Source organism: Phaeospirillum tilakii, assembly GCF_042683125.1.
GTDB classification, from domain to species: domain Bacteria; phylum Pseudomonadota; class Alphaproteobacteria; order Rhodospirillales; family Magnetospirillaceae; genus Phaeospirillum; species Phaeospirillum tilakii.
Map to the genome: position 1 here is coordinate 1 of NZ_JBHUIY010000011.1, position 52,676 is coordinate 52,676.

The window sequence follows — 52,676 nt, forward strand, 5'->3', positions numbered from 1 at the left end:
CGCCGCCAGGGCGGCGGCGGGGCGGCGGCGCGGGCGGCGGCGGGTGAGCGCGGCCCACCACCGCGCCAGCCGGCCGGCGGGGGGATCGGCGGGGCTGTCCCGGCGGGAAGACTCAGTGCGCAATTTTGCCCTTCAGCTTGAAGACGTAACTGATCACCTCGGCCACCGCGCGGTAATGCTCGGGCGGGATTTCCTGGTCGAGTTCGACCGTGGCATAGAGGGCGCGGGCCAGGGGCGGGTTCTCGACGATCGGCACGTCGTTCTCCTCGGCCAGCTCGCGGATGCGTTTGGCGATCAGGTCGGCGCCCTTGGCCACCAGCCGGGGCGCCGACATCGCGTCCATCTCGTATTGCAGGGCGACGGCGAAGTGGGTCGGGTTGGTCACCACCACGTCGGCCTTCGGCACCGCCGCCATCATCCGCCGCCGCGCCCGCTGCATGCGCAGCGACCGCAGCCGGCCGCGCACCATCGGGTCGCCTTCGCTCTGCTTGTGTTCGTCCTTGACCTCCTGCTTGGTCATCTTCATCCGCTGGGTGAAGCTGTAGCGCTGGTACAGCCAGTCGGCCGCCGCCAGCACCGTCACCATCAGCATCGCGATGATCATCATCGCCAGCACCTGCCGGCGCAGGTAATCGAGGATGGTGGTCAGGTCGAACGCCGCCAGACCGGCGAAATCGTCCATCCGGCCGCGCAGGATGATGAACAGCACCACCCCGACCGCGCCGACCTTGAACAGCGATTTCAGGAACTCGACCAGATTGTTGAGCGAAAAGAGCTTCTGGAAGCCCTTCAGCGGATCGATCTTGCTGAGGTCGGGGGCCAGGCGCTTGGGGACGAACAGCAGGCCGTTCTGCGCCACCACCGAGGCGATGCCGAGCACCAGCAGCAGCGCCAGCGGCATCGTCAGCACCACCAGCACCTGCTGGACCAGATGGGTCAGGATCAGGCCCAGCCCGCCCGGGCTCATGTCGAGCTGGGCCGGCCGTTCGATGAACGGCCGCAGCAGATGGTCGAGCTGGACGGCCATCTTGGGGGCCATCAGCGACAGCACCACCAGGGTGCCCATCAGCCCGGCCCAGATCCGCACCTCGGTCGAACTGGCGACCTGGCCTTCCTTGCGGGCATTGTCGAGTTTTCGGTCTGTCGGTTGTTCCGACTTGTCTTCCGCGTCTTCCGCCATCGCGTCACCCCGGCGGCAGGAAGGGAATGAGGGTGTTCTCGAACTCGCGCAGGAACAGCGAGATCATCGTCCCCAGCGCCGCCATCAGCATCGCCAGCCCGATCAGCAACTGCACCGGCATCGCCACGAAGAACACCTGGATCTGCGGCACCAGCCGCGACAGCAGGCCGAGCCCGGTATAGAACACCAGCCCGAACACCAGCAGCGGCGCCGAGAATTGCAGCCCGAACCGGAAGGCGGTGGTCAGCAGGTGCGACAGCGTTTCCGCGAAATCGCCGAGCGGCGGCGGCGCCCCGGCCTGGAACAGGGTGTAGGATTCGATCACCGCGCGGAACATCAGGTGGTGCAGGTCGGTCGAGAACACCGCCAGCATCGCGATGTTGGCGAGAAAGCCGGTCAGCAGCGAGCTTTGCTGCTCGGCGATCGGGTCGAACGAGAAGGCGTTGGTCAGCCCGGTCATGAAGCCGATGATCGCGCCGGTGACGTTGATGATCGACATCAGGAAGGTGGTGACGCTGCCGAGAAACAGCCCGATCAGCACCTCGCCGGCCAGCACCCGCAGCACCCCGGCCGGCGAGGACGGGGTCGGCGGCAGCAGCGGCGCCAGCGCCGGCACCATCAGCGCGGCGATCGCCAGTGCCAGCAGCAGGCGGATCCGGGTGCTGACCAACTGACCGCCGATGCCGGGCAGCAGCATCATCGCCGCGCCGATGCGGGCGAACACCAGAAAGAAACGGTAGATGTCGAGCTGGAGCAACTCGCTCAGCATCGCAGGGATCCCGCCGCCACCGGAATGCTGGCCATCCTCCCCCTCCCTTGCCGCCCGGGCGGGGCGCTTGCCCATCAGCCCCCGCCGACGATCACCCGGTCCATGGTGTGGTGCCAGAATTCGCTGAGGTTCGATAACATGAACGGCAGGAACAGCACCAGGGATGCGAACACCAGCATCATCTTGGGGACAAAGGTCAGGGTCTGTTCCTGGATCTGGGTCAGGGTCTGGAAGATCGACACCAGCAGACCCACCACCAGGGCGACCAGCAGGCTGGGCGCCGAGACCTTGAGGGTCACCATCATCGCCTCGCGGGCGACGTCGATCAGCTCCGCCTCTGTCATGTCAGATCGACATGGCCAGGATTTCCTTGTAGGCGCTGATCACCTTGTCGCGGATGTTGACCACGGTGTTGAGGGTCAGTTCGGCATTGGCCACCGCGGAGACCACCTCGCGGATATCGGTCTTGCCGGCCACCGCCGCCAGCGAGGTCTGCTCGGCCTGCTGCGACTGGCTGATCGCGCTCTTGGCGGCATCCTTCAGCATGGCGGAAAAGTCGGTGCCGGTCGCGGCGGCGAGGTCGTCGCCCTCGGCCCGCAGCGAGGTCGCGGAGGACGAGCCCCCGAGCGCGGCCATCGGGTCGGCGGCGGTGCGGTAGGCGGAAATGGCGCTGGTGAAACTGGTCATGGCGATAAGGTCCTGGCGAGGGGGGCGGCGAAAGCGGAGCGGGCGGGGCTCAGCGCAGCATGTCGACCGTGCGCGACAGCAGGTTGCGCGAGGTGGTGACCACGTCCATGTTGGCCTGATAGCTGCGCTGGGCCTCCCGCATGTCCATCATTTCGATCAGCGGGTTGACGTTGGGCGTCAGCACGTAGCCTTCACGGTCGGCGGCCGGGTGCTTGGGGTCGTAGCGGCGCTGGAAGTCTGAGGAATCTGTGCGCACTTTGTCGACCTTGACGGTGTTGAGCCCGGTGTTGCGGTCGAGCTCGCTCTTGAACGAGACGACCTTGCGGCGGTAGGGCAGCCCCTCGGGGGTCTGGGCGGTGGAATCGGCGTTGGCGAGGTTCTCGGAAATCACCCGCAGCCGTTCCGACTGCACCTTCATGCCCGAGATGGCGATCTTGCCGCTTTTGGTCAGTTCATCCATGACCGGTTAACTCTTGCCCAGGGCGGTCATCAGCATCTTCTGGTACTTCTGGAACAGCGAGGTGGCGGTGCTGTAGGCGGTGCCGGCCTCGCCGATCTTGGCCATCTGCTCCTCGAGGATCACCGCGTTGCCGTCGGGGGTCGATTCGTAGGTCTTGCGCTGGGTCTGCGCCTTGAACGGATCGGGGCCGGTCTCGGGGACGATGTGGGCCGGGTTGGTGGCGGTGGCGGTGACGGTCGGGCGGTCGGGGCCGGTGACCAGTTCCTTGAACGACAGCGGCTTGAGGTCCTTGGGCAGGTAGCGCGGGGTGTTGGCGTTGGCGATGTTCGCGGCCAGCACCTCCTGGCGCTGGGCCAGCCAGTCCATCTCGTTCTTGGTCGCCTTGAAAATATCGAGCCGATCGTACATCGTCAGACCCCTTGCCCGCCGGTCACAATGGGAGCCGTGAGCCACACCTTTCCCGTCGGCGTCAGTGTGCGGCCGGCGGCCTTAAATTTCGGTAAAATCGTCGGCACGGAGGCAACGATGGGCCGCCCGCTCAGTGAAATCATCGAACGTCCTCCTCTGCCGCAGGGCGATGCCGCCTTCGCCCTGGTGTCCGATTACCAGCCGGCCGGCGACCAGCCGGCGGCGATCGCCGCGCTGACCGCCGGGATCGAGGCCGGCGAGCGCGATCAGGTGCTGCTCGGCGTCACCGGCTCGGGCAAGACCTTCACCATGGCCCAGGTGATCGCGGCGCGGCGCCGCCCGGCCCTGGTGCTGGCCCCCAACAAGACCCTTGCCGCCCAGCTTTACGCCGAGATGAAGGGATTTTTTCCCAATAACGCGGTCGAGTACTTCGTCTCGTATTACGATTACTACCAGCCCGAAGCCTACATCCCGCGCACCGATACTTACATCGAGAAGGATTCCCAGATCAACGAGCAGATCGACCGGATGCGCCATGCGGCGACGCGCTCCCTGCTTGAGCGGCGCGACGTGGTGCTGGTCGCCTCGGTCTCGTGCATCTACGGCATCGGTTCGGTCGAGTCCTACGCGCGGATGACCATCCCGCTCGAGGTCGGCGCCCGGATCGAGCGATCCGAACTGCTGCGCCGGCTGGTCGAGCTGCAATACAGCCGCAACGACACCGCGTTCGAGCGCGGCACCTTCCGGGTGCGCGGCGACGCGGTCGAGATCTTCCCGGTCCATTACGAGGACCGGGCGTGGCGGCTGTCGCTGTGGGGCGACGAGATCGAGAGCATCGCCGAGTTCGACCCGCTGACCGGCGAGCGCACCTGCGGCCTCTCCGCGATCACGGTCTATCCCTCCAGCCACTACGTCACCCCGCGTCCGACCCTGACCCAGGCGGTCAAGGGGATCCGCCAGGAATTGCGGGAAACGGTCGAGCGGTTCACCGCCGAGGGCAAGCTTTTGGAGGCGCAGCGGATCGAGCAGCGCACCCGCTTCGATCTCGAGATGATCGAGACCACCGGCCATTGCAAGAGCATCGAGAATTATTCCCGCTACCTGACCGGGCGCCAGCCGGGCGAGCCGCCGCCGACCCTGTTCGAATACCTTCCCCCCGACGCCCTGCTGATCATCGACGAAAGCCATGTCACCGTGCCGCAGATCGGCGGGATGTTCCGCGGCGACTTCCAGCGCAAGAGCACCCTGTCGGAATTCGGCTTCCGCCTGCCGTCCTGCGCCGACAACCGGCCGCTGAAGTTCGAGGAATGGGACGAGATGCGGCCGCAGACCCTGTTCGTCTCCGCCACCCCCGGCCCGTGGGAACTGGAGCGTACCGGCGGCGCCTTCGTCGAGCAGGTGATCCGTCCCACCGGCCTGATCGACCCGGTCTGTCTGATCCGCCCGGTCGAGGGGCAGGTCGATGACCTGCTGGGCGAATGCCGCGCCGTCGCCGCCAAGGGCTTCCGCGTCCTGGTCACCACCCTGACCAAGAAGATGGCCGAGGACCTGACCGAGTATCTGCACGAGATCGGGGTGCGGGCGCGCTACCTCCATTCCGACATCGACACGCTGGAGCGGATCGAGATCATCCGCGACCTGCGCCTCGGCGCGTTCGACGTGCTGGTCGGGATCAACCTGCTGCGCGAGGGGCTCGACATTCCCGAATGCGCCCTGGTGGCGATCCTCGACGCCGACAAGGAAGGGTTCCTGCGCTCGAAGACCTCGCTGATCCAGACCATCGGCCGCGCCGCCCGCAATCTCGAAGGGCGGGTGATCCTCTATGCCGACAAGATGACCGCCAGCCTCGATTACGCCATCGGCGAGACCAACCGCCGCCGCGAGAAGCAGCAGGCCTACAACGCCGCCCACGGCATCACCCCGGAAAGCGTGCGCAAGGCGATCGGCGACGTGATCGGCTCGGTGCCGGAGCAGGATTACGTCACGGTATCGACCGGGCCGGGCGCGGTCGGCCACGCGGTGGGCAAGTCGCTGGCCCAGATCCGCGCCGATCTCGAAAAGCGGATGAAGGCCGCCGCCGCCGACCTCGAATTCGAGGAGGCGGCCCGTCTGCGCGACGAACTGCGCCGGCTCGATGCCGCCGAGCTGGAGATGTCGGTGGGGGCGGGGGCTCCCGCCGCGCCACCGCCGCCGCGCAAGGGGCGACGTGGCCGGAAATAGACAGGATGTGGGCTCCGCCCACGCCCGCCAAGGGCCGTCAGGCCCTTGGAACCCGTTGGTTTTTAGAGAGAGATGACGGATGCGGATTTTTGTCGATGCCGATGCCTGTCCGGTCAAGGAAGAGGTGATCCGGGTCGCCACCCGGCATGGTCTGGCGGTGGTGCTGATCGGCAATCGCTGGATGCGGGGGATCGATTCGCCGCTGGTGACGCAGGAGGTGGTGCCGGACGGGCTCAATCAGGCCGACGACCGCATCGTCGAGCGGTTCGAGGCCGGCGATCTCGTGGTCACCGCCGACGTGCCGCTGGCGGTGCGCTGCCTGGAGAAAGGCGGGCGGGGGATCGACCATCGCGGCAAGATCTTCGACCCGGATTCGATCGGCATGGCTTCGGCAATGCGCGACCTGATGACCCATCTGCGCGACAGCGGCCAGATCGAAGGCGGCGGGCCGCGTGCCTATGCCAAACTCGACCGCTCGCGCTTTCTCGATGGGCTGGAGCGGTTGGTGCAGGCGATGAAGTAGCCGAGAGGGGGCGGAGAGATGGCCGCTTTGCGCCCAAGGCGGCCGTTCCGTGGGGCATGGTCGGTTCCCGATAGCGGACTTTCCTCGGTTCCACCGGGCCTTCTTTGATGGGCCATGAGAAGTCAGACGGTGGAATCGACACCTAGTTGATTGTCTGATATTATTTGACAATCTCTGCCAAAAGGTGGATAATATTTCAGGGGACTACCCAATGTCTGACACTGACAAAATAAATACAAAAGAAAGAATTTTATTATGCGGTGCATCAGCGGCAATTCCTGCCTTGATAAATCTATACTATGTAGATTTTGAGACAGTTTTTTTGGATGTTACGCCATTGAAATCTCTTGGTTACATTGTGAGATTATTAATACTTTTTTGCTCTGGCGCGCTAATTGGGTGGATATATGATTCAGAGCGTGATCGAAAGAAGCTGTTTAATTTGGGGCTAGCCGCACCTGCACTTCTCATGGGAACCGTTAACGCTGCCCATGTGCAGCCCAAACAGGATCCCGCTGGTTCTGTTCACAGATTACAGAGTTACATCGGGATAATTAGCGAGGCTTATGCTCAAAGCAACGATAAGGATATAAAGAAATTCGAAACAAGCACGCAGACAGAGCAGTTTTTGGAAGGTCTTGGAGTTATAATTCCAAAAAAAACCTATTGGGTTATTGTTGGCTCGGCTTCCAGCGAAGCACAGGCTCTTGCATTGCTGAAGCAACTTAAGACGCAGCACAGCGACTTAGGATTTGATTTTCAGGCCTACACGCCTCGTCACCCAAACAAGAATTGGTCTATAGTAATGGGCAACGGAGTTGGCTCTCTGGTGGAAGCTCAAATTTTGGTTAAGTTGGCCGCGAAGGCAGGCATTGCGTCTGACGCATTTATAACCACCTATGCCGGCGGCAACAACGACTAACTTTCATGTTGGCCAGTCGTCACGCTTGATCGCCAAATAAACAACGCGTAAAGATTGTGCGTTAATTCTTCTCGCCGAAGCCGCACTCGTCTGCATCGTCCGATGTTCCCGATCTGGACTCCGCAGCCGTCCTTCCCCTCCCGGCCCTTTCAAGACTTGGCGGGCAAGGCCACCTCTACCGTCCCGAATCTGCCAATGATTCCCTGCAACGGCCGCCCCCGAATCGCGGGCGCCCAAGCTGACCGGCATTGGCCGCATTCGACCATTGACGCAGGTCCAGGAGCCGCTGGCTCCTGGCGGGTGTGGGCAGAGCCCACGACCCTTTTCTTTCCGCCCCCCTTACGCCGCGGCGGAGCGGATGGCGTCGATGATGCTGGCGGTGACGGTATCGATCACCTTTTCGTCCTCGCCCTCGGCCATGACGCGGATCAGCGGTTCGGTGCCGGACTTGCGGATGAGGAGTCGGCCCTGGCCGGCGAGGCGGGCTTCGCCGGCGGCGATGGCGCCCTTGACGGTGGGGGCGGCGAGGATCTCGGCGGCGGAGCGGCCCTCGACCCGGACGTTGCGCAGCAACTGGGGCAGCGGCTCGAACTGGCGCAGCACCTCGCTGGCCTGCTTGCCCGACTGGATCAGCGCCGCCAGCACCTGGAGCGCCGCGACCAGTCCGTCGCCGGTGGTGGAATGGTCGGCCAGGATCATGTGGCCGGATTGTTCGCCGCCGACATTGTAGCCGTCGGCCAGCATCCGTTCGAGCACGTAGCGGTCGCCGACCTGGGTGCGGACCAGGGTCAGGCCGCGCGCGGCGAGGAAGCGTTCGAGGCCGAGGTTGGACATCACGGTGGCGACCACGCCGCCGCCGCGCAACTGGCCGGAGCGTTGCCACAGGTCGCCGATCAGGGCCATCACCTGATCGCCGTCGATCTGGCGGCCGGTTTCGTCGCACAGGACGAGACGGTCGGCGTCGCCGTCCAGCGCGATGCCGAGGTCGGCGCCGTGGGTCACCACCTGCTCGCCCAGCGCGTCGGTGTGGAGCGAGCCGCATTCCTTGTTGATGTTGAAGCCGTCGGGGGTGACGGCCATCGGCACCACCTCGGCGCCGAGTTCCCACAGCACGCGGGGGGCGACCTTGTAGGCGGCGCCGTTGGCGCAATCGACCACGATCTTGAGCCCGTCGAGCCGCAGCCCGCGCGGGAATGTGCTCTTGGCATATTCGATGTAGCGGCCGCCGGCATCCTCCAGCCGGCGGGCGCGGCCGAGCCGGTCGGGGCCGACGCGGAGCGATTCGATGCCGTTGGCCATGGTGGCCTCGATCGTCCGCTCGGTCTCGTCGGACAGCTTGTAGCCGTCGGGGCCGAACAGCTTGATGCCGTTGTCCTGGTAGGGATTGTGCGAGGCGGAGATCACCACGCCGAGATCGGCGCGCAGCGAGCGGGTCAGCATCGCCACCGCCGGGGTCGGCAGCGGCCCGACCAGCACCACGTCCATGCCGACCGAGACGAAGCCGGCGGTCAGCGCCGGTTCGAGCAGGTAGCCCGACAGCCGGGTGTCCTTGCCGATCACCACGGTATGGCGATGGTCGCCGCGGGTGAAATGGCTGCCGGCGGCCATGCCCAGCCGCAGCGCCATTTCGGCCGTCATCGGCTCGGCATTGGCGGTTCCCCGCACTCCATCGGTGCCGAACAACGTGCGCGTCATTCCCGAACGCCCCTTCTGCTTATCGGATCGAGCCGCACTGATTAGCGCGGGCGGCGGCGGAAGGGAAGTGGCGAGTGGCGGGACGCGGTCCGGGTCAGAGGATGCCGACCGAGCAGGACTGGCGATAGAGCTTGAGCGCCTTGCACAGCCGGCGGGCCTCGGCGTTGGTTTCGACCGGGCCGGCGACCACCCGCCAGCGCGGGGCCTTGGCGCCGCCGCCGACCTGGCGGACCGTGGCGTTCATCGCTCCCAGTTCCTCGGGATACTTGGCCTTGATCTTCTCCCAGGTGGCGCGGGCCTCGTCCTCGCTGGGGGCGGTGGCGAGGATCAGCGCCGGGCTGCCGCTGTTGCCGGCGGCCTTGGCCTTGCCCTTGGATTTGGTGTGACGGGCGCTGGCGTGGCGGGTGGGGGCGGGGGCGGCGGCATAGCCGCTGCCGCCGTCGAGCTGGCGTTCGATCGCGGCGCGTTCGGCCGCCGCCTCGTTGGGCTGGAGCAGACCGGCGCCGCGCAGCCGTTCGGCCCGGCCGACCGCGCCGGCCGCCTCCATCACGTTGTGGAGCGGGGCCGGGGGCATTTCAAGTTCGCGCGGCTGGGCCGGCAGCAGGGCATCGAGGATCACGCCGCGCTCCGCCGCCTGTTCGGCCGGGGTCAGCGCCTTGGCCTCGAGCTGGTCGGACAGCGATTTCAGCCGGGCGATCACCTCGGCCTCGCCCGGCGGCGGGCGGTCGAGGCCGCGCGCCGGCGGATTGGTGGCGGCATAGGGCATCAGCGCGCCGACATTGGCGGCGCGGCGGCGGCCGTATTCGTCGGCGGTGATCAGCCCCTCGTCGAGCAGGCGCTTGAGCAGGCGGAAGCGGGCGGAGACGGCGGTCTCGGCGGCGTTGGGGCCGGCGGGGTCGGTCAGCGCGGCGGGGGCGATGCCGGCGGCGCCGAGCGGCTGGGCCGAGATCGGCCCGGCCGGGGGCAGGCCGCCGGGGAGCGCGCCGGGGTAGGGCGGCTGGGGCTCGCCGGCCAGCGGCGGTTCGATCACCCGGCCCGACTGGGCGGCGGTGCGGGGGACATAGCGGCCGGTCTGGCGGTCGATCAGGGTCAGGTTCGACTGGGCGAGGTCGATCAGGCTGCGGACCTGGGGCTGGCCCTGCGACTGGATCACGATGGTGATCTGCGGCTGGTTGGCGATCAGCGCCTGATAATACTGACGGGCGAGGTCGTAGCGGCCGGTGGCCTGATAGACCATCCCGGCGACGTAGAGGGCATAGGGATCGCGCGGATCGACCCGCAGCGCGGCCAGAGCGTTGCGTTCGGCCTCGGCGAGCTGGCCGGCGGTCAGGGCGTTGAGGGCGTGATCGGAATAATTGCCGCCATCGATCAACTGGCGGAACGAACTGCGGGTCGACGGGGTGGGATCGACCAGCATGCCGCAGCCGGGCAGAACGGCGACGGCGATCGCCGCCAGCAGCACCGGAGCGAAGCGTCGGGTTGTCATCGGTATCGCCCTCGTGTCAACGGGTGTGGGCCTCCGGCCGGGGTCGGGCCTGCCGCTGGTCCGGTCGCGCCTGACGCGGGACGGACTCCGCCCGCTCGCCCACGCCGGGGTCAGCATAGCCAGCACCCTCTGAACAAATCGTTGACGCGGCCCGCGCGGGGCGGGCGTGGTGGCCATCGGCCATTGGTGCGGGGGAGCCCCGCGCCCTCGGTTCTTGGCGCGGCGGCCGGCGGCTGGTATGAAAGACTGCAACCATCGGGACGAAACGATGCGTGACGGCCGCGAGATCGAGTTGAAACTGGGCCTGGCGCCCGACGACATGGCCCGCCTGTCGTCCCATCCCCCGCTCGCCCTGCCGGCGCAGGCCCCGCCGGTCCGCCGCAGCCTTGCCTCGGTTTATTTCGACACGCCGGATTTCGCCCTGGCCCGCGCCGGGGTGGCGCTGCGGGTGCGCTCGACCGGCGACGGGCTGGTGCAGACGGTCAAGGCCCCCGGCGCCGGCGGGGCCGGGCTGTTCGACCGGCCGGAATGGGAGACGGCCCTGCCCGGCGCCGAGCCCGCACTCGATCGCGACCATCTGCGCGCCACCGGCCTCGCCCTGTTCGCCGATCCGGCGCTGCTGGCGCGGCTGCGGCCGATGTTCTCGACCGAGATCCACCGCACCACCTACCGCCTCGGCGGCGGGGCGGAGCCAGACGGCGAGGCCTGGGAGGTCGAGGCGGCGCTCGATCACGGCCGGGTGGTGGCGGGCGAGCGGTCGGAGCCGATCTGCGAGGTCGAGTTCGAACTGGTGCGGGGCGAGCCGCACCGGCTGTTCGATCTGGCCCGCCAGATGCTGGCCGCCGTGCCGGTGCGGCCGCTGTCGCTCAGCAAATCGGAACGGGGGGTGCGCTTGGCCAGTGGGGACGGTCTGCGCCCGGTCAAGGCCCGGGTGCCGGCGCTTGAGCCGCGCCTCGGCGTGGGCGAGGCGTTTCAGACGATCGCGCGATCCTGCCTCGACCATCTGCTGGTCAACGAGCATTGCCTGCTCGCCACCGGCGACGGCGAGGCGATCCATCAGATGCGGGTGGCGCTCAGGCGGCTGCGCTCGGCGATCCGGCTGTTCCGCCCGGTGGTCGAGGGGCCGCGTCTGGCCGAGATCGGCGCCGAGCTGCGCTGGCTGCTGGAACGGCTCGGCCCGGCCCGCGACGCCGAGGTGCTGCGGGCCGAGATCCTCGCCCCGGTGCGGGCGGCCCGGCCCGACGATGACGGCCTCGCCGCGCTCGACGCCGCCGCCGGGCGCGACCTCGCCAGCCGGCTCGACATCGCGGTGGCGGCGGTGCGCGACCGCCGCTTCGCCGCGCTGGTGCTCGATCTCGGCGCCTGGATCGAATCCGGCGAGTGGCGCGCCCAGCGGACCGCGCGCCTCGCCGCGCCGATCCCGCCCTTCGCCCGCCACCGTCTGGCCAAGATCACCCGCCGGCTGCTGCGCCAGGGCGGCGAGGATCTGCTGGCGCTGACCCCGCCCGAACGGCACGAGGTCCGCATCCGCGCCAAGCAGGCCCGTTACGCCGCCGAGTTCTTCGCCGCCCTGCTGCCGCGCAAGGCGGTGGCCGGGTTCATCGAGGATCTGGCCGCGTTGCAGGACGCGCTGGGGCGGCTCAACGATCTGGCGGTGGCGTTGCCGCGCCTCGCCGCGCTGCCCGATCCGGGGGCGGTCGCGGCCGCCGCCCGGGTCGCGGCGTGGCACCGTGCCGACGAGGCCGAGTTGCTGGCCGAGGCGGCGCGCGGCTGGCGCCGGCTGCGTCAGCGCGAGATGCCGTGGGCCGAGCGGTGACGGGAACGGCGCTGCGGGTCGAGGTCGATTCGGCCGACGCGGTGCGGCGGGCGGTGGTGGCCGCTCGGGCGGCGGGGAAGTCTCTGGTGCTGGAAAGTCCGCCCGGGGCGGCCGGCTGGCAGGGGATCGGCTGGTGGCGCGAACTGGTCGCCCTGGCCCGCGCCGAGGCGCCCGAACTCGACATCACCGCCGTGCTCGATTGCGGCGAGGCGCCGGGGCTGGCCCTGGCGGCGCTGAAGGCCGGCTGTGGGCGGGTGCGGGTCGTGGCGGATGGGGCGGCGCTGGCGGCGTTGGTCGCGCTGGCGCCGGGGCTCGGCGGCGAGGTGCTGGCGCGCTGACCCGCCTCTCGCCGGGCTGCCGCCCCGGCCCCGCCCGGAGGCTGCGCGCCTCCGGACCGCCGCGTTTTTTCAACGGGAAGCGAGGGGGGAGGGGCGCCCCTCCCCCCATCCGGCTCACTTGGCGGGCGTGCTGGGCGGCGCGGCCGGGGTGGCCGGAGCGGTCTTGGCCGCTTCGCCGGCGGGCGTGGTCTTGGCCGCTTCGCCGGCCGGGGTCGTTTTGGCCGCTTCGCCGGCCGGGGTCTCCATCGCGCCGGCATGGTCGCGCTTGGCGTGGGCCGGCTTGGCATGTTCGGGCTTGGCGTGTTCCGGCTTCGCGTGCTCCGGCTTGGCCTGGGTCGCGGCGGGGGTCTGGTTGTCGCTGGTGGTCTGAGCCAGCGCCGCCACCGGGGCCAGCGAGGCGGCGAGGAAGGCGGCGGCGAGAAGACGACTGGCGATCATGGTGTCAGGTCCTTGTTTCTGGTTTTGCCTCCGCCGGCTCGGCGGGTTGGCGAGGAATAAGATCCCGCCGGGCGATGGCAAGATCAGGGACGAACTGTGATCTTTTCGGGGCAGCGTTTCCGGCGCTCGGGTTGCCAGCGGGGGGCGATCCATGCTTCAACCGGAGGATCGTTCCGTCCCCCCTTCCGCGCGAGGTGCGCCATTTCCGCTTCCCGGCTTTATCTGATCACCCCGCCTGAAATCGCTCAGCCCTTCGCCTGGGTCCGCACCCTGGAGGAAGCACTCGATGCCGGCGACGTCGCCTGCCTGCAAATCCGGGTCAAGGGGCTCGACGACGACGCCCTGGCCCGGCTGATCGACGTGCTGCGGCCCCCGGCGCAGCGGCGCGGGGTGGCGGTGCTGCTCAACGACCGTCCCGACCTCGCCTTCGAGACCGGCTGTGACGGGGTCCATGTCGGCCAGGACGACGCCTCCTACGCCGAGGCCCGCGCCGCGGTCGGGCCGGAGGGGATCGTCGGCGTCACCTGTCACGATTCCCGCCATCTGGCGATGGAGGCGGGCGAGGCCGGCGCCGATTACGTCGCTTTCGGCGCCTTCTTCCCCACCGACACCAAGCAGGCGCCGACCCGGGCCGAGCCCGAGCTGCTGCGCTGGTGGAGCGACCTGTTCGTGGTGCCCTGCGTCGCGATCGGCGGCATCACCGTCGATAATTGCCGCCCGCTGGTCGAGGCCGGGGCCGATTTCCTCGCCGTGTCGGGCGGGGTGTGGAACCATCCCGCCGGCGCGGCGGCGGCGGTGGCGGCGTTCGACCGGATTCTCAAGGAAGGGTGAGGGCGATGCGGCGGGTCTGCGTGTTCTGCGGCTCCAGCTTCGGCACCCGTCCGGCCTATGCCGAGGCGACGCGGCGGCTGGGCCGGATGCTGGCCGAAAACGGGCTGGAGCTGGTCTATGGCGGCGGCTGCGTCGGCCTGATGGGCGAGGTGGCCGACGCGGTGCTGGCCGCCGGCGGCCGGGTCACCGGGGTGATCCCCGAGGGGATGGTCCGGCGCGAGGTCGCCCACCAGGGCCTGACCGAGCTGCGGGTGGTCGGCTCGATGCACGAGCGCAAGGCGACGATGGTCGAACTGGCCGACGGTTTCATCGCCCTGCCGGGCGGGATCGGCACCCTCGACGAATTGTTCGAGATCTGGGGCTGGGGCCAGCTCGGCCTGCACAGCAAGCCGCTCGGCTTCCTCGACGTCGAGCATTATTACCGCGACCTGATGCTGTTTCTCGACCATGTCGCCGCCGAGGGCTTCATGCGCGCCCGCCATCGCGCGATGGTCGCCATCGAGGCCGACCCGGCGGCGCTGCTGGCGGCGATGGCCGAATTCGAGATGCCGGAAACGATCTGGGATCACGAGATCGGCCGGCGCTGACCCCTCTCCCCACGCCGGTTATGCCTCGCTTCTGGGGCACAGGCTGTTATCGGGGGAAGACCCTTCGCGCGGCATACGCCCGCGCCCAAGCTGACAGGCCGTTCCGCGCCCGACCCCCAATGGGTTCCAAGGGCCTTGCGGCCCTTGGCGGGGGTGGGCGGAGCCCACATCACCCTGTCCGCCGCGCCGGGGCGCGCGGGCATGCGATTTCGCCAACCCTGCCGTCCGGGCGGTTCGGCTTGGAAAAAGCCGGGCTGGGGACTATCGATGATGGGAACCAACCGGATTTCCCGTCATGACCGAATCCTCCGGCCCGTCTTCCGCGCCGCCGCCGCCGCCGGGTGGCGGCATCGCCCCCGGCAGCCCGGCCTACCGCCGCGCCAATCTGGCGCTGTTTCTGGCCGGCTTCGCCACCTTTTCGCTGCTGTACTGCGTCCAGCCGCTGCTGCCCGAGCTGGTGGCCGAGTTCGGGGTCAGCCCGGCCCATTCCTCTCTTGCTCTGTCGCTGACCACCAGCCTGCTGGCGGTGGCGATTTTGTGCGCGGCGGCCCTGTCCGAGGGATTCGGCCGGCGCGGGCTGATGTTCGGCTCGCTGATCGGGGCGGCGACGCTCAACCTCGCCGCCGCGCTGGCGCCGAGCTGGTCGCTGCTGCTGGTGCTGCGGGCGCTGGAGGGGCTGGCGCTGGGCGGAGTGCCGGCGGTGGCGATGGCCTATCTGGCCGAGGAGATCGAGCCGCGCGGCCTCGGCCGGGCGATGGGCCTCTATATCGGCGGCACCGCGCTGGGCGGCATGCTCGGCCGCGTCATCACCGGTCATCTGGTCGAGGCGTTTTCCTGGCGGGTGGCGGTGGGCGGCATCGGCCTTGCCGGGCTGGTTGCCGCGATCGGCTTCCTGCTGCTGCTGCCGCCGTCGCGCAATTTCACCCCCCGGCGCGGCTTCGATCCGCATTTCCACCTTGCCGCCTGGGGCCGCCATCTCGCCAGCCCGGCGCTGCGGCTGCTGTTCGCGACGGGGTTCCTGGCGATGGGCACCTTCGTCGCCCTGTTCAATTATATCGGCTTCCGCCTGACCGCTCCGCCCTACGAATTCAGCCAGGGCACGCTGGGGATGATCTTCGTCGTCTACGTGTTCGGCATCGCCAGTTCGTGGGCGGCGGGGGCGCTGATCGACCGGTTCGGCCGCCGGCTGGTGCTGCCGGGGGCGGCGGTGGCGACCGGTTTGGGAGTCGCCCTGACCCTGCCCGGCGGCCTGGTGCCGATGCTGGCCGGCCTGATCCTGTTCACCCTCGGCTTCTTCCTGACCCACGCCATCGCCTCGGGCTGGGTCGGCCGGGTGGCGGTGGGGACCAAGGGCCACGCCGCCTCGCTCTACCTGCTGGCCTATTACGTCGGCTCCAGCGTGGTCGGCTCCACGGCCGGCTGGTTCTGGACCGCCGGCGGCTGGACCGCGATCGCGCTGTTCCTGCTGGCCCTGCTGGGGCTGGAACTGCTGGTGGCGCTGCGGCTGCGCGCCGTCACCGCGCCCTGACCGGGTTCGCAGCGCCTTTCGGCTTACAGCGCGACTTCCTGAAACGCGGTCCGATCCGGTGGCCCCGGCGCGAACCGCCAGCGCGGCCGCGCCTCGGCGCCGGGAGCGGGCAGGGCGATCAGCGCGCTCGACACCGTGCCGAACCCGTCGAGGCGGGAGAAACACATCGCCGCCTCCTCCCGCCCGGCCTGAGTGTCGCCATCCCCCGCCGCCAGCAGCGCCGGCCAGTCGCCCCACTCATCCCGCCCCGGATCGGGCGGCTGGGCGGCGCGGAAACGGCCGAGATGGGTGGCGACGCGCGGGCTGGCGGGATCGTCGAGATCGAGCGCGGTCAGCATGTGCAGCCCGGTCGGCACCGGGCGGAGGCTGATCCACCGCCCGTCATTGCTGAGCCAGCAGGCGTCGCGGTTGTCGGCGACCAGCAGATTGAACGGCCGGTAGGCGGCGGCGGACAATCCCGACAGCGCCCGGGCCGCCTCGGCGGCGTCGGCATGGTCGAGCGCCTCCAGCACCAGTTCGCCGCGCGAGCGTTTGCGCGGATCCGGCCCCAGGCTGCCCTGGCGGTTGAGCACCGCCGCCACCACCCCGAAATCGTTGAGGCCGAGCCAGGAGCCGCCGGCGAGCAGATCCAGGCCGGCGACCAGTTCGGGCCGGTCGTCCCACCAGCGGCCGGGGCCGCGCCAGGGCCGGCCGCTCATCTCGTCGCGGTTGGCGGCCAGCAGCAGCGGCCAGGGGCTGCCGGGACGGCGGAGCAGGACCAGGGTGCACATCGGCGTGAAAAATCCGTTTCGGGGCAAGGCGGAAGCCGATTATAACACGGCGGGCGGCGGTTGCCTCCGCCGCCCGCCAATCCGATGCGAGGGAGCGCCCAGCCGCCATGACCACTTTCGACGAGCGTGAAAAAGGGTTCGAGGCCAAATACCGCCTCGACCAGGACCAGTTGTTCAAGATCCGCATGCGGCGCGGCCGGCTGTTCGGGCTGTGGGCGGCCGAGCGGATGGGGCTGACCGGGGCGGCGGCCGAGGCCTATGCCCGCAGCGTGGTCGAGGCCGAGATCGATTATCCCGAGGCGGAAATCCTGCCCCGGCTGTCCTGCGATCTGGCCAATCGCGGCGTCAAGCTGAGCGAGGGGGAACTGCGCGAGCGGATGGGGCAGTGCGAGGCCCAGGCCCGGGCCGAATTGCTGGCCGAACTGGCCCCCTGACCGCCTGCGCGGCGGGCGCCGCCCGGCCCCGGGGCCGGGCGGCCCGCCCGCCGGCGGGATTACAGCCCGCGTTCGAAGGCATCCGGCGCGCGCAGATAGGCCTGGAACACGTCGGGCAGCTTGCGGCGCAGATCGCCGTCGGGATCGGCGGGATCGAGCCGGGTCGCCGCGATCTTCTCGCAGAAGATCTTGGTCAGCTTCTTGTTGCCGGGCAGGCCGAAGATCTCGGCGAATTTCGCCTCGCCCAGCGCGGCGCTGCCGGTTTCGAGGAAGATCGGGATCTGGGCGAATTGCAGGCAGCGGATGATCTGGTTGATCGCGTCCGCCGACAGGATATGGAGGTGGGAAGCCATCTGCTCCAGATCCTTGGCGTTCTGGGTCTCCATCGCCTCGAGCCGGTCGCAATCGACGCACATTTCCCAGAAATTCTCGCCCATCTTCCCATAGACCGCGTCGCGCAGGAATTCGTAGCGCTCCGGGCCGAGGAAGGCGACGCCCTTGGCCGCCAGCGGCTGGGTGTCGAGCATCTCGCGCATTTCGGCGCTCGACAGGATCTTCTTGGCCTGCTCCATGCTGTGGCGGCCGATGTCGGCCAAGGCGAGGATCCCTTCGGCGGTGCGCAGCGAGGTGACGCCACGGCCGAGTTCGCGGATCAGCCGGGGCGGCAGCTCGGCGAAATAGGGGATCAGCGGCACCTGCCAGTCGTAATCGAGGAAATCCTTGATCGATTCGTAGAACTGGTCGGCCTGGGTGGCCTGCCGCTTCGGCACCTCGGCCTCGCTCCATTTGCCGAGCACCAGGGCGGCGACCTTTTCGAGCAGGGTGCGGCTCTCGGGCTTGACCGCCGGGGTGACCGGGGCCTTGTCGGGCGCCGGGGCGAACCGCTTCTGGGAATAGGCCTTGGCGCCCGAACGCACCACCATGCTGATCACCTGATCGAGGCTGCGCTCGCAGCGCAGCGGCACATCGTCGGCGCTGACCGGGGCGCCGGCGGGATCGACCAGGAATTCCTGGAAACAGTCGCGCCGGGTCCGCACCAGTTGCAGACAGGCGTGCAGCAGCTCGGGGCTGGCCATCACCGCGACATAGGGGTCGGGGAACGCGCGCAGGTCGGGGATCAGCTCCAGCACCCGGGCCAGGACCGGTCCCTTGATGGTGGTGACGATCTCGCGCCGGTTGCGGGCGTCGCGATCGGCGGCGGCGTTGGCGGGGGGCTTGACAGGCGCGGCACTCATCCGGACGTCCTATTCCTCTCCTTCAGATCCCGGGGCCGGCTTCACGCTCCGGCGATCGACCCGGGCAGGCGGTTGAGCTTGGCGAGCAGATATTCGAGATCGTCGTTCTCGAACTCGACGCCAAGGTCGCCATACTGCGTAAGGATACGCTCGATCATACGACGGGAGAAGCGTTCCCGATCATGGGGGCCGCCGTCATATTCCATTTCGGTCGAAACATCGACCGCCGCCCGCATCGCGGCGAAGAAGGCGCGCGGCAGCCCGGCCTTCTCGAACAGCGCCTCGAAGCCGCGCTTGCCGGCGTCGTGGATCAGGGTGCGGCCGTTTTCGATCCTGATCCGCGCCAGCTTGGCCAGCGCCCCCTCGAAGAACGGCATGTCGCCCATGCAGATCGCCCGCAGGATGATCGAGGGGGTGAGGCGGCCGACCCGGTAGAGGTGATCGACCAGCGGCGCCGCCTCGGCCTCGGAGCCGGACAGGCCGAGCACCGCCAGTTCGCGCGCCTGGATCATCACCACCGCCACCGCCTCGGGCGACAGGTCGCGCCGCGACAGCAGGCTGCTGCGCAGATGCTCCGACACCCGGGTCATCAGCCGTTCCGCCACCGACACCGGCAGCGCCTTGCGCTCGATCAGCGAGCGGCCGACGCTTTCGGCCTCGCCATAGCGTTCGACCACCCGGTCGAGCGAGCCCTCGCTCAGCTCGGCGCCGTCATTGGCGACCAGGGTGGCGACCGCATGCTCGTTGCCGCTGTCGATCAGGGCGTCGGCGACGCTGGCCGAGACGCTGGACCGGGCGGCGACCGCGCTCTGTTTTTCCGGCCCCTGGCTGCGGACGATCTCGACCAGATCCTCGTCGGTCAGCGCCTCGGAGAATTGCAGCATCGGCAGCGAGACGTCCTCGACGTCGTTGGCGAGCGCCATCGCGACGTCGTGGGGGACGGCGGGATTGTCCTTCAACTGGCGCACCAGCGCCTCGCGCACCCGCACCTCGGCGTCATGCACCATCATGCGGAAGATGTCTTCGGCGATGCGGCGCTGGTCGGGACTGAGACCGGCATGCTGCGAGGCGATCTTGGCGGCGATTTCCGCCCGGGTCTCGCCATCGGGATGGGAGAGCAGGCGCCGGACGTCTTCCTCGTCGAGTTGATGGTCCACGGCTTGGATCCCTTTCTGTGATCTCCCCGGGGGTGTGGCCTTCCCGCCGGCCGAGCCGGCGCGCCGGAGCTTGGGGGTCAGTCTCCGTCGAGGAAGCGGGCCAGCAGGCGGGCGCCGTGCGGCTCGAGCCGGGCGGCATGGGTGGCGGTGGCGGCGCGCAGCGCCGGAACCGACAGGCCGGCCGCGCCGATTTCGGCGGCATGGCCGATCAGCCAGCGTTCAAAGCCCCGGGCGGTGACCTCGGGGTGGAACTGAAGGGCCAGGGCGCGGCCGTGGCGGAAGGCCTGGTTGGGCGTCGGGCCGGTCGAGGCCAGCGGCAGGCAGCCGGCCGGCAGGTCGAACACGTCGCCGTGCCAGTGCAGCACCGGCAGGTCGCCCAGTTCGCCCAGCGGCGAGGCCTGGCCGGCGGCGGTCAGGCCGAGCGGGGCCCAGCCGATCTCCTTGCCGGCCGGGTTGGGCGCGACCCGCGCCCCCAGCGCCCGCGCCATCAACTGGGCGCCGAGGCAGAGGCCGAGCAGCGGGGTGCCGGCGGCCAGCCGGGCGCCGATCAGCCGCAATTCGTCCTCGAGGAAGGGATAGAGCGCGCCGTCATAGGCGCCGATCGGGCCGCCCAGCACCACCATCAGGTCGGGGGTCAGCGGGTCGATCCGCGCCAGATCGTCCCAGCCGGCGTCGCGATAGACCACCTGATAGCCCGCGTTCCGCAGCACCGGCTCGAAGGCGCCGAGGTCCTCGAAGGCGACATGACGGATGGCAAGGCAGCTCTTCATACCAAACAGATAGCCCGTCCGGGCGGTTTCGTCGAGTCCCGAGAAGGGGGACCCGGCAATCGGGCGACACGCGCGATGATCGCATCGGGGGGAACCGGGGGCGGCGGGGCGGGCGGGCGCCGGCCCGGGACCTGCGGGATTTTCTGGCTTTTCGATCCGGGCAAAGACTTATAACGTCGGCGGGGGCGCCCTCGGCGGCGCCGTCATCCGCAAGTCTCAGAGGAACCGATGTCGCTCAAGATCAATCTGGCCCAGGGCGAATCCATCCTGATCGGCAAGGCCAAGGTACAGAACGGCGGCGCCGGCCGCTGTATCCTGATCGTCAGCGGCAGCGAGAACGTGCTGCGGGAAAAGCGCATCATGCGCGAACGCGACGCCACCACCCCGATCCGGCGGCTTTATTTCGTCACCCAGAGCCTCTATCTGACCGACGACAAGCCGAAGCTGTTCACGCTCTACCACCAGATCGCCCGCGAGGCGGTGGCGGCATGGCCGATGCTGGCCGGCGCGGTCACCGATGTCGGCGAGCTGATCCTGGTCGAACGCTATTATGATGCGCTGATGGCCTGCCACACCCTGACCGAGGTCGAGCGCGGCCTGATCGAGGCGGCGGCCGGCGGCGGGGCGGCGGCCGAGGCCGCGCCGGGCTGAGCCCGGCCCGCCGGTCGGCGACGGCCCCTCCCCGGTTCGAAAAAAGGGGAGGGCGGCCGGCTCAGTCTTCGCGGTGGGTGCGTTCCAGCCGTTCGTGGCGCTCCTGCGCCTCGATCGACAGGGTGGCGATCGGCCGGGCCTCGAGCCGGCGGATGCCGATCGGCTCGCCGGTCTCCTCGCACAGGCCGTAACTGCCATCCTCGACCCGCTGAAGGGCGGCGTCGATCTTGGCGATCAGCTTGCGCTCGCGGTCGCGGGTGCGCAGTTCGAGCGCGCGGTCGGCTTCGGCAGAAGCGCGGTCGGCGATGTCCGGCTCCTGCAGGCCACCTTCCTGAAGGTGTTGCAGGGTTTCGTCGGAGTCGCGCAACAGCTCTGCCCGCCACCGCAAAAGTTTGAGTCGGAAATACTCCTTCATGGTCTCGTTCATGAAGGGCTCGTCCTCGGTCGGACGATAATCCGGCGGCAGCGTGACGGTCATGCGAACCCTCGAAGTCGCGGTCGGTCCCAAATCGTTGCGGAATATATGGACCGAACTCCCCTGTCGCAAGCACGCTCTTCACATTGGGGTCAGGGAATTTGTCGGGGCAAACCGTCGAGGGGCAAGGATTCGGCCGTCCGACTCAGGCCCGGGGCGAAAGTTTGGCCAGCTCCACCGCCACTCTCAGCTCGATTTCGTCAAGGATCGTGCCGAGGCGCGGATCGTCGCACGACTCGCGGCGGGTGCGCAGGGTCTGGGCCAGGGCGGCGACACGGGCGGCGGGAATTTCGCCCAGCAGCAGCCCGTGGCGGAGGTCCTCCAGCCCCTCGATCAGGTCCTGGCCGCGCCGGACCAGCCGGCGGCGGGCTTCGCGCCCGGTGGCGCCGCCATCCTGCTGGACCATCAGCAGGGCATCGACCGCGGTGAGGCCGACCGGCGCCTCCACCGCCACCGGCTCCTCGCCGGCCTCAAGGGATTCGGCCAGGGTGCGGCGGAAGCCGTCGCCCTTGGCGGTCTTGTCGGTGCGGCGGGGGGCACCGGCCACGGCGCCGCCCGCGCCAATTCCGGAGATCTTCACGGGTCCCTCGCGAGGTTGGGGGTCACATCCAGCGCGGCCCGCTCGGGGCCGCCATCGCCCAGCCTAGCACATTCGCGGTTGGGAGGCGAAATCACCGCGCGGGGGCGCGTGCGGGACGGCGGCGGGGGAGGGCGGCAGGATTTGCCGGGTGGGCGGGCGAACTTGCCCGGTCGCCGCCGCCGCCGCCGCCCGGGGCCGGCCATTCCCGCCGGCCGGGGTTGGCACGATCTTCGCATTGGTCCCGGCGCAGACTTTAAGCCCGCTCATCCGAGGGATGATCCGCCATGCCGCCTGTCCCCGTTGCCTCCGCCGCCCCGTCGCCCGTCCTGCCGCTGGTCGCCCTGCTGATCGGACTGCTGGCCGCCGTCTGGGCCGGTCCCGCCACGGCCGGCTCGTCGCGCATCAAGGACATCGCCGATTTCGAGGGCGTGCGCGAGAACATGCTGATCGGCTACGGGCTGGTGGTCGGGCTCAACAACACCGGCGACAAGCTGACCAACATTCCCTACACCAAGGAAAGCCTGGCCGGCATGCTGGAGCGGCTCGGCGTCAACATCCGCGACAAGACCGGCTCGATGGGCAACATCGATCCCAAGGACGTCGCCGCGGTGATGGTGACCGCCACCCTGCCGCCGTTCGCCCGCCAGGGCAGCCGGATCGACGTCAGCGTCTCGGCGATGGGCGACGCCAAGGATCTGCGCGGTGGCACCCTGCTGGTCACCCCGCTGATCGGCGCCGACGGCGAGGTCTATGCCGTCGGCCAGGGGCAGGTCGCCACCGGCGGCTTCACCGCCTCGGGCGCCTCGGGCAGTTCGGTCACCAAGGGGGTGCCCACCGCCGGCCGCATCGCCAGCGGGGCGATCGTCGAGCGCGAGCTGCCGTTCGAGATGAACCACCTCGATTCGGTCAAGATCAGCCTGCGCAACCCCGATTTCACCACCGCCCGGCGGGTCGCCCAGGCGATCAATTCCTATCTCGGCAACGAACTGGCCCGCCCGATCGATCCCGGCACGGTGCAGATGATGGTGCCGCCCAATGCCCGCCAGAGCGTGGTCGATCTGCTGACCGACGTCGAGCAATTGCGGGTCGAGCCCGATCAGATCGCCCGGGTGGTGATCGACGAGAATTCCGGCACCATCGTGATGGGCGAGAATGTCCGCATCAGCACGGTGGCGATCGCCCAGGGCCAGCTGACCATCCGCATCAGCGAGACGCCCCAGGTGTCGCAACCCTCGCCCTTCTCCGAGGGCGGCACCACCACGGTGGTGCCCCGCTCCGACATCGAGGTCGATGACGGCGGCGGCAAGAAGCTGGCGGTGGTGCCCAACCGGGTCACCCTCCAGGAACTGGTGGAAGGGCTCAACAGCCTCGGCATCGGCCCGCGCGACCTGATCAGCATCCTGCAGGCGGTCAAGGCGGCCGGCGCGTTGCAGGCCACCCTGGAGACGATGTGATGAGCACGACGATCGGCCAGTCCACCGCCGCCTACAACAGCCCGAGCCACGCCGCCAACGCGGTCGGGGGCGAGGGCGACGACAAGCTGACCCGCACCGCCAAGGCGTTCGAGGCCCAGTTCCTCTCCCAGCTCTATCAGTTCATGTATGAGGGGGTGCAGACCGACGGCATGTTCGGCGGCGGCGAGGGGGAGAAGATGTTCCGCTCCATGCTGTTCGACGAATATGCCAAGATGACCGTCGAACGGCCCGGCGGCAGCGGGCTTGGCATTGCGGAGGCGGTGCGGTCGATGTTGCTGAAGCAGCAGGAGGTCGGCTGACATGCCGGCGCCCCAGCCCCAGGGCGAGGTGGCGGCCGGAGGCGTCGACCCCGCCGGGTTGATGGCGGCCTGCTGCGACCTGTGCGAACTGCTCGACATCGAGAACGATGCCCTGGTCCATCACGACCCCGAGACGGTGGCGATGCTGATCGACCGCAAGGAGGCGCTGACCGGGGCCTATGCCGACGCGGTGCGGCGGATCGCCGCCGGCGCGCCGCGCAGCGCCGAGGCCTTCACGCCCGAGCAGCGCGATGCCCTGCTGGCCGCCGCCCGCGAGCTTGACGGGCTGATCGCCCGCAACGCCGCCCTGCTCGAGGCGGCGATCGAGGCCTCGCAGCGGGCGATCGAGGTGATCGCCCTGACCGTGCGCGAGGCCCAGGCCGCGGATTCGGCGGTGGTCTACAATCGGGGGGGCACCCTGTCCGGGTCCGAGGACCAGATCGGCGGGCACAGTTTCAACAACCTGACCTGAGCCCGCCGCTCCCGCCTCAGCGGGCGGCGTTCTCCGCCGCCTGGTTGGCGGCGTCGTTGGCGGCGATCTTGCGGGCCAGCGCCTCCATCAGCGGCTCGATCCGGCCGCCCGAATTGCGCATCACCGAGGTGAAATCCTCGTGCATCGCCCGGATCAGGCTGATCCCGTCGACGGTGAGATCGACGATGCCGGGCTGGCCCTCGGGGGTGAAGGCGACCACCCAATCGACCTGCGACCGCGGCACGCCCGGCACGCTCCGCCCCACCTCGGACGGGATCCGCACCTTGGCGCCGAGATCCTGTCCCTCGCCCAGGGTGAAGGTGACGCCCTCGGCCGGTTCATCCAGCAGGCCGACATAGCTCGACACCACGAAGGTGATCAGCCGTTCCGAGAAGGCCGCCTGCTGGTCGGGCGGCAGTTTGGCCCAGCTTCGCCCCAGCACCGCCGCCGACAGCAGGCCCGGGTCGGTGTGGTGGCGCACGATCGCCTCGAGCCGGCGGGTGCGTTCCTCAAGCGGATAGGTCTTGCCCGAGGCGAAGGTGGAGATCCCTTCATCCATCGCCGACTGCACCGTCGCCCGTGCCGCGGCGATGTCGGCCGCCGCCGCCGGCACCGCCGGCGCCGCGATCGCCATCATCAGACCTGCCGCCGCCCAATACCGCCATCTCGTCATGCTGTTTCCTCGTCAGGCTGTGGCCCCGCTGTGGACCTGACCAAGGGTCATACTCCCGGCGCAGGGGGGAGGGCAAGGCAGGCGGGAGGTTTATGCCCAAAGCGCATCGAACCGGCGCGGGCCGGCGCGCGCTTACCCTTTTGCTCCCCTTGCGGGCGGCGGCGCGCGGTCCATAAAATAGGCCGCGAATAAAATTGGCGCAAATTTAAGCAAAAAGCGCCGGATTTCTGACAGGGAGATGGCCGGTGGCGGATCACGAAGGCTACCCGGGACCCGATGGGGGTGGACGCGGCGGCGGCGAGGCGGAGCCCGGTCACGATTGCGCCGTCATCGCGCTTGAAACGGCGCTGGAAGGCGGCATCGGCCGGGCGGTGGCGCTGGGGCGGGCGATGCTGCACCGGGCCCAGGGGGCGCGGCTGAGCGATCTGGCCGCCGGGATGGTCGATCTGGTCGAGCGCGGCCTCGACCAGCGCGAGGCGGCGCTGCGGCAATGGGCGGCCGAGGCGGCGGTGCGGTCCGGCTGCGAGGGGGGCGCCGCCGCCGCGCGGGCGGCCCGGCGGCTGGCGGCGCTCCTGTCCTGTTACGGCGGCCTGCGCGATCTGTGGCTGATCGATCCGGCCGGCCGGATCCTCGCCCGGGGCGGCGGCGCCGGTGGCGGCGCGGCGGTTCCGCCCGCCGACCAGCCCTGGTTCGTCGCCGCGCTGGCCGGACGGGCGGCGTCGGCGCTGGCGCCGGTGGCGGGCGAGGACGGCGTCCTGACGCTGCCGCTGGCCGCGCCGGTGTGGGGCGGGGATGGCAGCGTGCGCGGGGGGCTGGTGGCCTGGCTCGACTGGCGGGGGCTGGCCGGGACGGTGGTGCAGCGGGCGCGTCAGCGGCGCGAATCCGGCGCCTCGGCCCGATGTCTGCTGCTCGATCCGGACTGGCGGGTGATGGCGGCCTCGGACGGGCCGGCGGCGGACGAGATCTTCCCCCTGGCCGGCGTGGATGCGGCCGGCTTTTATACCGATGACGACGGGGTGACGGTGGGCTATGCCCGTGGTGGCCGTGGCTGGTATGGGGTGGTGGCGCAGCGGCCGCGCGAACTGATGCGTCTGGCCCACTGAAACGGCCGGTCCGGCCGTGCCGCCCGGGGGCGGTGGCCACGTTTCCCGGGGCGTCGGAGACGGTGGGAAAGTGGCGCGAGTGACGGGGCTCGAACCCGCGACCTCCGGCGTGACAGGCCGGCGCTCTGACCAACTGAGCTACACCCGCTTGGTGTGGGGGGGCTTATACCGGGGGGGCGGCTCGGGCGCAAGCGGGATTCGCATCGGTCGGCAAAAAAAATGTAAGATGGCGCCCCCGGCAACCAGGGAAGGGGGGGCGCAATGGGCGAAATCATCAATCTCAACCGGGCGCGCAAGGCCAAGGCGCGGACGGAGCGGGAGGCGCAGGCGGCGGCCAACCGGCGCGCCTTCGGCCGGACCCGGGCCGAGCGCGAGGCCGACGCGGCCGAGCGGCGCCGGCAGGCGGCCGAACTCGACGCGCGGCGGCTTGAGCCGGACGAGTGATCCGGGACGGCGGGTGAGTCGCGGCGGTGCGGCCTGAGGGCGGCGGGCTTGCCTTTCGGGCGTGAACCCCGTAGAAAACAACGGATCGGGGAGTAGCTCAGCCTGGTAGAGCATGGCGTTTGGGACGCCAGGGCCGCAAGTTCGAATCTTGTCTCCCCGACCATCGCCGTCCCTTCCCGCAACGCGGGGCATCCCCTCCTTGACAGTTGGCGGGGCGGCGGAAGACACTCCGACGCTTCGGTTGTCGCGGAGACCCCCGTGCTTTCCCTTTCCCCGCTTCCCGACCGGTTCCGGCCCCTGCCCGATGCGGGTCTGCTCGACCTGATCTCGGCGCTGGCCTGCCTGATCGAGCACGGCCGGGTGGCGTTCCTCAATCGCGCCGGCGCGGCGATGCTCGGGCTCGACGGCCCCGAGGCCGCGCGCGATCGCCCGTTCACCGATTTCCTCGATGGCGAGTTCAGCGCCCTGATCGCCGAGGCCGGCTGGGACCTGCTGGCCGCCGAGGAGATGCTGCCGCTCAAGCTGCGGCGCGGCGCCGGCTGGTTCGAGGCCGAACTGCGGGTGCGCGGGCTGCCCGGCCACGACGGCACCTATCTGATCGAGGCGCGCGACATCTCCCGCTTCCTGCGCTCGGCCGAGGCGCTGCGCGAGCGCGAGGAACGCCTGCAGGGGGTGCTGCATTCGGTGATCGAGGGCATCGTCACCATCGACGAGCGCGGGGTGATCGAGGCGGTCAATCCCGCCCTCGGCCGCATCTTCGCCACCGACCCGGCCAATCTGGTCGGGCGGCCGCTGGGCGATCTGGTGATCGAGGTCGCCCCCGAGCGCCGGCCCGACCCGACCCGGCCCCAGCCGCCGGTGCTGGCGACCGGTCGCGCGGTCGAGGCGCTGGGGCGGCGCGCCGACGGCAGCCTGTTCCCGCTCGAACTGTCGCTGAGCGAGCTGCATCACGGCAAGAGCCGGCTGTTCACCGGCATCCTGCGCGACATCTCCGAACGCAAGGAGGCCGAGGCGCGCATCAGCCGCCTCGCCCATCACGACACCCTGACCGGGCTGCCCAACCGCAACCTGCTGGCCGACCGCATCACCCATGCCCTGGCCCGGGTGCGGCGCCATGGCGGCCATCTCGCCGTGCTCTATGTCGATCTCGACCGCTTCAAGCCGATCAACGACCGCCTCGGCCACAAGGCCGGCGACGTGGTGCTGCGCGAGGTGGCGGCCCGGCTGTCGGCCTGCATCCGTGGCTCGGACACGGTGTCGCGGATCGGCGGCGACGAATTCGTGGTGGTGATAGAACAGATCGCCCGCCCGGTCGAGGCGGCGATGGTCGCGCGCAAGATCCTCGACAAGCTGGCCCGTCCGATCGAGGTCGAGGGCGAGCCCTGCCAGATCGGCGCCTCGATCGGCATCGCCGTCCATCCCTTCGACGGCAACGAGATGGAAGAGATCTGCAAGGCCGCCGACGTCGCGATGTACCGGGTCAAGAACAGCGGCCGCAACGGCTTCTGCTTCTTCTCCGATACCGGGGATTCCACCCTGCCGTCGTTCGGGGCGATCTGACCCCGCGCTCCGTTGTTGGGCCCCCGCCCCAGCCCATTTGGGGCTATGCCCCAAACCCCCTTTGTAAAAACAGGGGAGGTCCGGAGGCGCCCGCCTCCGGGCGGGGCCGGGGCGGCAGCCCCGCAGTTTAGTCGAGGGCGAGGCGGGGGGTGCGCTGCAACGGCAGCAGCAGGGTCAGGCGGCCGGTGCTTTTCATCCGTCCGGCGGCCTGGAAGGCCGGCTCGCCGCCGCCCCAGAACAGGTCGGCCCGCACCGCGCCCTTGATCGCGGCGCCGGTGTCCTGGGCCATCACCAGCCGGCGCAGCGGACGGCCGTCGGGGTCGGTGGTGTCGAGCCACAGCGGCGCGCCCAGCGGCAGGAAGCGCGGATCGATCGCCACCGAGCGCAGCGGCGTCAGCGGCACCCCCTCGGTGCCGAGCGGGCCGTCGCCCTGATTGACCGCGTAGAAGATGTAGCGCGGGTTGCGCGCCATCAGCGGCGCGGCGCGGTCGGGATGGGCCGACAGCCAGGCGCGGATCGCCGGCATCGAGCCGGCCTCGACCCCTTCCTCGCGCAGCAGGGCGCCGAGCCCGACGAATTTGTGGCCGTTGCTGGCGGCGACGCCGAGCCGCTGCACGCTGCCATCCTCGAAGCGGATCCGGCCGGAGCCCTGGATCTGCATGATGGCGAAGGCGATCGGGTCGTCGGTCCAGGCCAGCACCGGGGCGCGGCCGTCGAGGGCGCCGTTGTCGATTTCGGCCCGGGTGGGGTAGGGCAGCAGGCGGCCGAACTCGACCCGGCCGACGATCTGCTCGCCGCGCAGCTCGGGGCGGAAGCGGCCGAGATCGACGCTGACCAGATCGTTGGGGCGGCCCAGCACCGGCTGGGTGAAACGGCCCCGGCGCTGGCGGCTGCCGGCGATCTCCGGTTCGAAATAGCCGGTGATCAGCCCGTCGGCCTTGCCGGACTCGCTGACCCGCCAGGGGATGAAATGGGTTTCGAACAGGGCGCGGGCGGCGGCATCGTCGCCGGCCGGCACCCGGGCGGCGGCGGCGCAGGCGGGATACCAGTCGGCGGCGGTGCCGCCGACGCCGTCCTGGCCGATCGAACGGTCGGTCGGCAGCCGCAGCAGGCGGTCGCAGCTGCGCTTCAGCGCCGGCAGCACCTCGGCGGCACGGTCCTCGCCCCAGCCGGGCAGATCGGTGAAGGAAACCGGCTCCAGCCCCAGGCGGGGCTGGGCGGCGGGCGGCGGGGCCGGCGTGGGGGCCGGCGGCTCGGCGGCGCAGGCGCCGAGCAGCAGCGCCAGCGCCAGCGGGGCGAGGCGGGCGGCCCGCACCGGGCGCATCCTCACTCGTCGGGGGTGCGGGTGGCGACCAGCAGCCAGTTGGGATCGGGCGCGCGCGGATCGCGGCGGAAGGTCCAGTCGTCCTTGACCTCGACCACCCGGTCGGGGGTGCCCTCGATCACCCGGCCCTGGGAGTCGCGCAGCAAATTGACCTGATCGGTGACGAAACGGACGGTGATCACCGCCATCGTGCCGTCGAGGCCGGCGGCGATCGGGGCCAGGGCGCGGAACGACACCAGTTCGGTGGTCAGGGTCTCGCCCTGGGCCTGCCGGGCATCGATCGCCGCGGCGAAATTGGCGAACACCTCGGGCGCGAGCAGGCGGCGCAGGCCGTCCTTGTCGCCCTCGGCGAAGGCCTGGACGATCATCGCGAAGGCGGCGCGCGCCCCGGCCAGGAAGGCGTCGAGGTCGAAGGCCGGATCGGCGGCGCGGATCTGGTCGAGGCCGCGTGACACCGGGCTGCCGGGCTCGGGCTCGGCGGCGGAGCGGCGGGCGGTCGGGAAATCGACCACCGTGCCGCCGGGCTCACCGGCGCCCCAGCGCTGCGGCGGCTGCTCGCTGCCGGTGCGGCGGCCGAGCACGCTGCGCAGGCGCAGCACCAGGAAGGCCGCGACCATCGCGAAAAAAATGATATCGAGGTAATGGAAACCGTCGTTCATCGAGCGAGTCCGGGATAGGCTTGGGGTGAACCGCGATGTCCGGCCGAGCCGGCCGGAGAGGGCGTGGTGCAACCCCGGCTTGACCGACAAGACATAAGCCGTGACAGGGGAAAGAGCAAGCATGGGTTGGATGCTGTTTGCCGCCGTGATCGCCTTGCCGGTGGCCGAGGTGATGGTGTGGGTGCGGGTGGCCGCGGTGATCGGGGCGGGAGCGACCATCCTGCTGTCGGTGGTTTCGGTGCTGGTTGGGCTTGCGATCCTGCGCCAGCAGGGGGTGTCGGTGCTGCTCGACGCCCACCGCCGGCTTGAACGCGGCGAGATGCCGGTGGCGGCGGCGTTCGAGGGGCTGTGCCTGTCGGCCGCCGGGTTCCTGCTGGTGGTGCCGGGCTTCCTGACCGACCTTGCTGCGCTGGCGCTGCTGGTGCCGGCGGTGCGCGCCCTGCTGTGGGGCTGGCTGGAACGCCGCCTGCCGCCGGCGGTGCCGCCGACCGGTCCCGGCCCGGTGGTGATCGAGGGCGAGTTCGTCGAGGTCGATCGTTCCGGCCGCCACGACGACCCGCGCCAGCCGCCGCGGGGCTAGGCGATGGCCGACCCCGTCCCGGCCGGGTCCGGCGCCGCCGCGCCGCCCGGACCGGTGGAGTTGCTGCGCTGGTATCTTGATGCCGGGGTCGATGAATGCATCGGCCTCGCCCCGGTCAACCGCTACCGCGCCCCGCGCGCCGAGCCGCCGCCCGCCGCCGAGACAGAGCCTCTGGTGTTGTATCAGAAGGCTCGGCCCGGTGCTCGTCGCCATGCTGGCGAGGCCCGGCCCGCAATATCGTCGGCGCCCCACGGAGGGGCCGTCCCGACGGCCGGCGGCGGCGACGGGCTGCACCGCACCGCCGCCGCGATCGCCGACGGCTGCGCCAGCCTGACCGAGCTGCGCCATGCGCTGGAGGCGTTCGACGGTCTGCCGCTGAAGCAGGCGGCGCGCAGCACGGTGTTCGCCGACGGACCCGAGCAGCCCCGGCTGATGTGCCTGGGCGAGGCGCCGGGCCAGGAGGAGGACCGCCAGGGTCTGCCGTTCGTCGGCGCCAGCGGCCGGCTGCTCGACCGCATGCTGGCCTCGATCGGGCTCGACCGGGCCGAGGTCTACATCACCAACGTGCTGCCGTGGCGGCCGCCGGCCAACCGCAAGCCGACCCCGGACGAGGTGGCGGTGTGCCTGCCGTTCGTGATCCGCCATATCGAACTGGTCGATCCGCCCGCGCTGCTGCTGCTGGGCGGGGCGGCGGCCTCGGCGCTGCTGGCGCGGGGCGAGGGGATCAACCGCCTGCGCGGCCGCTGGTACAGCTTCAGCGCGTCGCGGCTGCAACGGCCGGTGCCGGCGCTGGCCACCTTCCACCCCGCCTACCTGCTGCGCACCCCCGAGGCCAAGCGCGAGGCGTGGCGCGACCTGCTGATGCTGCGGCAGAAGCTGGAGGCCTGACCCGGCGCGGGCTCCGCCCACACCCGCCAAGGGCCGAAAGCCCTTGGAACCCTTTCCTGGCCTTTCGCGCGGCAAACCCCCGCGCCCAAGCTGACAGGCCGGTCCGCGCCCGACCATCAATGGGTTCCAAGGGCCTTGCGGCCCTTGGCGGGTGTGGGCGGAGCCCACATCACTTTACCCCCGCTGCGGCGGCAGTGGACGCAGCCGGGTGCGGGCGGCGGCCAACGCGGTGCGGAGCTGTTCGCAGGCGAGGCGGAAGGGTTCGAGTCCGCGCGAGGACAGGCTGCCGCCGGCGAGGCCGCGCAGCACCTCGTCGATCAGGTCGTCGAATTCGGCTTCGATCTGATCGCATTCGGCCTGGGTGATGGCGGCGCGGGCGCGGGCGCGCAGGGCGGTGAGCTGGGGCAGGCGGTCGCTGGCCTGGGGCGGGCGGCGGCGCAGCACGGTGCCGTAGAGCGCGATCGCCGCCGAGCCGAACAGGCTGCCGAACGACATCGACAGATAGATCAGGTCGGAATAGCGTTCGAACAGGGTCTGGACGTCGCGATCGAGATAGTCGCTGGCGCCCTCGTGGCTGGGGATCAGGGCGCCGGTTTCGGTTTCGGGCGGTTCGATCCGGGTGGCGAAGGTCTTTTCGATCCCGAGCTGCGAGCCGGTTTCGAACAAGGCCCGCATCAGTTCGACCACGTCGGATTCCGGCAGTTTGGCGCGGGCGACCAGCATCCGGTAGAGGGAAACGGTCTCGGTGTCCTCGTCGGGCAGGCGGGGCGAACCGGACAGCAGGCCGGCCTCGATGGTCTCGGCGAACAGGCCGGGCACCTTGCGTTCCAGCGCGCGGGCGTCGCCGATGGCGTGGACCGACACTGCCTGCGGGCCGGTGGCGGCGAGCGAGGCGAACTCGCCGGCCGATTGCAGGCGCGACAGCGGCTCGAACAGCACCACCAGATCGAAACCGCGCTTCAGTACCTGATCGAGCGGGATCTCGGGCGGGACGGTGTGCAGCTCGGTGCGGCGGAAATCGATCTTGTAGGGTTCGAGCAGGCGGCGGACGAAGGCTTCGTTGCGGCCGTCGCGGCCGATCACCGCGACCTTGTGGCCCTCGATCCCGGCCAGGGTGGCGAGGTTGGCGTCGCGGCGGCCGAGCACCAGGAGCGCCTCGTGCTCCAGCACCGCCAGCGCCCGCACCGAAGGCGGGATCCGCCGTTCGTCGGTGCGCAGGATGGCGAGGTCGCTTTCATGGTGGAGGAAGCGGGCGGCGGCCTGGGCCGGGCTGTCGGTGACGTCGAGGACGAGGCGGATCGAGGACCGGCTTTGCACCAGCGCGTCGGCGAGGCGGTGGGCGAAGCGGTTTTCCGGGGTGTCGTCGGGCCCGACCGCGATGGTCACCACCGTCGGCCTGGTGTACCAGTAGGCGACCACGCCGACCGTGCCGCCGGTCAGGGCCAGCGTGGCCAAGGTCAACAACAGGATCCTGGTCCGGTTGCGCATCCCGGGATGACCCGTCCGGTTGGGGGTGTCGCGGCCGGCGGGGCCGGCCGGGCGCAGGATAGCCGAGAGTGCCGGACGGCACCACCGCTTAGGGGGATGACACCGTCAGCACGACCTTGCCGCGGTTGTTGTCGTAAAAGCCCCAGGCGTCGTTGGCGTAGGCATGGAAATAGCCGGATTTTGTCGGGGTGTGGCTGACCGGGCCGCTGCCGATGGCGAAGCTTTCATGGTCGCGGATCGCCTTGCCCTCGACGCCGCCATTGGCCACCGCTCCCATCAGGCAGAACCAGGGCCGGTCGCCGTGCCGCCGTGAAAAACGGAACTGGGCGTTGGGATTGCGGGTCAGTTTGCGGAACAGCGGTTCGATCCGGTCGCCCAGCCCGAAGAGTGCCTGGATGATCCGCCCGGGCTGGAGCGGCGAGCCGGTCGGGCCGTCGGGCGAGCAGCGGATGCTGGCGTCGAGCCATTCCCCGCTGGCGGCGAAAGTGTAGGACCGGCCGGCCTGGAGATAGAGCCCGGTCTCGTTCCAGGGCTGGTTGGCGAAGATTTCGATCGTCAGCGCGCTCCCCGGGACCAGGGCGCGCAGGGGGCGGTAGGGGGCCTGGGCGATCGGCGGGGTGGTGCGGCGCGCCGCCACCGAGGCGTCGAGGTCGGGGGCGGCGGCGGGGCTCATCTCCGGCACCGCGCGCGGCATCGAGGCGAGGAAGCGGTAGACGCCGTTTTCATTGTGGTGCAGCACCCCGGTGGGATTGGGGACGATCTGCCCGGTCAGGTTGGGGTCGAAATCCAGCCCGGCCGCTTTGGCCTCCTCGATCATCCAGGCGAGGGGGCCGTCGGACAGGCCGGTTTCGCGGTGGCCGCCGCCGACATCGCCGTGATTGCCGGGAAACCAGACCTGCTGGACGTCGCGGCCGGCGACGTTGGTCCACAGGGTCGGCTGGAACGCCCGCCGCGTCTCGTCCAGCGCCAGGGCGTGACGGGCGGTGACGATGTGGGGGCCGAGGTCGGTATCGTGGAAGGCGTGGTCGAGCGGATTGTCGAACAGGGTGGCCAGGGCCAGCTCGTCGGGCACGCCAAGGGCCCCGACCGTGTCCCACACGCCGATGAAGCGGATGGGGATGAGGGACGATCCCGGCGGTGGGGCGCGGAACCTCCAGTCCAGCCCCTGGGACCAATTGTCCCGCCGCTGGCGGTAGCCGCGATCGAAGGCGATGCCGATGCGGCGCCAGACTTCCGCCTCGGCGAGGCCGCCGGAATCGATCAGCCCGCAACGTTTGACCAGGCCGGCCAGACTGCGGACGGTGTAGGCGCCCCGGCTGAAGCCGAACAGGAAGATGTCGTCGCCGGGCCGGTACCAGTCGCACAGCGCCCGATAGGCGCTCATGATGTTGCCGTCCAGCCCCTGGCCGAGCGCCCCGCCGAGGACCCGGCTGAGCAGGCCGGGATCGGTCCCCACGCCGGGATGGTAATATCGCTCCTGACGAACGCCGTTGGCATCGACCGCGGTGACGGCGTTGAACAGCCGGACCACGTTGGTGGGCGAGGGGACGCCGCCCTCGGTCATGTCGGGGGTGTTCCAGGTGCCGTCGCAGCAGATCACCAGCCGTGTCATGGCCCGTCCTCCCCCGCCGGCGGGCGTCCTCGGTTCGGACGCGTCCCCTGTCGGCGACAAGAGGATCATAAATTGAATTGTTCAGGAATCGCCAGCGCCAAGATTGCGCCAGGGGCGGGCAGGGCGGAGCAGGCCCGGAAAAGGCGAAGGCCCCTTGGTTTCCCAAGGGGCCTTCATGGTGCTGCCGAGTGGAATCGAACCACCGACCTTACCCTTACCAAGGGTATGCTCTACCGACTGAGCTACGGCAGCAACTTGTTTTCTCTCCGTTTCGCCGGCGGAGCCGGTCAGCGGCGAGGCGCGCTTTATGCCACGCTCCCTCCCCCGACGCAAGCCCCTTTTTTCGTTTTTTTCGCCTCAGTAATGGGGCGGCGGCGGCTCGTCCTGGGGGGCGCGGGTGGGGGTGACTTCCAGCTCGCGCAGCCGCTCGCGCAGGCGGCGGATCTCGGCGGTGAGCCGGTCGATGGTGCGCCCCTGGGCGGCCAGCACGTCGGAAATCTCCTCGGCCATCCGTTCGTGATGGGCGAGCCGGCTTTCCAGCGCGATCAGGCGCTCTTCATCCTGTTCGGTCATGATGGTGTTGTCTCCCGAACGCCGCGACCGGTTGTTGCCGGTCGCGGCCGTCCCGATTCAGGGAGGTCCAGGACCCTCAGGGTCCTGACGGCTGCGGGCAGAGCCCGCTTCTTACTTCAGCACCCGCCCGGCGACCGCGTCGAGCTTGGCAACCAGGGAGGTGTCGCGCGCCGGCCCATGGGTGATGATCGCGGTGTCGAGCGCGGTGTGGCAGCCCTTGGCGCAGGGGGCGTGACGGCCGCGCACCTTGGGGGCGACGGTCTTGACCAGCAGGCGGGCGCGGTCGGCGTTGTCGTGCAGCACCTTGACGATGGCATCGACGGTGACGGCGTCATGGTCGGGGTGCCAGCAATCATAATCGGTGACCATCGCCACCGAGGCGTAGCAGATCTCGGCCTCGCGGGCGAGCTTGGCCTCGGGCATGTTGGTCATGCCGATCACGTCGCAGCCCCACTGGCGGTACATCTCGCTCTCGGCCTTGGTCGAGAATTGCGGCCCTTCCATCACCAGATAGGTGCCGCCGCGCACCGCGACGATGCCGGCTTCGCTCGCCGCCTGCTCGACCAGATCGGACAGCCGGTCACAGGTGGGATGGGCCATGCTGACATGGGCGACCAGCCCGGTGCCGAAGAAGCTCTTCACCCGGGCGAAGGTGCGGTCGATGAACTGATCGACGATGACGAAGGTGCCGGGGGCCAGCTCTTCCTTCAGCGAACCGACCGCCGACACCGACAGGATCTCGGTGACGCCGGCCCGCTTCATCGCGTCGATGTTGGCGCGGAAGTTCAGCTCCGACGGCGGGATGCGGTGGCCGCGGCCGTGACGGGGCAGGAACACCAGCTTCTGCCCGTCGAGGTCGCCGAACAGCAACTGATCGGACGGGGCGCCGAACGGGGTTTCGATCGTCCGCCATTCCTTGTTGGTCAGCCCGTCGATGTCGTAGACGCCGCTGCCGCCGATGATGCCGAGCACCGGAGTCGAAGTCCCGTCCGCCATGAAAAGCCCCTTTGCGCGAAAATAGAAGATGGGGTGGTGTTAGGCCAAATCGGCCGGCGATGCAACCGGCCCCGCCGGGGTCGGGGCCGAACCATCCACAGGCCCATCCCCGCCCGCCCACAGACTTATCCACAGGGCCGGCGGGGCGGGAGATCTCAGGCGGCGGCGATGCCCCGTTCGCTCAAGGCGTGCCGGGCCTCGGCCACCAGCCGGTCGGAGGCGGTCTCGATCCGCTGCTCCAGCTCGGCCATGAAGGCGCGGCGGTCGAGCCCGGGCGCGATCGGCGGCAGGATCTCGATCGTCAGGGTGCCGGGGTATTTGCGCAGGGCGCCCCGGCCCCAGAACACCCCTGAATTCAACGCGATCGGCACCACCGGCAGGTCGAGGGCGCCATAGAGCATCGCCACCCCGGAATGATAGGGCCGCTTGGTGCCGGGGGCGGCGCGGGTGCCCTCGGGGAAGATCACGATCGGCCGGCCTTCCGCCGCCGCCGTTTCGGCGCCCTTGACCATCGTCTTCAACGCCCGCGTGCCGGCCGAGCGGTCGATCGCGATCACCCCGCTCTTGAACAGATACCAGCCGAAGCAAGGTATCCACAGCAGTTCGCGCTTCAGCACATAGGCCGGGTCGTCGAACATCAGATGCATCGCGAAGGTTTCGAAGGTCGATTGATGCTTGGAGGCGATGATCATCCCCCCCGCCGGCAGATGCTCGCGTCCGCGCACCTCCCAGCCGAGCCCGGTGAACAGCTTGAGCCCAATCAGCGCCCCCCGGATCCAGAAGCGGGCGGCGAGCACCGTCCAGCGGCGCGGCAGGACCAGCAGCGGCGTGTAGAGCAGCGTCATCGTCGCCGTCCACAGCCACAGGAACAGGATGAACAGGGCCGACCGCAACAGGATCACGTCTTTTTCTCCGGTATCAGCGAGGGAAACAGCGGGCGCAGGCGGGCGCCGAGATATTTGGAATATTCGATCGCCAGCAGGTGGACCGTGCCGGGCCAGCGCCACCACTGGTCCCGCTTGAAGGCGACCGGGAACACCGGGTGGGGCACGATCTCGCGCTCGGGCATGGCGCGGTGGAATTCGAGCAGGGCGCGCGGCATGTGGTAGGCGGCGGTGACCAGCCGCAGCGAGGTGAAGCCGCCGGCCCGCATCCAGGCGGCGGTCTCGCTGGCATTGCCGACGGTGTCGTCGGCGGCGTGGCCGAGGGCGATGCAGCGGCCGGCGCAGGCCGGGGTGGTGGCGCTGGGGTGGCTCTGCCGCACCAGATCGGCCAGATCGACGCCGCGATGGACCCCCGAGACGAACAGCACCGGCGCCTTGCCGGCCTCGAGCAGGGCAAGGCCGCCGGCCACCCGCTCGGCGCCGCCGGTCAGCACCACGATCACGTCGGTGACGGTGTCGGGATCCTCGACCGCCGCCGGCAGGGTGATGGCGAACCACACCAGCCCGACGCTCCAGGTCAGGGCGGCGAGCAGGGCGACCACGCCGAGCCCGATCAGACTCCGGCCGATCAGGCCCGGCCCGATCAGCCCCCGGGCCCCGGATCGCGTTTCCTGCGGCCCCGGCGCGGTCATGGCATCCGCGCCAGCACGCCATGGACGGTGAGGCGCGCGGTCAGCATCGCCAGCCCGGCCGCCACCAGCGGCAGCAGCCCGATCGCGACATAGCCGAGCAGCGGCAGCGACACGCTGGGGAGGAAGCCGCCCTCCAGCCGCCGCGCCGCCCAGCCCAGCGCCGACAGCGCCGGCAGGGCGACGGCGAGGCCGATCACCCCGCCGCCGAAGCCGAGCGCGAAGGCGCGGCGGGCGAACTGGCGGGCGATGTAATCGTCCTGGGCGCCGATCAGGTGCAGCACCTCGATGATCTCGTGATGGACCGCCATCCCGCTGCGGGTGGCATAGACCACGGTGGCGGCGGTGACCAGCCCGATCAGGGCGACCACGGCGAAGGCCAGCGCCTGGATCGTGCGCGACAGGCTGATCAGCCGGGCCAGCCAGGCGCGGTGATCGTCGATCGAGGTGCCCGGCACCTGATGCGACAGGATGTCGCCCAGCTGGTCGAGGTCGATCCGCGCCGAGGGATCGACCGCGACGTCGATCAGGCGCGGCAGCGGCATGTCGCGCACCACCTCGGTGCCGCCCAGCCAGGGTTCGAGCAAGGCGAGGGTGCGGGCCTTGTCGAGCGGGGTCACCGCCTGGACGCCGGGCACGTCGCGCAGCAGCGCGGCGGCCTGGGCCACCCTGCGGTCGGTGGCGGCCTCGGCGTCGTCGCCGCCGGCCGGCAGCACCTGCACCGTCAGGGTGCCGGAGACGTCGCGGTCCCACCGCGCCATCAGCCCGCCGATCGAGAACGCGCCGGCCAGCGCCAGCGCGGCGAGGAACACCATCAGCGCCACCAGCCAGGGCAGGAAGCGGCTGGTGATGTCGCCGGCCAGCGGCAGATCGGTGTGACGGCGGGCCATCGCTCAGGTCACCCGGACGACCTGGCCGCGCTCGACATGCAGGCGCGGATTGTGGGGAAAGCGCGACACCAGTCCCTCGTTGTGGGTGGCGACCAGGATGGTGGTGCCCAGTTTGTTCAACTCCTCGAACAGACGCATCAGCCGCATCGCGATCTGGTCGTCGACATTGCCGGTCGGCTCGTCGGCCAGCAGCAGGTCGGGCCGGCCGATCACCGCGCGGGCGATCGCCACCCGCTGCTTCTGCCCGCCCGACAGGGTCGAGGGGCGGGCGTCGAGCTGGTCGGCCAGCCCGACCCAGGACAGCAGTTCGGGGACGTGGCGGCGGATCTCGGCCTCGCGCAGGCCGCGCACCCGGAGCGGCAGGGCGACGTTGTCGAGCGCGGTCAGATGGTCGAGCAGGCGGAAATCCTGGAACACCACCCCGATCCGCCGCCGCAGCGCCGGCAGTTCGTAGCGGGCGGTGGTGGCGACGTCGCGGTCGAACACCATCACCCGGCCCCGGGTCGGCTTGAGACCGAGATACATCAGCCGCAGCAGGGTCGATTTGCCGGCGCCGGACGGCCCGGTGAGGAAATGGAACGACCCGGTCGCCACCCGGAACGACACGTCGCGCAGCACCTCGGGCCCAAGGCCGTAGCGCAGTCCGACATTGTCGAATTTCAGGATGTTACCGCCTGGGGGGCGCTGGGGCACGGCCGACTCTCCCGATCGGGCTAACAATGACATGGCGGGGGGGAACGGGCAAGCCGCCGCCCGGCCCCGCCGGGGCGGGGCGGGCGGCCGGGGGCGGGTCATTCCGACGCGGCGGGGTCCAGTTCCAGCGCCATCCGCACCAGGGCGGACAGGCTGTCGGCCCCCATCTTCTCCATCACCCGGGCGCGGTGGATCTCGACGGTGCGGACGCTGATGGCGAGCTCGGCGGCGACCGCCTTGTTGGGCAGGCCGCGCACCACCCGTTCCATCACCTCGGCCTCGCGCGGGGTCAGGGTGCGGGCGCGGGCCTCGATCTGGTCGCGGCGCTGGCGGCGGCGGAAGCTGCGCTCGCCGCGGTCGAGGGCGTCGCGCACGCTGACCAGGAAGGTCTCGTCGTCGAACGGCTTTTCGATGAAGTCGGCGGCGCCGGCCTTCAGCGCCTGCACCGCCATCGCCACATCGGCATGGCCGGTGATCACGATCAGCGGCAGGTCGAGCCCGTCGCGCTGCATCCGCGCCAGCAGGTCGAGACCGCTGAGGCCCGGCATCCGCACGTCGGCGACGACGCAGCCGGGCAGCGGCCCGGCGCCGTCGCCCTCGCCGAGGGTGGCGAGGAAGCTCTCGGCATCGGGATGGGCCTGGGCCGGCAGGTCGGCCGCCTCGAGCAGCATCGTCAGGGAATCGCGCACCGCCGGATCGTCGTCGACCACATGCACCAGGGCCTGAATCATCCACCTCCTCCTTGTTCCGCCAGCGGCAGGGTGAAGCGGAAGGCGCAGCCGCGCGGGCTGTCGCCGGCCAGCCACAATCGCCCGCCATGCGCCTCGATGATAGTACGACAGATCGCCAGCCCCAAGCCCATGCCGGCGGCCTTGGTGGTGGCGAAGGGCTGAAACAGCCGCCCGGCCAGCTCGGGATCGAGGCCGGGGCCGCTGTCGGCGACCTCGACCGCGACCAGACCGCCCGGCTCGCGCCACGCGGTGACGGTCAGCAGCCGCCGCCCGCCGCCCGGCGTCGCCCCCGGGGCGGCGGCCTCGTCGTCGAGCGCCTCGATCGCGTTGCGCAGCAGGTTGACCAGCACCTGCTGCACCTGCACCGCATCGACCAGCAGCGGCGGCAGCCCGCGCGCCAGCGCCACCTCGACCCGGATGCCGGCGCGCTGGCGCTCGGCATCGACCAGGGCCAGCGCCTCGCGCACCAGCACCGGCAGATCGTGGCGGCGGCGGTCAAGCTCGCCCCGGCCGATGAATTCCCGCAGCGAGCGGACGATCGCCCCGGCCCGCTCGGTCTGGCTGGCGGCGCCGGCCAGGGCGGCGCGCAGGCGGGCGGGGTCGGCCGCGCCGGAATCGAGCAGCCGCCCGGCGGTGCGGGCGTAGGTCAGCGCCGCCGACAGCGGCTGGTTGATCTCGTGCGCCAGCGCCGCCGCCATCTCGCCGGCCAGCGACAGCCGGGCGCAGCTTTCGAGCTGGTCCTGGCGGCGGCGCAGCCCGTCCTCGGCCCGCCGCCGCCCGGTCACCGCGACGCCGAGGAACAGGGTGGACAGGGTCAGGATCAGCATCCGCAGCTGATAGGCGGTCAGCCCGTCGGCATCGTGCATCACCGTGACGAAGCCGATCACCAGCCCGGCCTGGAGCACGACGTTGATCATCATCGCCCCGCCGACGCCGAAGCGGGCGGCGGCCCAGATCGCCGGCAGCACCAAAAGGTCGATCACCTGCCATTCGACCGCGACCGGCAGATGGAACAGCAGGCCCAGCACCAGCACCGCCAGCCCGGCCTGGAGCGCGCCCTCGACCAGCACGGCGCGGTCGGGCCGGGGCGGCCGCGCCCGCAGCGCCAGCAGCGGCGGCGCCACCACCATCGCCCCGATCATGTCGCCGATCCAGGCCCGGGTCAGCAGCGCCGGCAGATCGAGCGGTTCCGCCGCCGCGTTCCCCCCTCCCGCGTCCAGCCCCCCCTGCGTCCAGCCAGGCGGCGGCGGCGTTGCCGGCGGCGCTGCCGAGCGCCGCCACCGCCGCCACCGCGATCATCACCGCCAGCCCGCGCTGGTCGCGCAGCACCGCGCCGCCGCGCCGGCGCAGCACCTGGGCGGCGGCGCCCCAGCTCAGGGCGATGGCGGCGGCGCCGGTCAGCGCCGGCAGCAGCGGCGGCAGCCCGCCCGCCCGCATCGCCGCCGAACAGAGCTCGCCCGCCGCCACCAGCGGCAGCAGCGCCGGCCCGCCCAGCAGCAGCGCGGCGAAGGCCAGCCCGACCGAGGGGTCGAGCGGCGCCCCGCCCGGCAGCAGGACCTCCTGGCGGAATTCCAGCCATTCGAGGACGAGATAGGCGAGGAACAGCGCCGCCAGCCCCAGCGCCCGCCGCCAGCGTTCCGGCCGGGCGGGGGTGGCGGCGGCCGGGGGCGGCGGCGCGGCCGGGCTCATGGCGGCTGGCGCCAGGGCGCCGACAGCGCCTGGGCCAGCTCGACCGCGGTCTTGACCCCCATCTTCTCGAACAGGCGGGCGCGGTGGACCTCGACGGTGCGCATGGTGATCCCCAGATCCTCGGCGATCACCTTGTTGAGCTTGCCGGCCAGCACCCGCTCCATCACCTGCCGTTCGCGCTGGGTCAGGGTCTCGATCCGCGCCGACAGGTCGGCGGCGGCGCCGACGCTTTCCCGCCGCTCGCGCGCCCAGGCCAGCGCCTCGATCACCCGGTCGACCAGATCATTGTCGTTGAACGGCTTCTCGACGAAGTCGCGCGCACCTTTCTTGACCATCGCCACCGCCATCGGCACGTCGCCATGGCCGGTGAGGAAGATCACCGGCAAGGCGGGGTCGAGCAGGCCGAGCCGTTCGAACAGCTCGATCCCGCTCATCCCGTCCATGCGGATGTCGAGCACGAGGCAGCCGCCCAGGCCGGGCCGCCAGCCGTCGAGAAAATCCTCGGCCGAGGCGAACGGCCGCGCCGCGACGCCGCGCGACTGGAACAGCCAGACCAGCGCGTCCCGGATCGCCTCGTCGTCATCGACCACGAACACCACCGCCTCGGTCGTCTCGGTCACGCGGGTCCGTCCTTTTCCGGCAAGGTGAAAACGAAAATGCTGCCGCCGCCCGGGTTGGGTTCGTGCCACAGGCGGCCGCGGTGAGATTCGATGATCGAGCGACAAATATTCAAGCCCATTCCCATCCCTTCCTCCTTGGTCGAGAAGAACGGGGTGAACAGCCCCTGGGCCACCTCGGGCGGAATCCCGCCGCCATGGTCGGCGACGCGGACGGTGACCATCCCCCCGCCCGAGCCGATCGACACCTCGATCTCGCGCAGAAACCAGGGGGTGTTGCTCATCGCCTCGATCGCGTTGCGGGCAAGGTTCAGCACCACCTGCTCGATCAGGATGCGGTCGGCCTCGACCTGGGGATCGACCGGGTCGGGCAGGACGATGACGCGGATGCCGTGCTTGCGGGCGTCGGCCTCGACGAAGCCGATCGCCCCCTCGATCACCCGGTTGACCGCGCAGGGGGCGACCAGCGGGGTGCTCTTGCGGACGAAATCGTGGATGCGGCGGATGATCTGGCCGGCGCGCTGGGCCTGGGCGCCGATCCGCATCAGCGGCGCCTCCAGCTCGGCCGGGCTGGCATTGCCGCTGGCGAGGCGGTTGAGGCAGCCGGTGGCGTAGCTGGCGATCGCCGACAGCGGCTGGTTGATCTCGTGGGCCAGGGTCGAGGCCATCTCGCCCATGGTGATCAGGCGGGCGGTGCGTTGCAGCCGGTCCTGCTGCTGGCGCGACAGGTCGGCGGCGCGCTCGCGCTCGGTGATGTCGACCACCGAGGCCATCCAGCCCGATTGCCGCCCCTCGCTGTCGATCAGCGGGGTCTCGTAGACCAGGACGTGGAAGCGTTCGCCGTTGCGGCGGCACAGCGTCAGCTCGAAGCCCTGGTCGGGCGCCTCGCCGCGCTGGACCGAATTGAACATCGCCTGATAGGTCTCGACCTCCTCGGGCGCCCAGTAGGGCATCGGCGGCGCCGCCCCGATCAGTTCCTCCGGGCCGCGCCCGACCATCCGGCAGAAGGCGGAATTGACGTAGGTGACCCGCCCGTCGAGGTCGCGCGCCCGCATGCCGATGGTCAGCGCCTCCTCCATCGCCTTGCGGAAGGCGTGTTCGGCCCGGAGCGCCTGTTCGGCGGCGAGGCGGCGGCGCTGGTGGCGGCGCAGCGCCCACAGGCTGAGGATCGCCGACAGGGCCAGGGCGAAGATCGCCGCCGCCAGCAGGGTGCGGGCGAGATCGGGCTTGCCGCTGTAGGCGATGGCGCGGATCGACAGTCCGGCTCCCGGCGGGTCGAGCCGGCCGAGATGGACCAGCCCCGGCTCGTCCGGTTCGGCGCGGGTCCGTTCCGCCAGCACCGCGCCGTTCTCGTCGAGGATCTCGATCCGGTATTTCTGGGCGAACCACCAGGGCACCTGCTCGGACAGCAGGCGGTCGAGCGACAGGGTGGCGGACACCAGCCCGATCGGCTGGCCCTGGCGCAGCACCGGCACCGACACCGCCATCACCACCCCGCCGCCATGCGGCAGCCAGTAGGGCCGTCCATAGGCCGGCTGGCCGACCGGGGGGGTGAGGGCGAAACCGTCGTACCAGTCGGGGGCGACCTCGGTCTTGGGGAGGGGATCGCCCGGCGGGGCGACGAAGCGCAGCGTGCCGTCGGCGTCGCGCAGCACGATCCGGCGCAGTTCGGGATGGGCGGCGATCAGCGTGCCGCTTTCACCGAGGAAGCCGGGGTCGAGCATCCCCTCGCGCGCGACGCGGTCGGCCAGCCGCACCAGCCCCTCGCCGATGGCGGTGAGGTGGAAATGCAGCCCCTGCTCGACCCACATCACGTCCTGGGACAGGGTCTGGGCCCGGCTTTCGTGCTCGTTCTGGCGCAGCAGCCCGAGCAGCACCCCGAGCAGCAGCACCACCAGCGCCATTGCCAGCACCGGCATGGCCTGGATCGACAGCGCGCCGCGCCATTTGCCGCTTCCCGCCGCCATCGCCCGTTTCCATCGCTCCCTTGGACCGTCGCCGCGCCGCCCTTCGCCGCGCCCGCCCGCACAGGTATAATCCGCCCCGTCGCGCCGCCACAACCCGTGGCCGCCGCGCCGCTCCGCCGCGAGGTCCCATGTCCGTCCGCCGTCTGCTCGCCGTCCTGCTGCTGCTGGTGCCGCCGATGTTCGCTTCCGCCTGTGCCGAGCTTCCCTCTCCGCCGCTGCCGCCGGTCCCGGCGCTGGCCTCGTCCCATCCGCTGGCCGGGCGGATCTGGGCCCCCGCCGACGGCCGTTTCGTCACCCCGGCCGAGGCGGTGGCGCTGTTGGCCGGGGCCGGCGCGGTCGGGCTGGGCGAAACCCACGACAATCCCGACCATCACGCCCTCCAGGCCTGGCTGGTGGCCGCGCTGGCCGCCGCCGGCCCGGCGCCGACGGTGGCGTTCGAGATGATCGACCAGGACCGGCAAGGCGCGCTCGACGCCGCCCGGGCCGGGCCGCTCGACCAGTTCGGCGCGGCGATGGCGTGGGAGGCGCGCGGCTGGCCCGCCTGGCGGCTGTATCAGCCGATCGCCGCCGCCGCGCTGGCGGCCGGCGGCCGGCTGGCCGGGGCCAATCTGCCGGCGGCGCTGACCCGGCCGGTGGCGCGGGGCACCGCCCCGGCCGAGCTGATCGCCCGGCTCGGCCTCGACCAGCCGCTGCCCGAGGCCGAGCAGGCCGACCTCGCCGAGGAGATCCGCGCCAGCCATTGCGGCCTGATGCCCGAGGCGGCGATCCCCGGCATGGTCCGGGTCCAGCAGGCCCGCGACGCCAGCATGGCCGAAACCGTCGCCGCCCTGGCCGGGACCGGCCCGGTGGTGCTGATCGCCGGGGCCGGCCATGTCCGCGCCGATCGCGGCGTGCCGGCCCGGCTGCGCCGGCTGGCCCCCGGCCTCGTCATGCGGACGGTCGGGCTGGTCGAGGTGGCCGAGGGCGAAACCGATCCCGCCGCCGTCGCCGCCCGTTTCCATGCCGCCACGGTGCCGTTCGATCTGGTCTGGTTCACCGGCCGGCCCGAACGCGAGGATCCCTGCGCGGCGCTGCGCCGCCGCCAGGGCGCGACGCCCTGACCTGGGGGGGTAATGGGATTTTTCCCAGCGTTCCCGCTTGCGCCATTGGTGGGATTTATCCCATTATCCCGGCGCCGAGGCAAAGACGGGGAGTGGGATGGATCTCGACGGGCTGGAGCGGCGGTTCGACGGGCCGATCGAGCCGGCGCTGCTGGTCGCGGCGGGGCAGGGGGCGGCGCGTCACGCGGCGGTGCTGGCCCTGGCCCGGCGGCGGGTGGCGCTGGACCAACGGATTCTGGCCGCCCGGCTCCGCTGGCGCGCCGACGAAGGCGGGCGCGGGCTCGGCCCGGCGGCGGTGGCGGCGGCGATCGCGGCGGCGCGGGCCGATCTGGCCGCCAGCCGGCGTCATCTCGCCAGGATTCTCGCCGCCGGGCACCATTGCTCTTGACGGCGCGGTGGAGGTATGGTGGCGGCGCGACCGCGAGGCAGGGCCGCCGCCCGTTGCGGCCCGTCCGGTCACAGTGGAGGAGGGGAACGGTGATGGGTTTGTTTTCGGATCTCAAGAAGAAGGCGTCCGACGCCCTCAATCAGGCGCTGGTCGAGCATCCGGAGTACAAGGAGCGGGCGGTGAAGGTGGCCGGCGACCTTCAGGCCTTCGGCCAGAAGGCGGCGGAAGAGCTGCAGAAGAAGGCCCCGGCCGTCAAGGACGCCCTCAATGTCGGTGCGCTGAAGGCGGTCGAACTGGGGCAGAAGGCGGTCGATGCCCTGCCGCCGGCGATCGACCAGCTGAAGGGGACCCTGGCCAACGTCCAGGCCAAGGTCGCCAAGGACATGCCGGCCAAGACCGAGCCGGCCAAGGACGCGTCCTCGAAGTAAGACGCGCCGCCGCGCCGGTCCGGCCTCGTTGCCGGTCCGGCGTTCAGCCGCCGGGGGGCGGCCAGGACAGCGTGACGGCGAGGCCGCCCCAGTCGGAGCGGCCGAAGCCGAGCCTGAGCCCGAGCAGGGCGGCGAGGTCGCTGACGATCGCCAGCCCCAGCCCCGAGCCGGGAATCGACAGGTCGAGGCGGGTGCCGCGCTGGGTGGCCAGCGCCCATTCCTCGGCCGACAGGCCGCGCCCGTCATCCTCGACGGCGAGGCCGCTTTCGTCGGCCCGCACCCGCACCCGGCCCCGCGCCCATTTGCAGGCATTGTCCATCAGATTGCCGAGGATCTCGGCCAGATCGTCGCGCCCGAGCGGGGCCAGCGCGTCGGGGGCGCAGGCGATCTCGATCGTCAGAGCGCGGCCGGCATGGATCTTCAGCAGCGCGGCGCGCAGCTCGCCCGCCACCTCGGCCACCGCCACCCGGGCCCCGAGCGGGCCGGTCGGCGCCGCCTCGGCGCGGGCGCGGGCGAGATGGACCTCGACCAGCCGGGCCAGCCGGCCGATCTGGGCGTTGATCTCGGCGCGGTCGGGCCGGGGGGCGGCCAGTTCGGCCTCGATCACCGCCAGCGGGGTCTTGAGCCCGTGGGCCAGCGCGCCGACATGGGCGCGGGCGCGGGCGATCAACTGGGCGTCGTGGTCGAGCAGTTCGTTGAGCGCGACCACCAGCGGGGCGATCTCGGCCGGGGCGTCGGGATCGAGCCGGCCGCCCTCGCGCCGCAGCCGGGCCAGCGCCCCGGCCAGCCGGCCGAGCGGGCGCAGGCCGTAGCCGACCTGGACCGCCACCGCCGTGATCAGCCCGAGCCCCAGCCCGCCCAGCGCCAGCAGCAGCAGCAGATGGAAGCGGCCGACCTCCGCCTCGACCTCGCGGCGCGGGGCGGCGACGGCGACATGCAGCGGCCGGCTGCCGTCGGGGAAGATCAGGTCGCGCTCGGCGGTTTCCAGCTCCTCCTGGCGCGGCCCGCGGTCGCGGCGGAAGCTGACGCTGCCGTCGCCGGCCGGCGGCGACACCGGCAGCGCCGCGTCCCACAGCGAGCGCGAGCGGGCCAGCGGCGCGGTGCCGTCCGACACCTGCCAGTACCAGCCGGAATAAGGCTGGTCGAAACGCGGATCGCCCAGTTGCGAGCCGACCCGCACCGCGCCGTCCGGGGCGAACGACACCTGGGCGGTCAGGGCGCGCAGCTGGGCGCGCAGCCGTTCGTGCAGGCCGGTCTCGACCGTGTCGCGGAAGGCGGCGCTCAGCACCCCGCCCCCCACCGCCAGGGCCAGGGCCAGCCACAGCCCGGCGCCGAGGATCAGCCGGGTGCGCAGCGACAGCGGCCGCCGCCCGGCCGGCGGCGGCGCGGTCATTCCCCCTCCGCCGGCGGGTCGAGCCGCCAGCCCTGGCCGCGCAGGGTGTGGATCAATTCGACCCCCAGCTTGCGGCGGATGCGGGCGATCAGCACGTCGAGCACGTTGGAATCCGGGTCGGCGTCGCGGTCATAGACATGGTCGATCAGTTCGCTCCGCCCGACCACCTGCCCCTGGTGATGGGCCAGATAGGACAGGATGCGGAATTCCTGCGCGGTCAGCGCCAGCGGCAGCCCGTCGAGGCTGGCCTTGCCCGCCAGGGTATCGACCCGGAGCGGGCCGCAGGCCAGTTCCGGGCTGGCATGGCCGGCGGCGCGGCGGATCAGGGCGCGCAGCCGGGCCACCACCTCCTCCATCTCGAACGGTTTGGTGACGTAATCGTCGGCCCCGGCGGCGAAGGCGGCGGATTTTTCCGCCCAGCGGCTGCGCGCGGTCAGCACCAGCACCGGCAGCGTCTTGCCGGCGGCGCGCCAGCGGCCGAGCACCGACACCCCGTCGAGCCGGGGCAGGCCGAGATCGAGCACCGCCGCGTCATAGGGCTCGGTCTCGCCGAGATAACAGCCGGTCTCGCCGTCATAGGCGGTATCGACCACGAAGCCGGCCGCCTCCAGCGCCTGTTCCAGCCGCAGGGTCAGACGCGGCTCGTCCTCGACCACCAGCACTCTCATCGCCGCTCCTTGCTTTTCAGCAGGGTGCCGTCGCGGGCGTCGTAGATCAACTTGCGCATCGTGCCGTCGCGGTCGATCAGCTTGATCTCGTAGACCGGCTGGCCATGGTGGGTGTCGAGTTCGGCCTCGATCATCTCGCCGCCGAAATCGCGCTCGACCCGGTCGAGCAGCCGGCCGAGCGGCAGGATCTCGCCCGCCAGCACCGCCCGGCGGGCGCGGTCGTGATCGTCGTCGTCGTGACCGCCATGGCGCCAGCCGCTGCGGCCCGGGCCGTCGTCATGGTCGTCGGCCCGGGCCGGCGCGGCGGCGGCGGCGAGGGCGAGCGCCAGGGTCAGCGCCAGGAGCGGGATTTTCCTCATGCCGTCCTTTTTAGCCGATCGCGGATGAACCGGCGATGACTCGGCGCGTCACCGTCGGTTCAGGCGCGTCCTGTCAGGATCGGTGCCAACGTGATTGAAGGGAGTTCCCGCCATGATTGGCAAGATGATCCTGCAAGGGCTGGCCGCCGCCGCGCTGGTCGCCACCGCCGCCACCGTCTATGCCGCGAGCGACGGCGCCGTTCCCGCCGCCGGCTCCGGCGCCGCCGGCCCGGCCGCGACCGCCCCCGCTCCCGGCCGTGGTTCCGACACCGGCTATCTGCCTGCCGGCGGTGGCGGCCGCGACACCGCCGGTCCCGGCCGGCGCCACCATGACGACGACGATGATGACGACGACCACGACCGTCGCGACCGGCGCGACCACCATCACCGCGACCATCAGCGCGGGGGGGATGAGCGATGAGCCCGGCCGGTGCCGAGGCCCGGCCGGTGCCGGTGCCCGCCTGGGAGCGGGCCGCCGGCCGGCTGTGGCACGCCGCCCTGGCCGGCGGCTTCCTGGTGGCCTGGCTGACCGCCGACGAGGACACCTACCGGATGCATGTGTTCGCCGGCTGGTGGGTGGTGGGGGCGGTGCTGGCCCGGCTGGCGCTGGCGGTGGTCGCCACCCCGCGCGGGCCGCTGGCGCTGGTCCGGCCCGGCCGCCCGGCGGCGATGCTGGCCTTTGCCGCCCTGGTGCTGGTGGCGGTCGGCGCGGCGGGCTGGAGCGGGGTGGTCGCCGACGGCCATCCGGCGGTCGAGGACCTGCATGAGGGCCTCAGCAATCTCGCCCTGGCGGCGATCGGCCTGCATGTCGGGCTGGTGATGTGGCTGGTGCGCGGCCGCTGGCTGCGGCCGCGTCCGTCCCAACGCGCGCCCCAGCCGCTGCGCCTGCTGCTGCTCGGCGGCGGGCTGGCGGCGGCGCTGCTGGCCGCCGGGCCGGCCCGGGCCGGCGACCCCGCCCGCGACGCCCTGCTGGCCGGGCTGGCCAAGGCGGCGCGGGCCGAGGATCCCGCCTTCACCGCCTTCTCGCCCGAGCGCGGCGAAAAGCTCTACCGCGCCCGTACCGGCGCCAATGCCGAGCTGGCCGCCTGCGCCACCTGCCATGGCGACGATCCGACCCGGCCCGGCCGCCATGCCAAGACCGGGCGCGAGATCCGCCCGGCGGCGCTGTCGGCCACCCCCTCCCGCTTCACCGATCCCGACAAGGTGACGGAACGGTTCGACCGCGACTGCCCGGCGGTGCTGGGGCGGGCCTGCTCGGCGCGCGATCGCGGCGACTACCTCACCTTCCTGATGTCGAAATGACGGAGACGACGATGCGCCCCCTGCTGCTGCTGACCGGCCTGACCCTGCTGCTGGCCCCGCCCGCCCTCGCCGATCAGGTGGCGCCGGTGACCGACCCCGACACCCGTGCCCGGTGCGGCGAATGCCACATGGCGTTCCAGCCCGCCTTCCTGCCCGCCCGCTCGTGGGAGCGGATCATGGACACCCTGTCCGACCATTACGGCGACCGGGTGACGCTGAAGCCGGAGCAGGCCGCCCACATCCGCGCCGTGCTGGTGGCCGGCGCCGCCGACCGGGCCGGCGGCAAGGTCGCCCGCCGGGTGATGGCGCGGGTCGATCCCGCCGGCACGCCGCTGCGGCTGACCGAAAACCCCGATTTCCTGCGGCGCCACGACTTCCCTGCGCGCGAATGGGCCCGGCCCGAGGTCAAGGTCAAGTCCAACTGCCCGGCCTGCCATCGCCGCGCCGAGGCGGGCGATTACGAAGAGGATTAGGCCTCTGCCCTGGGGGCGGCCCCGGACTTTCGCGCCGGTGCCGCCATTTTTCCTGCCGGTCCCCCTTTCCTTTCGGTTAAAGCGGCACACCTAACCAACAGTGTGACGCGACAGGTGGGATGGTGATGGCACGGCGGTTCCGCTTTTTGCGGTTGGCGTCACGCGGGGCCGATCCGGTGCGGTGGGTGGGGCCGCTCGCCCTGATGGTCAGTCTGGTCGGGGTGGGGGCGATCCTGGCGGTCGATCTGGTCCGCTCCCACCAGCGCGATTATGCGGCGGCGCGGGCGGTGTCGGCCCGTCAGATCGACCGGATCGACCGCCAGATCGCCGCCGCGCTGCGGCGGATCGATCTGGTGCTGACCGAGGCGGTGCGTGACGCGGTGCCGTTGCTGGCCGCCTCCGGGCGCGCGGCGGTGTCGCCCGAGATCGAGCGCGATCTGGCGCGGTGGAGCGCGTTCCTGCCCGAGGGAACGGGGATGGTGGTGCGCGACGCCGCCGGCCTCGCCCGCTTTCCCGCCGGGGGCGGCGCCAGTTGGCCGGGGGCGGCGTTGCTGCGGCGGATGCAGGCCGATCCCGGTGGTGGGCTGTTGGTTGAACTGCTGCCCGGGGCCGAGGCGGGGCAGCTCAGCCTGGGCCGGCCGGTGCGTGCCGGTGACGGCCGCCTGCTCGGCCTGATCGAGGTGACGGTGCGGCCGGATTATTTCCAGGCCGTGCTCGCCGCGCTGCCGCTGCCGTTGTTTGCCTCGGCCACCCTGCTTGACAACAATCTGCGGCTGGCGGCGCGCGAGCCGGCGCTGCCGACCGAACTGGGGCGGCCGCTGCCGCACGACCATCTGCGCGCGGCGATGGCGCCCGGGGCCGGCCTGCGCGAGAGCGAGATCGTCTCGCCGCTCGACGGGGTGTCGCGGCTGTTCCAGTACCGCAAGCTGCAAAGCCTGCCCTATCTGATGCTGATCGGGCGGGCGCCGCTGGAATTCCTCGCCGACTGGCGCGACAAGGCGGCGTTCTACGGGCTGGCCTATGGCGCGCTGACCCTGGCGCTGCTGGCGCTGCTGCGGATCCATCTGCGCGGCAGCGAGGACCGCCGCCGGCTGGTGGCCGAAGTGTTCGATTCGGCGCGCGAGGGGATCGTGGTGGCCGACCGCGCCGGGCGGATCCTCGCCGCCAATGCCGCGCTCGGCGAAATCACCGGCTATGCCCCCCAGGAGGCGGTTGGCCGCGATCTGGGCGGTCTGCTCGATCCGGCCGGCACCGCCCGGCTGTGGCCGGGGCTGGTCGCCGAGGGCGGCTGGCGCGGCGAGGTGTGGACCCGGCGCAAATCGGGCGAACCCTATCCGCAATGGCTGTCGGTCGCCGCCCGGCGCGACCGCCACGGCGTGGTGACCCATTACATCGGGGTGGTCAGCGACCTGTCCGAACTGCATCAGGCCCGCCGCCAGGCCGAGGAGACCCACCGCCGGCTGGAGCAGGCCCAGACCCTGGCCGGGCTGGGCTGGTGGGACTACGAGCCGGCCAGCGGCCGGCTGGCCTGGTCGGCCACCACCTTCGCCATCCTTGGCCGCGACCCGGCCGAGGGCATGCCGAGCCTCGACAGCCTGATCGCCGCGATCGAGCCCGAGGACCGCGACCGGGTGCGGGCCTGTTGCCGGGGCGGCGAGCCCGGCGAAAGCGAGAGCGACCTGATGTTCCGCATCCGCCGCCCCGATGGCGAGCTGCGCCACGTCGTCAGCCGCTTCCACGTCGTCTCCGACGGTGGCGCGGTGCCGCTGCGGCTGGCCGGGACCCTGCTCGACGTCACCGAGCGCGAGGCGATCATCGTCCGCCTCGATCTGTTCCGCCGCATCCTCGATTCCTCGCCGCAGGGGGTCGGCATCGCCGATGCCGAGGGGCGGATTTTGTTCGCCAACCGCGCCTGTCTGACCATGACCGGCCACGAGGCGGCGGCGCTGACCGGGCGCCATTACCTGACCCTGGTCGAGGATCCCGAGGCGGATGCGGTGCGCCAGCGGGCCCAGGCGCTGGCCGCCGGGCAGGGCTGGACCGGGGTGATCGGCCTGCGCCGCGCCGACGGCACCACCTTCCCCTCTTATTCCAATGCCGGCGCGGTGTGCGACGCCCAGGGCCGGGTCCAGTATCTGTTCGACATCTTCAGCGACTTCACCGACGAGATCGCCCGCCAGCGCGAGCTGGGCGCCGCCCGCGACAGCGCCGAGGCGGCCAGCCGGGCCAAGTCGGCCTTCCTCGCCAACATGAGCCATGAACTGCGCACGCCGATGAACGCCATCCTCGGCTTTTCCCA

59 protein-coding genes and 3 tRNA genes (1 of these 62 running past the window's edge) are annotated in these 52,676 nt (G+C 71.0%); 27 read left to right on the forward strand and 35 right to left on the reverse strand.

All coding sequences use genetic code 11. The features are described from left to right. Positions 1-112: 112 nt before the first annotated feature. The 6 genes from flhB to flgB all read right to left on the reverse strand — a co-directional run bounded on the left by flhB (position 113) and on the right by flgB (position 3,504). A complete protein-coding gene (gene flhB / locus ACFSNB_RS07120; RefSeq protein WP_377315376.1) occupies positions 113-1,180 on the reverse strand; it encodes a flagellar biosynthesis protein FlhB in 1,068 nt (355 codons plus the stop codon). A gap of 4 nt (positions 1,181-1,184) precedes the next feature. After that, on the reverse strand, positions 1,185-1,949 hold the full coding sequence (gene fliR, locus ACFSNB_RS07125) for a flagellar biosynthetic protein FliR (RefSeq protein WP_377315377.1): 765 nt from the start codon (positions 1,947-1,949) through the stop codon (positions 1,185-1,187). Positions 1,950-2,023: 74 nt separating this feature from the next. Then, positions 2,024-2,293, reverse strand: a complete 270-nt coding sequence (gene fliQ / locus ACFSNB_RS07130) for a flagellar biosynthesis protein FliQ (protein ID WP_377315379.1) — start codon at positions 2,291-2,293, stop codon at positions 2,024-2,026. Between the two features lies 1 nt (position 2,294). Further along, positions 2,295-2,636 (reverse strand): flagellar hook-basal body complex protein FliE, encoded by a 342-nt coding sequence (fliE, locus tag ACFSNB_RS07135; RefSeq protein WP_377315381.1) that lies wholly within the window; start codon positions 2,634-2,636, stop codon positions 2,295-2,297. Positions 2,637-2,685: 49 nt separating this feature from the next. Continuing rightward, entirely contained in the window at positions 2,686-3,096 is a 411-nt protein-coding gene (flgC, locus tag ACFSNB_RS07140; RefSeq protein ID WP_377315382.1) for a flagellar basal body rod protein FlgC, read from the reverse strand. Positions 3,097-3,102: 6 nt separating this feature from the next. After that, entirely contained in the window at positions 3,103-3,504 is a 402-nt protein-coding gene (flgB, locus tag ACFSNB_RS07145) for a flagellar basal body rod protein FlgB (RefSeq protein WP_377315384.1), read from the reverse strand. Between the two features lie 117 nt (positions 3,505-3,621). Between flgB and uvrB the strand changes: the two genes are divergently transcribed. From uvrB to ACFSNB_RS07160, 3 genes are all read left to right on the forward strand, one after another. Next, positions 3,622-5,724 (forward strand): excinuclease ABC subunit UvrB, encoded by a 2,103-nt coding sequence (gene uvrB, locus ACFSNB_RS07150; protein ID WP_377315385.1) that lies wholly within the window; start codon positions 3,622-3,624, stop codon positions 5,722-5,724. 79 nt (positions 5,725-5,803) lie between these two features. Continuing rightward, positions 5,804-6,247: a YaiI/YqxD family protein gene (locus ACFSNB_RS07155; RefSeq protein ID WP_377315386.1), complete on the forward strand. Its 444-nt coding sequence runs from the start codon at positions 5,804-5,806 to the stop codon at positions 6,245-6,247. 211 nt (positions 6,248-6,458) lie between these two features. Beyond that, positions 6,459-7,169, forward strand: a complete 711-nt coding sequence (locus ACFSNB_RS07160; RefSeq protein WP_377315387.1) for an SPOR domain-containing protein — start codon at positions 6,459-6,461, stop codon at positions 7,167-7,169. Positions 7,170-7,508: 339 nt separating this feature from the next. On the opposite strand, the gene glmM is transcribed toward ACFSNB_RS07160, so the two are convergent. After that, on the reverse strand, positions 7,509-8,864 hold the full coding sequence (gene glmM / locus ACFSNB_RS07165) for a phosphoglucosamine mutase (protein ID WP_377315389.1): 1,356 nt from the start codon (positions 8,862-8,864) through the stop codon (positions 7,509-7,511). A gap of 94 nt (positions 8,865-8,958) precedes the next feature. Next, complete coding sequence (locus ACFSNB_RS07170; protein ID WP_377315390.1) at positions 8,959-10,350, reverse strand: SPOR domain-containing protein; 1,392 nt, start codon at positions 10,348-10,350, stop codon at positions 8,959-8,961. A gap of 268 nt (positions 10,351-10,618) precedes the next feature. On the opposite strand from ACFSNB_RS07170, the gene ACFSNB_RS07175 reads away from it, so the two are divergent. Beyond that, positions 10,619-12,166 carry a CYTH and CHAD domain-containing protein gene (locus tag ACFSNB_RS07175; RefSeq protein ID WP_377315391.1) on the forward strand — a complete coding sequence of 516 codons (1,548 nt, stop codon included), beginning with the start codon at positions 10,619-10,621 and terminating at the stop codon, positions 12,164-12,166. Next, a complete protein-coding gene (locus tag ACFSNB_RS07180; RefSeq protein WP_377315393.1) occupies positions 12,151-12,504 on the forward strand; it encodes a hypothetical protein in 354 nt (117 codons plus the stop codon). The genes ACFSNB_RS07175 and ACFSNB_RS07180 overlap by 16 nt, the downstream gene beginning before the upstream one ends. 114 nt (positions 12,505-12,618) lie before the next feature. Here ACFSNB_RS07180 and ACFSNB_RS07185 read toward each other — a convergent pair whose 3' ends face one another. Continuing rightward, complete coding sequence (locus ACFSNB_RS07185) at positions 12,619-12,942, reverse strand: hypothetical protein (RefSeq protein ID WP_377315394.1); 324 nt, start codon at positions 12,940-12,942, stop codon at positions 12,619-12,621. 201 nt (positions 12,943-13,143) lie between these two features. On the opposite strand from ACFSNB_RS07185, the gene thiE reads away from it, so the two are divergent. The 3 genes from thiE to ACFSNB_RS07200 all read left to right on the forward strand — a co-directional run bounded on the left by thiE (position 13,144) and on the right by ACFSNB_RS07200 (position 15,888). Further along, positions 13,144-13,773 (forward strand): thiamine phosphate synthase, encoded by a 630-nt coding sequence (gene thiE, locus ACFSNB_RS07190; RefSeq protein WP_377315526.1) that lies wholly within the window; start codon positions 13,144-13,146, stop codon positions 13,771-13,773. Between the two features lie 5 nt (positions 13,774-13,778). Further along, positions 13,779-14,360 carry an LOG family protein gene (locus ACFSNB_RS07195; protein ID WP_377315395.1) on the forward strand — a complete coding sequence of 194 codons (582 nt, stop codon included), beginning with the start codon at positions 13,779-13,781 and terminating at the stop codon, positions 14,358-14,360. Positions 14,361-14,655: 295 nt separating this feature from the next. Next, positions 14,656-15,888 carry an MFS transporter gene (locus ACFSNB_RS07200; protein WP_377315396.1) on the forward strand — a complete coding sequence of 411 codons (1,233 nt, stop codon included), beginning with the start codon at positions 14,656-14,658 and terminating at the stop codon, positions 15,886-15,888. Positions 15,889-15,911: 23 nt separating this feature from the next. Here the strand turns inward: ACFSNB_RS07200 and ACFSNB_RS07205 are convergent, their stop codons facing one another. Then, positions 15,912-16,658 (reverse strand): NRDE family protein, encoded by a 747-nt coding sequence (locus tag ACFSNB_RS07205; protein WP_377315398.1) that lies wholly within the window; start codon positions 16,656-16,658, stop codon positions 15,912-15,914. Positions 16,659-16,765: 107 nt separating this feature from the next. On the opposite strand from ACFSNB_RS07205, the gene ACFSNB_RS07210 reads away from it, so the two are divergent. Then, on the forward strand, positions 16,766-17,092 hold the full coding sequence (locus ACFSNB_RS07210) for a DUF1476 domain-containing protein (protein WP_377315400.1): 327 nt from the start codon (positions 16,766-16,768) through the stop codon (positions 17,090-17,092). 59 nt (positions 17,093-17,151) lie between these two features. Here ACFSNB_RS07210 and ACFSNB_RS07215 read toward each other — a convergent pair whose 3' ends face one another. From ACFSNB_RS07215 to ACFSNB_RS07225, 3 genes are all read right to left on the reverse strand, one after another. Then, the gene (locus ACFSNB_RS07215; protein ID WP_377315401.1) at positions 17,152-18,327 is read right to left on the reverse strand and encodes a hypothetical protein; all 1,176 of its coding nucleotides are present in this window, start codon (positions 18,325-18,327) and stop codon (positions 17,152-17,154) included. Between the two features lie 41 nt (positions 18,328-18,368). After that, positions 18,369-19,484, reverse strand: a complete 1,116-nt coding sequence (gene spbR / locus ACFSNB_RS07220; RefSeq protein WP_377315402.1) for a SpbR family protein — start codon at positions 19,482-19,484, stop codon at positions 18,369-18,371. Positions 19,485-19,561: 77 nt separating this feature from the next. Continuing rightward, the gene (locus ACFSNB_RS07225; RefSeq protein WP_377315404.1) at positions 19,562-20,254 is read right to left on the reverse strand and encodes a glutamine amidotransferase; all 693 of its coding nucleotides are present in this window, start codon (positions 20,252-20,254) and stop codon (positions 19,562-19,564) included. Positions 20,255-20,482: 228 nt separating this feature from the next. On the opposite strand from ACFSNB_RS07225, the gene ACFSNB_RS07230 reads away from it, so the two are divergent. After that, a complete protein-coding gene (locus ACFSNB_RS07230; RefSeq protein ID WP_377315405.1) occupies positions 20,483-20,905 on the forward strand; it encodes a flagellar biosynthesis repressor FlbT in 423 nt (140 codons plus the stop codon). Between the two features lie 61 nt (positions 20,906-20,966). Here ACFSNB_RS07230 and dksA read toward each other — a convergent pair whose 3' ends face one another. Then, the gene (gene dksA / locus ACFSNB_RS07235) at positions 20,967-21,383 is read right to left on the reverse strand and encodes an RNA polymerase-binding protein DksA (RefSeq protein ID WP_377315407.1); all 417 of its coding nucleotides are present in this window, start codon (positions 21,381-21,383) and stop codon (positions 20,967-20,969) included. A gap of 142 nt (positions 21,384-21,525) precedes the next feature. Continuing rightward, positions 21,526-21,960: a flagellar assembly protein FliX gene (locus ACFSNB_RS07240; RefSeq protein ID WP_377315408.1), complete on the reverse strand. Its 435-nt coding sequence runs from the start codon at positions 21,958-21,960 to the stop codon at positions 21,526-21,528. Between the two features lie 284 nt (positions 21,961-22,244). Here ACFSNB_RS07240 and ACFSNB_RS07245 point away from each other — a divergent pair, with 284 nt between their 5' ends. The 3 genes from ACFSNB_RS07245 to ACFSNB_RS07255 are packed head-to-tail and all read left to right on the forward strand — an operon-like array spanning position 22,245 to position 24,206. Next, positions 22,245-23,414: a flagellar basal body P-ring protein FlgI gene (locus ACFSNB_RS07245; RefSeq protein WP_377315409.1), complete on the forward strand. Its 1,170-nt coding sequence runs from the start codon at positions 22,245-22,247 to the stop codon at positions 23,412-23,414. Further along, complete coding sequence (locus ACFSNB_RS07250) at positions 23,414-23,734, forward strand: rod-binding protein (protein ID WP_377315410.1); 321 nt, start codon at positions 23,414-23,416, stop codon at positions 23,732-23,734. The genes ACFSNB_RS07245 and ACFSNB_RS07250 overlap by 1 nt, the downstream gene beginning before the upstream one ends. Position 23,735: 1 nt before the next feature. Next, entirely contained in the window at positions 23,736-24,206 is a 471-nt protein-coding gene (locus tag ACFSNB_RS07255) for a hypothetical protein (protein ID WP_377315411.1), read from the forward strand. 16 nt (positions 24,207-24,222) lie between these two features. Here ACFSNB_RS07255 and ACFSNB_RS07260 read toward each other — a convergent pair whose 3' ends face one another. Further along, positions 24,223-24,879, reverse strand: coding sequence for an MlaC/ttg2D family ABC transporter substrate-binding protein (locus ACFSNB_RS07260; RefSeq protein WP_377315412.1), 657 nt, complete (start codon positions 24,877-24,879; stop codon positions 24,223-24,225). A 245-nt stretch (positions 24,880-25,124) separates the two neighbouring features. Here ACFSNB_RS07260 and ACFSNB_RS07265 point away from each other — a divergent pair, with 245 nt between their 5' ends. Next, the gene (locus ACFSNB_RS07265) at positions 25,125-25,982 is read left to right on the forward strand and encodes a cache domain-containing protein (RefSeq protein WP_377315414.1); all 858 of its coding nucleotides are present in this window, start codon (positions 25,125-25,127) and stop codon (positions 25,980-25,982) included. Positions 25,983-26,053: 71 nt separating this feature from the next. On the opposite strand, the gene ACFSNB_RS07270 is transcribed toward ACFSNB_RS07265, so the two are convergent. Next, positions 26,054-26,130: transfer RNA gene (locus tag ACFSNB_RS07270), tRNA-Asp, on the reverse strand. Between the two features lie 113 nt (positions 26,131-26,243). Here ACFSNB_RS07270 and ACFSNB_RS07275 point away from each other — a divergent pair. The 3 genes from ACFSNB_RS07275 (at position 26,244) to ACFSNB_RS07285 (ending at position 27,986) form a co-directional block, all read left to right on the forward strand. Further along, complete coding sequence (locus ACFSNB_RS07275; RefSeq protein ID WP_377315415.1) at positions 26,244-26,426, forward strand: DUF4169 family protein; 183 nt, start codon at positions 26,244-26,246, stop codon at positions 26,424-26,426. Between the two features lie 86 nt (positions 26,427-26,512). Then, positions 26,513-26,589 (forward strand) — tRNA-Pro (locus tag ACFSNB_RS07280). 95 nt (positions 26,590-26,684) lie between these two features. Beyond that, on the forward strand, positions 26,685-27,986 hold the full coding sequence (locus ACFSNB_RS07285; protein ID WP_377315417.1) for a diguanylate cyclase domain-containing protein: 1,302 nt from the start codon (positions 26,685-26,687) through the stop codon (positions 27,984-27,986). Between the two features lie 127 nt (positions 27,987-28,113). Here ACFSNB_RS07285 and mltA read toward each other — a convergent pair whose 3' ends face one another. Both mltA and ACFSNB_RS07295 read right to left on the reverse strand, forming a co-directional pair. Then, positions 28,114-29,310, reverse strand: coding sequence for a murein transglycosylase A (mltA, locus tag ACFSNB_RS07290; protein WP_377315418.1), 1,197 nt, complete (start codon positions 29,308-29,310; stop codon positions 28,114-28,116). A gap of 2 nt (positions 29,311-29,312) precedes the next feature. Further along, positions 29,313-29,969 (reverse strand): Tim44/TimA family putative adaptor protein, encoded by a 657-nt coding sequence (locus tag ACFSNB_RS07295; protein WP_377315420.1) that lies wholly within the window; start codon positions 29,967-29,969, stop codon positions 29,313-29,315. A 121-nt stretch (positions 29,970-30,090) separates the two neighbouring features. On the opposite strand from ACFSNB_RS07295, the gene ACFSNB_RS07300 reads away from it, so the two are divergent. Then, positions 30,091-30,549 carry an FxsA family protein gene (locus ACFSNB_RS07300; protein WP_377315421.1) on the forward strand — a complete coding sequence of 153 codons (459 nt, stop codon included), beginning with the start codon at positions 30,091-30,093 and terminating at the stop codon, positions 30,547-30,549. Between the two features lie 3 nt (positions 30,550-30,552). Beyond that, positions 30,553-31,437 (forward strand): uracil-DNA glycosylase, encoded by an 885-nt coding sequence (locus ACFSNB_RS07305; RefSeq protein WP_377315423.1) that lies wholly within the window; start codon positions 30,553-30,555, stop codon positions 31,435-31,437. 174 nt (positions 31,438-31,611) lie between these two features. On the opposite strand, the gene ACFSNB_RS07310 is transcribed toward ACFSNB_RS07305, so the two are convergent. The 11 genes from ACFSNB_RS07310 to ACFSNB_RS07360 all read right to left on the reverse strand — a co-directional run bounded on the left by ACFSNB_RS07310 (position 31,612) and on the right by ACFSNB_RS07360 (position 41,213). After that, on the reverse strand, positions 31,612-32,898 hold the full coding sequence (locus tag ACFSNB_RS07310) for a TAXI family TRAP transporter solute-binding subunit (RefSeq protein WP_377315424.1): 1,287 nt from the start codon (positions 32,896-32,898) through the stop codon (positions 31,612-31,614). Between the two features lie 115 nt (positions 32,899-33,013). Next, positions 33,014-34,537, reverse strand: a complete 1,524-nt coding sequence (locus ACFSNB_RS07315) for a DUF2235 domain-containing protein (protein WP_377315426.1) — start codon at positions 34,535-34,537, stop codon at positions 33,014-33,016. Between the two features lie 176 nt (positions 34,538-34,713). Then, positions 34,714-34,789 (reverse strand) — tRNA-Thr (locus ACFSNB_RS07320). Positions 34,790-34,894: 105 nt separating this feature from the next. Next, entirely contained in the window at positions 34,895-35,110 is a 216-nt protein-coding gene (locus tag ACFSNB_RS07325; RefSeq protein ID WP_377315428.1) for a SlyX family protein, read from the reverse strand. Between the two features lie 111 nt (positions 35,111-35,221). Continuing rightward, on the reverse strand, positions 35,222-36,106 hold the full coding sequence (locus tag ACFSNB_RS07330) for an S-methyl-5'-thioadenosine phosphorylase (protein ID WP_377315429.1): 885 nt from the start codon (positions 36,104-36,106) through the stop codon (positions 35,222-35,224). A gap of 155 nt (positions 36,107-36,261) precedes the next feature. Further along, positions 36,262-37,008 (reverse strand): lysophospholipid acyltransferase family protein, encoded by a 747-nt coding sequence (locus ACFSNB_RS07335; protein ID WP_377315430.1) that lies wholly within the window; start codon positions 37,006-37,008, stop codon positions 36,262-36,264. Then, positions 37,005-37,682 carry a YdcF family protein gene (locus ACFSNB_RS07340; protein WP_377315432.1) on the reverse strand — a complete coding sequence of 226 codons (678 nt, stop codon included), beginning with the start codon at positions 37,680-37,682 and terminating at the stop codon, positions 37,005-37,007. Before ACFSNB_RS07340 ends, ACFSNB_RS07335 begins: the two co-directional genes overlap by 4 nt. Next, entirely contained in the window at positions 37,679-38,569 is an 891-nt protein-coding gene (locus ACFSNB_RS07345) for a cell division protein FtsX (protein ID WP_377315433.1), read from the reverse strand. Before ACFSNB_RS07345 ends, ACFSNB_RS07340 begins: the two co-directional genes overlap by 4 nt. Positions 38,570-38,572: 3 nt before the next feature. Next, on the reverse strand, positions 38,573-39,262 hold the full coding sequence (gene ftsE, locus ACFSNB_RS07350) for a cell division ATP-binding protein FtsE (RefSeq protein WP_377315435.1): 690 nt from the start codon (positions 39,260-39,262) through the stop codon (positions 38,573-38,575). A 98-nt stretch (positions 39,263-39,360) separates the two neighbouring features. After that, the gene (locus tag ACFSNB_RS07355) at positions 39,361-39,993 is read right to left on the reverse strand and encodes a response regulator transcription factor (protein ID WP_377315436.1); all 633 of its coding nucleotides are present in this window, start codon (positions 39,991-39,993) and stop codon (positions 39,361-39,363) included. Beyond that, a complete protein-coding gene (locus ACFSNB_RS07360) occupies positions 39,990-41,213 on the reverse strand; it encodes a sensor histidine kinase (protein ID WP_377315527.1) in 1,224 nt (407 codons plus the stop codon). Before ACFSNB_RS07360 ends, ACFSNB_RS07355 begins: the two co-directional genes overlap by 4 nt. 32 nt (positions 41,214-41,245) lie before the next feature. Between ACFSNB_RS07360 and ACFSNB_RS07365 the strand changes: the two genes are divergently transcribed. Then, positions 41,246-41,587, forward strand: a complete 342-nt coding sequence (locus ACFSNB_RS07365) for a hypothetical protein (protein ID WP_377315438.1) — start codon at positions 41,246-41,248, stop codon at positions 41,585-41,587. Between the two features lie 91 nt (positions 41,588-41,678). Here the strand turns inward: ACFSNB_RS07365 and ACFSNB_RS07370 are convergent, their stop codons facing one another. Both ACFSNB_RS07370 and ACFSNB_RS07375 read right to left on the reverse strand, forming a co-directional pair. Further along, entirely contained in the window at positions 41,679-42,302 is a 624-nt protein-coding gene (locus tag ACFSNB_RS07370) for a response regulator transcription factor (protein WP_377315440.1), read from the reverse strand. Then, entirely contained in the window at positions 42,299-44,266 is a 1,968-nt protein-coding gene (locus ACFSNB_RS07375) for a sensor histidine kinase (RefSeq protein WP_377315441.1), read from the reverse strand. The genes ACFSNB_RS07370 and ACFSNB_RS07375 overlap by 4 nt, the downstream gene beginning before the upstream one ends. Before the next feature lie 128 nt (positions 44,267-44,394). Between ACFSNB_RS07375 and ACFSNB_RS07380 the strand changes: the two genes are divergently transcribed. From ACFSNB_RS07380 to ACFSNB_RS07390, 3 genes are all read left to right on the forward strand, one after another. Beyond that, positions 44,395-45,366: a ChaN family lipoprotein gene (locus tag ACFSNB_RS07380; protein WP_377315442.1), complete on the forward strand. Its 972-nt coding sequence runs from the start codon at positions 44,395-44,397 to the stop codon at positions 45,364-45,366. A 97-nt stretch (positions 45,367-45,463) separates the two neighbouring features. Continuing rightward, positions 45,464-45,754, forward strand: a complete 291-nt coding sequence (locus ACFSNB_RS07385; protein ID WP_377315444.1) for a hypothetical protein — start codon at positions 45,464-45,466, stop codon at positions 45,752-45,754. A gap of 92 nt (positions 45,755-45,846) precedes the next feature. Next, on the forward strand, positions 45,847-46,182 hold the full coding sequence (locus ACFSNB_RS07390; RefSeq protein WP_377315445.1) for a hypothetical protein: 336 nt from the start codon (positions 45,847-45,849) through the stop codon (positions 46,180-46,182). A 43-nt stretch (positions 46,183-46,225) separates the two neighbouring features. Here the strand turns inward: ACFSNB_RS07390 and ACFSNB_RS07395 are convergent, their stop codons facing one another. Genes ACFSNB_RS07395 through ACFSNB_RS07405 form a run of 3 tightly spaced genes read right to left on the reverse strand, consistent with a single transcriptional unit; the run spans position 46,226 to position 48,602 of the window. Then, entirely contained in the window at positions 46,226-47,575 is a 1,350-nt protein-coding gene (locus ACFSNB_RS07395) for an ATP-binding protein (RefSeq protein WP_377315446.1), read from the reverse strand. Continuing rightward, entirely contained in the window at positions 47,572-48,243 is a 672-nt protein-coding gene (locus ACFSNB_RS07400) for a response regulator transcription factor (protein ID WP_377315448.1), read from the reverse strand. The genes ACFSNB_RS07395 and ACFSNB_RS07400 overlap by 4 nt, the downstream gene beginning before the upstream one ends. Then, a complete protein-coding gene (locus ACFSNB_RS07405) occupies positions 48,240-48,602 on the reverse strand; it encodes a PepSY domain-containing protein (RefSeq protein ID WP_377315449.1) in 363 nt (120 codons plus the stop codon). Before ACFSNB_RS07405 ends, ACFSNB_RS07400 begins: the two co-directional genes overlap by 4 nt. Before the next feature lie 112 nt (positions 48,603-48,714). Between ACFSNB_RS07405 and ACFSNB_RS07410 the strand changes: the two genes are divergently transcribed. The 4 genes from ACFSNB_RS07410 to ACFSNB_RS07425 form a co-directional block, all read left to right on the forward strand. Then, complete coding sequence (locus ACFSNB_RS07410) at positions 48,715-49,023, forward strand: hypothetical protein (protein WP_377315451.1); 309 nt, start codon at positions 48,715-48,717, stop codon at positions 49,021-49,023. After that, complete coding sequence (locus ACFSNB_RS07415; RefSeq protein WP_377315452.1) at positions 49,020-49,904, forward strand: DUF1924 domain-containing protein; 885 nt, start codon at positions 49,020-49,022, stop codon at positions 49,902-49,904. Before ACFSNB_RS07410 ends, ACFSNB_RS07415 begins: the two co-directional genes overlap by 4 nt. An 11-nt stretch (positions 49,905-49,915) precedes the next feature. Further along, positions 49,916-50,377: a cytochrome C gene (locus ACFSNB_RS07420; protein WP_377315453.1), complete on the forward strand. Its 462-nt coding sequence runs from the start codon at positions 49,916-49,918 to the stop codon at positions 50,375-50,377. A gap of 125 nt (positions 50,378-50,502) precedes the next feature. Next, positions 50,503-52,676 carry the 5' portion of a PAS domain S-box protein gene (locus tag ACFSNB_RS07425; protein ID WP_377315454.1) on the forward strand. Its footprint extends 607 nt past the window's final position, so only the first 2,174 of its 2,781 coding nucleotides appear in the window; the start codon lies at positions 50,503-50,505; its stop codon lies beyond the right edge, outside the window.

Excerpts from the sequence above, each read along its gene's own strand:
- flhB (WP_377315376.1), bottom strand. The coding sequence starts at position 1,180 with ATGGCGGAAGACGCGGAAGACAAGTCGGAACAACCGACAGACCGAAAA.
- fliR (WP_377315377.1), bottom strand. The coding sequence starts at position 1,949 with ATGCTGAGCGAGTTGCTCCAGCTCGACATCTACCGTTTCTTTCTGGTG.
- fliQ (WP_377315379.1), bottom strand. The coding sequence starts at position 2,293 with ATGACAGAGGCGGAGCTGATCGACGTCGCCCGCGAGGCGATGATGGTG.
- fliE (WP_377315381.1), bottom strand. The coding sequence starts at position 2,636 with ATGACCAGTTTCACCAGCGCCATTTCCGCCTACCGCACCGCCGCCGAC.
- flgC (WP_377315382.1), bottom strand. The coding sequence starts at position 3,096 with ATGGATGAACTGACCAAAAGCGGCAAGATCGCCATCTCGGGCATGAAG.
- flgB (WP_377315384.1), bottom strand. The coding sequence starts at position 3,504 with ATGTACGATCGGCTCGATATTTTCAAGGCGACCAAGAACGAGATGGAC.
- uvrB (WP_377315385.1), top strand. The coding sequence starts at position 3,622 with ATGGGCCGCCCGCTCAGTGAAATCATCGAACGTCCTCCTCTGCCGCAG.
- ACFSNB_RS07155 (WP_377315386.1), top strand. The coding sequence starts at position 5,804 with ATGCGGATTTTTGTCGATGCCGATGCCTGTCCGGTCAAGGAAGAGGTG.
- ACFSNB_RS07160 (WP_377315387.1), top strand. The coding sequence starts at position 6,459 with ATGTCTGACACTGACAAAATAAATACAAAAGAAAGAATTTTATTATGC.
- glmM (WP_377315389.1), bottom strand. The coding sequence starts at position 8,864 with ATGACGCGCACGTTGTTCGGCACCGATGGAGTGCGGGGAACCGCCAAT.
- ACFSNB_RS07170 (WP_377315390.1), bottom strand. The coding sequence starts at position 10,350 with ATGACAACCCGACGCTTCGCTCCGGTGCTGCTGGCGGCGATCGCCGTC.
- ACFSNB_RS07175 (WP_377315391.1), top strand. The coding sequence starts at position 10,619 with ATGCGTGACGGCCGCGAGATCGAGTTGAAACTGGGCCTGGCGCCCGAC.
- ACFSNB_RS07185 (WP_377315394.1), bottom strand. The coding sequence starts at position 12,942 with ATGATCGCCAGTCGTCTTCTCGCCGCCGCCTTCCTCGCCGCCTCGCTG.
- ACFSNB_RS07195 (WP_377315395.1), top strand. The coding sequence starts at position 13,779 with ATGCGGCGGGTCTGCGTGTTCTGCGGCTCCAGCTTCGGCACCCGTCCG.
- ACFSNB_RS07200 (WP_377315396.1), top strand. The coding sequence starts at position 14,656 with ATGACCGAATCCTCCGGCCCGTCTTCCGCGCCGCCGCCGCCGCCGGGT.
- ACFSNB_RS07205 (WP_377315398.1), bottom strand. The coding sequence starts at position 16,658 with ATGTGCACCCTGGTCCTGCTCCGCCGTCCCGGCAGCCCCTGGCCGCTG.
- ACFSNB_RS07210 (WP_377315400.1), top strand. The coding sequence starts at position 16,766 with ATGACCACTTTCGACGAGCGTGAAAAAGGGTTCGAGGCCAAATACCGC.
- ACFSNB_RS07215 (WP_377315401.1), bottom strand. The coding sequence starts at position 18,327 with ATGAGTGCCGCGCCTGTCAAGCCCCCCGCCAACGCCGCCGCCGATCGC.
- ACFSNB_RS07225 (WP_377315404.1), bottom strand. The coding sequence starts at position 20,254 with ATGAAGAGCTGCCTTGCCATCCGTCATGTCGCCTTCGAGGACCTCGGC.
- ACFSNB_RS07230 (WP_377315405.1), top strand. The coding sequence starts at position 20,483 with ATGTCGCTCAAGATCAATCTGGCCCAGGGCGAATCCATCCTGATCGGC.
- dksA (WP_377315407.1), bottom strand. The coding sequence starts at position 21,383 with ATGACCGTCACGCTGCCGCCGGATTATCGTCCGACCGAGGACGAGCCC.
- ACFSNB_RS07245 (WP_377315409.1), top strand. The coding sequence starts at position 22,245 with ATGCCGCCTGTCCCCGTTGCCTCCGCCGCCCCGTCGCCCGTCCTGCCG.
- ACFSNB_RS07250 (WP_377315410.1), top strand. The coding sequence starts at position 23,414 with ATGAGCACGACGATCGGCCAGTCCACCGCCGCCTACAACAGCCCGAGC.
- ACFSNB_RS07255 (WP_377315411.1), top strand. The coding sequence starts at position 23,736 with ATGCCGGCGCCCCAGCCCCAGGGCGAGGTGGCGGCCGGAGGCGTCGAC.
- ACFSNB_RS07260 (WP_377315412.1), bottom strand. The coding sequence starts at position 24,879 with ATGACGAGATGGCGGTATTGGGCGGCGGCAGGTCTGATGATGGCGATC.
- ACFSNB_RS07275 (WP_377315415.1), top strand. The coding sequence starts at position 26,244 with ATGGGCGAAATCATCAATCTCAACCGGGCGCGCAAGGCCAAGGCGCGG.
- mltA (WP_377315418.1), bottom strand. The coding sequence starts at position 29,310 with ATGCGCCCGGTGCGGGCCGCCCGCCTCGCCCCGCTGGCGCTGGCGCTG.
- ACFSNB_RS07295 (WP_377315420.1), bottom strand. The coding sequence starts at position 29,969 with ATGAACGACGGTTTCCATTACCTCGATATCATTTTTTTCGCGATGGTC.
- ACFSNB_RS07300 (WP_377315421.1), top strand. The coding sequence starts at position 30,091 with ATGGGTTGGATGCTGTTTGCCGCCGTGATCGCCTTGCCGGTGGCCGAG.
- ACFSNB_RS07305 (WP_377315423.1), top strand. The coding sequence starts at position 30,553 with ATGGCCGACCCCGTCCCGGCCGGGTCCGGCGCCGCCGCGCCGCCCGGA.
- ACFSNB_RS07315 (WP_377315426.1), bottom strand. The coding sequence starts at position 34,537 with ATGACACGGCTGGTGATCTGCTGCGACGGCACCTGGAACACCCCCGAC.
- ACFSNB_RS07325 (WP_377315428.1), bottom strand. The coding sequence starts at position 35,110 with ATGACCGAACAGGATGAAGAGCGCCTGATCGCGCTGGAAAGCCGGCTC.
- ACFSNB_RS07330 (WP_377315429.1), bottom strand. The coding sequence starts at position 36,106 with ATGGCGGACGGGACTTCGACTCCGGTGCTCGGCATCATCGGCGGCAGC.
- ACFSNB_RS07340 (WP_377315432.1), bottom strand. The coding sequence starts at position 37,682 with ATGACCGCGCCGGGGCCGCAGGAAACGCGATCCGGGGCCCGGGGGCTG.
- ACFSNB_RS07345 (WP_377315433.1), bottom strand. The coding sequence starts at position 38,569 with ATGGCCCGCCGTCACACCGATCTGCCGCTGGCCGGCGACATCACCAGC.
- ACFSNB_RS07355 (WP_377315436.1), bottom strand. The coding sequence starts at position 39,993 with ATGATTCAGGCCCTGGTGCATGTGGTCGACGACGATCCGGCGGTGCGC.
- ACFSNB_RS07375 (WP_377315441.1), bottom strand. The coding sequence starts at position 44,266 with ATGGCGGCGGGAAGCGGCAAATGGCGCGGCGCGCTGTCGATCCAGGCC.
- ACFSNB_RS07380 (WP_377315442.1), top strand. The coding sequence starts at position 44,395 with ATGTCCGTCCGCCGTCTGCTCGCCGTCCTGCTGCTGCTGGTGCCGCCG.
- ACFSNB_RS07385 (WP_377315444.1), top strand. The coding sequence starts at position 45,464 with ATGGATCTCGACGGGCTGGAGCGGCGGTTCGACGGGCCGATCGAGCCG.
- ACFSNB_RS07390 (WP_377315445.1), top strand. The coding sequence starts at position 45,847 with ATGGGTTTGTTTTCGGATCTCAAGAAGAAGGCGTCCGACGCCCTCAAT.
- ACFSNB_RS07395 (WP_377315446.1), bottom strand. The coding sequence starts at position 47,575 with ATGACCGCGCCGCCGCCGGCCGGGCGGCGGCCGCTGTCGCTGCGCACC.
- ACFSNB_RS07400 (WP_377315448.1), bottom strand. The coding sequence starts at position 48,243 with ATGAGAGTGCTGGTGGTCGAGGACGAGCCGCGTCTGACCCTGCGGCTG.
- ACFSNB_RS07405 (WP_377315449.1), bottom strand. The coding sequence starts at position 48,602 with ATGAGGAAAATCCCGCTCCTGGCGCTGACCCTGGCGCTCGCCCTCGCC.
- ACFSNB_RS07410 (WP_377315451.1), top strand. The coding sequence starts at position 48,715 with ATGATTGGCAAGATGATCCTGCAAGGGCTGGCCGCCGCCGCGCTGGTC.
- ACFSNB_RS07415 (WP_377315452.1), top strand. The coding sequence starts at position 49,020 with ATGAGCCCGGCCGGTGCCGAGGCCCGGCCGGTGCCGGTGCCCGCCTGG.
- ACFSNB_RS07420 (WP_377315453.1), top strand. The coding sequence starts at position 49,916 with ATGCGCCCCCTGCTGCTGCTGACCGGCCTGACCCTGCTGCTGGCCCCG.